Here is a 57671-nt window from a genome sequence, read left to right on the forward strand (position 1 = left end):
TTTAATGGCATTGGATAGCAGCTTTTTGACCGCCTCGTTCCGCTCATCAAACAGGTGCGCCACGATGCCGGAGTCCCGATCAAGGCCCAACGTAAGCTGCGTCAAGTCATTGGAGCCGATGGAGAAGCCGTCGAAGTGCTCGAGGAACTCATCCGCCAGCAATGCGTTGGCTGGAAGTTCGCACATCATGATCACGCGCAATCCCTTGTCGCCACGCTTGAGTCCATTTTCCGCCAACAGCTCAACCACCTGGCTGGCTTCGCCTACGGTACGCACGAACGGCACCATGATTTCGACGTTTTCGAAGCCCATCTCTTCGCGCACTTTTTTCAGCGCGCGGCACTCCAGCTCAAAGCAATCCCGGAACGTTTCGGAAATGTAGCGCGACGCACCACGGAAACCGAGCATCGGGTTTTCTTCGTCCGGCTCGTACAACGTACCGCCAATCAGGTTGGCGTACTCGTTGGACTTGAAGTCGGACAACCGCACGATCACTTTCTTGTCGGCGAACGCCGCCGCCAGCGTGGAAATACCTTCAACCAGCTTGTCGACGTAGAAGTCGACCGGCGACGCATAACCGGAAATACGCTTCTCGACGGTCTGCTTGATGTCCCGGGGTAGCCCATCGAAATTCAGGAGTGCTTTGGGGTGTACACCGATCATGCGATTGATGATGAACTCCAGGCGGGCCAGCCCTACACCTTCATTCGGCAATGACTGGAAATCGAAAGCCCGGTCCGGATTACCGACGTTCATCATGATCTTGAACGGGATCGTCGGCATCGACTCGACCGTGTTCTTGCGCAGCTCGAAATCCAGACTGCCCTCGTAAATCAAGCCGGTATCGCCCTCGGCACAGGATACAGTGACTTCCTGACCTTCCTTCAACACATCGGTGGCGTCGCCACAACCGACAACCGCGGGAATACCCAGTTCGCGGGCAATAATTGCCGCGTGACAGGTACGACCGCCCCGGTCGGTAACGATCGCTGCGGCGCGCTTCATAACCGGCTCCCAATCCGGGTCGGTCATATCGGTCACCAGCACATCGCCGGCTTGGACGCGGTCCATCTCCTGAATGCTGGTGACAATACGAACACGCCCTTTGCCGATCCGGTGACCAATACTACGGCCCTCGACGATAACCTTACCGGTTTCCTTGAGCAGATAACGCTCCATGACATTCGCTGCGACCCGGCTCTTTACAGTCTCCGGACGCGCCTGGACGATATAGATACGACCGTCGTCGCCATCCTTCGCCCACTCGATATCCATCGGGCGCTTGTAATGTTTCTCGATGATCAGAGCCTGGCGAGCCAGATCTTCAACTTCGGCATCGCTAATACAAAAGAGGTTGCGCTCATCCTGCTCGACCTTAACCGTTTCCACCGATTTGCCAGCTTCAGCGCTATCGCCGTAGATCATTTTGATAGCCTTGCTACCGAGATTACGACGCAGTACCGCGGGGCGGTCGGCTTCAAGATTACGTTTGTGAACGTAGAATTCATCGGGATTGACGGCGCCCTGTACGACAGTCTCACCCAGTCCGTAGGATGCTGTAATAAAGACGACATCCTGGAACCCGGATTCGGTGTCCAGCGTAAACATGACACCGCTGGCGGCAGTTTCACTGCGCACCATCTTCTGAATACCGGCGGACAGCGCGACCATCTTGTGATCGAAGCCGTGATGCACGCGATAGGAAATGGCGCGATCATTGAACAACGAGGCAAACACCTCGCGAACCGCGTGTTTGACGTGATCCAGGCCAACAATATTGAGGAAGGTTTCCTGTTGTCCAGCGAAGGAGGCATCCGGTAAATCTTCCGCCGTCGCAGATGAGCGCACCGCTACCGCCATATTGGTGTTACCCGCCTGAAGCTGGGTGTAGGCGTCTTCCAGTGCCTTTTCCAAAGACGCGGGGAACGGCGTTTCCGAGACCCACTGCCGCACCTTTGCGCCGACACGGGCCAATTCGTTGACATCGTTAATATCGAGCGCGTCGAGCGCGTCGTCGATACGGTCCTTCAGGCCGTCCTTGGCCAAAAACTCACGATACGCATGGGCTGTCGTAGCGAAACCACCCGGCACGGTCACTCCGGCGTTGGCAAGGTTACTGATCATTTCTCCTAGCGAGGCGTTCTTGCCACCAACCCGGTCGACATCTGACATGCCCAGGTTTTCAAACCAGATGATGTAATCTTCCAAAGCGCATCTCCCTTAAATCTGTGAGCTCTTTTGGCAGCAGGTTACGTCAGTGTGATATTTACGGCTTCAGTTGTTCTGTCTACGCCCAGGGCAAGACGCGGCTCGCCGGGAATGGCCGCTTCCTTGCCCATAGCCGTATTACGGCCATGGGCGTGGACAGACCAACTCCTCGGGCCTCCCTGTGTACACCGCCGCCGCGTTGCAGGGCTTAGCAAGGGTGCGCTATTCCCGGCGACCTGCGCTTAGCGACGAAGTACTAAACGAAGTACCACAGGGAGGCTGAAGCCGTAAATATCACACTGACGGAGCACCAGCCTCTCGAATATCGCACGTATCATACTGTAACCTGCGAAGATAACCTAGGGAACTACCTACACGGCCTACCGGGTCCCCAATGGATCCACGCTGGCGGGGTTTGAGGGGCGGATTCCCACCGCTCCTTTCTGACAACGAAAAAACGGAGCCAAACAGATCACATGAAACGGACGGCCTTTTTTATCTCCGACGGCACAGGCATCACTGCCGAAGCGTTAGGCAACAGTTTGCTTGCCCAATTTGAAAAAATTCATTTCGAGCGCATTACCGTTCCGTACATTGACGATCTGGAGAAAGCCGCCAATGTCGTCAATCGCATCAACAAGTCGGCAGCCCTGGACGGCGACAAGCCGCTCATCTTCGACACGATCGTCGACAACACGATCCGAGCCGAAATTACCAAAGCCAACGGCTTCATGATCGATATCTTCGGTACGTTCCTGCGACCACTGGAGCAGGAACTCGCCGCCTCATCCTCCTATTCGGTGGGACGCTCCCACTCCATCTCCAACGAATCCAACTACGAACGCCGTATTCACGCAGTCAACTTCGCACTGGATAACGACGATGGCGCCCGCACCCGCTATTACGACGAAGCGGACATCATTCTCATCGGCGCCTCTCGTAGCGGCAAGACGCCGACCTGCCTCTATCTCGCCCTGCACTACGGTATAAAGGCGGCCAATTACCCGATTACCGAAGACGATATTCACGACCAGCGCTTGCCCAAGGTCCTACGACCGCACCGAGAAAAACTGTTTGGTTTAACCATCGATCCGGACCGGCTAGCCACCATCCGCAACGAACGACGCCCCAACTCCCGCTATTCTTCAACGAAGCAATGTCAGTTCGAAGTCGAGGAAATTGAGCTGATGTATCGACGAGAGCGAATGTCCTACCTGAATACAACGGCGTATTCAGTCGAGGAGATTTCAACGCGGATTATGGTGACAACAGGTATCGAGCGGAACCGCTAGCGCCCGGCTGGGACCTTGCGGCTCCGCCCGAAACCGGGTTTACCACCCGGACGGCGGCAATCTGCCTATAGCTCGTGGATGTCCAAACCTGCGGACTCCAGCACGGAGCGGTGCTGCGGGCTGGTGATCACGGCTGTGCTGGCGCGTTCGGGCACCAGCCATTCCGCGGCCACGCGTTTCAGGTCGTCGATCGTCACCGCAAGCACCCGTTCACGGAAGCGCTTCTGTTGCTCCGGCGTGCGACCGAACAGGCGACTGTGGAACGCATGCTTGGCTTCGCCAGCCGGTGAGCGCGGTTTGTCGAGCTGCCCCACCACGCCGAGGATGGCCTCTTCCAGCGACTGCGGATCGTGATCGGTTTCCTGCAGCCAATTGAGCGCACCATCGAAATCGTCCAGCGTCTCAACCAGGCGCGGATCGCGGTATGAAAAGAAGCGGAACGTACCGTTAACGCTATCCTGTGCCGCGCCGCCGCCGTACGCGCCCCCTTGCTCGCGGATTGCCCGGTGCAGGAAGCCGTTGCGCAGGAAGCCCCCTAACACGCTTAGCGCCGCCGCGTCGGGATGGTCGACCGCGACGGTGCTATAGGCCTTGGCACAGAAGTTAACCTGTGTCGATGTGAGCCAGGCCTGGCGCACGGTTTCACTCACAGGCGGCACCTTCCATAGCTCGGTTTCGATAGAAGACGCCCTGGGCCAGGCCGAGCGCAGGTCGTCGATCATCGGGTCAAGTTGTTCGGACTCGCCGACGACCAGGAACTGGCGAGCCTGTTCCTGGATACGACCATGGATGGCGGCAAGCTTGCTGCACAAGTCCTTCAACGCCTGCTCTTCTTTAAGAGAGTCGTCCAGCGCCTTGACACCCTTGATCGCCGCCAGGCCACCCAGCTTGAAAGCCAGCTGCGCGCCAGGACTCAACCCCTGGGAAGCGGCACCCATCGCCAGCGCATGACCGCTACCGGTGACGGCCTGCTCGCGCCGCGAGCGAATCTGGGCGACGATTTCGCGGATACGAGCATGCTCGTCGAACCGGGCACTCGTGAATACATCCCGCAGGAGCTGGGTCAGCTTGTCCTTGTTACGGGCCAGAGCCTTGCCGCTGAGCACCAGATAGCCGCTCAGGTCCTGTACGTCGTCGACGCGACCTTTGGCCACCGAAAACGCACTAATTCCGCCGGATTCCGCCGACATACGGTCCTGCATGGCGAGATAATCGAGCTCACCGCAACCCACTTCGGTCAGACACGTGGTGTATAGCGGCAGCAGCAATAGCTCCTCTTCGCTCATCTTGGGTAACGGCAGGACAACCTGTTCGTAAACCAGGCCGTTGGTGCCCTGGGCGTAGGCCGTCGCCGGGAAGTCCTCGAGGATGCGCGCCTCGGGCTCGGGCAATTGGAGCGGTACATCGCTCAAGTCGACCTTCGGCAATATGGAGTCGTCGTCCTTGCGGTTCTGACGCTCTTCCAAGGCGGCCGCGCGATCGACAATGGCCTTCGTCTCGTCTTCGGTCAGTGTCGACTTGCGACGTTCAAGGGCCTCCGCCACCGCTTTCTGCTGACGAGATTCCATCTGGTCGTCGGGCCGCAGGGTCAGGGTCACGCGATGGGGATTATCCAGCAGCATACGGCGAATCAGATTAGGCACGTACTGCGGGTCTTTGATCTTCTCGCGCAGGCGGGCCAGCACCGGCTCCAGATCCAGTAGCTCCACGGGATCGCCGCCGTGAACCATGGGCGAGATGGAGGCCATGATCAGTTGCAAACCGTAAGGGAACTGGTCGCCCGCAATCTCCCGCTGATGCAGCTCTAGCTGGTGCAGGATAGCTTCCAGGCGGTGCTCGCTGACGCCTTCCTTCGCGACGGTTTCCAGCACGCTCTCTATCAGCGCTTCCAGGTCCCCGGCGCGGCCGGGTTCGCTGCCTTCAATCCCGCAGACGAACGTCATTTCGCGGTTGGAATCCTCCAGCCCGCACATCGGCGACGGCGCGTGCCCGATATCCGTGGTTTCCAGCGCACGCAAGAGCGGCGACGCACTGTTTTCCAGCAGAACGCTGGCCATCAGGTGGGCTTCCAGATTTTCCTGTAGATCAAAACTGTGCCCCAGCAACCAGCCCATCACGATGTGGGTCTTATGATCGGTGTCTTCGCCGGCGCTGACCGGATAGGCCTGATCCGCGCGGACCGGCGCGAAAAAGCGTTTCTCGTCATGGACCGGCAGTTCGATGTCTTGCTGGTCAAAGCGGGCCAAGGCCAGGGACTCGAAGCGCTCATGGTGCTCGATCGCCGGAATATTGCCGTAGGTGGCAAAGATCGCGTTGCTGGGGTGGTAATGGTGGCGGTAGAACTGCAGCAGGTCCTCGTAACGCAGGTCGGTAATATGGTCCGGCTCGCCGCCACTGTTGTAATGGTAAGTGGTCGTCGGAAACAGATGACTGCTCAAAATCTGCCAAAGCTGGGACGTGGCGGCGCTCATGGCGCCCTTCATCTCGTTGTACACCACGCCGCGATGAACCAGCGGGGTCGATGGATCAGCCGGTTCTTCGAACTCCAGCCGATGGCCTTCCTGGGAAAAGTCCACTTCATCCAACTTGGAGAAGAACACCGAGTCCAGGTAAACCGAGAGCAGGTTGTCGAAATCCTTGCGATTCTTGGTCGCAAACGGATAGGCCGTCCAATCGCTGCTGGTGAAGGCGTTCATAAAGGTATTCAGCGACCGGCGGATCATCATGAAAAATGGATCGCGCACAGGATAACGCTCGCTACCACACAGCGCCGTGTGCTCAAGGATGTGAGCGACGCCCATCGAATTCATGGGAAACGTTCGCAGCGCCACGAAAAATACGTTCTCGTCGTTATCGGATGCGAGATGCAGGTGAGTCGCGCCGGTCTTGCGATGGCGGTATTCCTCCACATCGATATTCAGTGTATCGATGCGATGCGTGCGAACCTGTTCGAACGCGGGATGCACGGCTTGGTCTCGATTCTTGGTCATTACGTTATCCTGATAATCGATAGGATTTCAGTCGACGTCCCCTCTCAGGCAGACGGACTTACGACAGCACGGTTTCGATAGGCTGAAAAATCGGGCTCCCGCCGTTGATACTGCTGGAAACAGGGTGAGCTCACGATAAAATCCGCTGAGCTTTCGTTACACGCTATCGGAATATTCCACAGTGTCGCAATGCGTAGGAGCGCTTTGATATCCGGGTCATGGGACATGGGCTCCAATGGATCCCAAAAGAAAATCAACAAGTCGACCTGGCCCTGCGATATACGTGCACCGATCTGCTGGTCGCCACCCAACGGGCCACTTTGCAGGCGCTCCACGTCAAGACCGGTACGTTCGGTTACCAGCTTGCCGGTGGTTCCGGTCGTTAGTAGCTCGCAGGCAGCTAGTAAATCCCGGTTGCGGGTGACCCAATCGATCAAATCCAACTTCTTGTTGTCGTGGGCAACCAGTGCAACGCGCCGAATTCCTTCACTCATAGGACCCTATCCTAATATCCAGATACCGGCGCCGTTTATCGGCGCCGGCAAACATAATCGTCCGTTTAGGGTAACATGCACTATCCATCATGAAGCACCTGTAAAGGAACCATGGTGCAGTTAATGGTTGAATTAGTTACTCTCTATTACATGACTATCGATGCAATACGCTCCTTTCAAGACGGATCGTATTCAGGACAACGCCATACGCATGACAGCACCTCTTTCCCCGGTCCAGACCGCACAGGAACGCCCTGAGACGCGCGCGACAAGTACCGCCAACACGGCACCGGAAACCCCGGATAATGTCCCGCCGCGGCCAGAGCCCGGTAGCGCCGAACTGGCACCTTACTGGTTCGCACGTAAACGGTACCTAAAAGAAGTCCGTCGTGTACCGGAATTGCGCCAACGCTACTGGAGCGCCATTCTGCTCTACCTGTTGCGCCGGGTCCTGTGGTCCTTCGGTTTTTTCCCGATCCTCATCGCGGTCTGGTTCCCGCTGGTCATGGCAAGTTTCAACCCGGTTGTGATGGTGAACGATATTCTGCCCGACCTGCAGGCCTTCGTGGCTGCCAACCCGGAGGTCCAGGCCAACACGTTGCAAACCCTCGGCATTGCCTGGCTATCGATCGGTTTCTTCTTCCTGATCTTCGATTTCGTGCTCACGCCCTTCCGCTCGCCTTACGAGTATGAGGCAGACGTCTACATGCGCGCCTGGGAACAGCGTCACATGGAAAAACAAGCGCAGGCGGCAGCGGCTGAGCCAAATACAGTGAATGCCCCTGAACACGCCCTGACGACGACGGACAAACACCTAGCGACGAGAGAGTGAACCCGGTCCGCGTGAAAGTGTGAAACGTGCGGCAAACTGCGCAACTGCGTTCACTTTCTGTTACATAAGGCGTCGCCGACCCGCTAGTATGCATGGATGAAAGGTATCCGAAGGTAGACCGTTCCTGGTCCCCCGGAGCGCGCCTGCCCAGGCAGGCCGGTCAGTTGTTCTGCATCCATCCGAGGTCGTTCATGGTCGATTTCAGGCCACTGCTATTCATCAATGCTTTGGCACTTATGCTCTTGGTCACCGCCGGCTTTGCATCCATCCAGGATGACGGCGGCCCCCTGCTCAGTGCTCGCGCCTTGATCGAGAAGGCGCCCAAGTCCCCCGACAAGGCACCCAAGCCCCTCGACAAGGCACCCGACACGCCCCAGCCGGACAACAAAGCCTCCCCATCGGTTCAATCGCCAGCGCCAGGGGCAGACAACGCCGCCGTATTCGCAGATGTCGGCACGGCACATAACATCTCAGAAGCCGCTATTCCAGACGCCGGCGATGCTGTCCCGATAAGCGCAAACGAATTGAGCGCCGCGCAGGGAAGTATGGAAGGCGCCAACACCGATCTACCCTCCGAAGGCTCGAACGCGCCAAAAACGGCAGATAGCTCGCCGGCACAATTGGCCCTGATTTCTCCACAGGTATCGGTAGAGAGCACCGACGCGACGGTCTCTCAACCGGAACCGCCGGTTCCACCTTCCACCGCGCAACTGACCTTACGCTCCAACGTGCTCGGGGATTCGGTGCGGATCAACGGAAAATCCTATGGTTCCACTCGCCTCGATATCGAGTTGAACCCGGGCGACTACGACGTGGTCATCAGCAAAAAAGGCTACAAGAACTGGTCACAGACCCTTCGTCTCGACGCTGGCGACGATCTGACCTTGCGTGGTCAACTCGAAGAATATACCCGCGTGAACTACCAGGATGGTATCTGGGTGGGCGGCGTACGCACTGGCGACGGTACCTATACCGGCGAAGAAGGTAGCGGCGAAGGTGGATTGGAATACACGGGCCATTTCGTCGACGGGCAGTTCCACGGCAAGGGCACCGCCCTCTATCCCGACGGCAGTCGCTATCGGGGTGATTGGTCCGCGGGCAAGCGTAGTGGCGAAGGGACGTTTCGCGCGGCTGACGGATCGAGCTATACCGGCCAGTTCGATAACGATGAATTTAATGGGCAAGGCACCCTCACCCGCGCTAATGGCGATGTATTGACCGGGCAGTGGTCCGGCGGTCGCCTGGAGGGCCACGGGTCACTGACCACGGCCAATGGCATGTTCTACGTCGGGGGCTTCAAGGCCGGTAAGTTCCACGGCGAAGGCACCCTGACTTACCCGGACGGCCGGCACTACCAAGGTGGATTCTCCAACGGCGAGTATCATGGCGAGGGAAGCGAAATCCTCTCCGACGGTAAGAAGTACGTGGGCCAGTACATTGAGGGTGATTTCCACGGCCAAGGTACGCTGATGAATCCGAACGGCAGTTCTATCGAAGCCACATTCCGCTACGGCGAGCCCTACGGCCAAGCCAAGCTGGTCACGCCGGAGGGCGAAATATTCAATGCCCGCACCAGCGAGCCGGGCGTTTGCTACCGGGAAAAAAGTTACCGGGCCACACAGTGCCCGCCGCTGGAAGGGTGGTAAGCTTCCTGGCGCAAAAAAGAACGAATACGGGCTGGCCGGCACAACGCCAATCAAGATCAGCCTTTTACAAGAGTGAATCATTGAGGTTGTATCATGGCGATCAAGAACGCACTTCTGGTGGACGATTCGAAAGTGGCGCGCTTTGCGCTCAGCAAGCTCCTGGAGAATCGAGAAATGCAGGTCAACATGGCAGGATCGGCGGAAGAGGCGCTGGACTTCCTCAATGGCAACGTTCACCCGGACGTGATCTTTATGGACCACCTGATGCCGGGCATGAACGGCGTCGAAGCCATCAAAGCGATCAAGGGCAACCCGGCGACAGCGGGTATTCCGATCATCATGTGCACCTCCAAAAAATCCCCGTCGTTTATGGAAGAAGCGCGCAACTTCGGCGTCTATAACATCCTCACCAAGCCGCCTCAGAACGACGGTCTGAACACGGTGCTCGATCAGCTTTCATCCGATGTGAACAATGACAGTCTGCCGGATGTACCCGCGCTGGAAACCATGACCGAACTGGCCCTTGATATCGAAGAGGAGCCGCTGGATCTGCCGGAGAACGCTTCTCTCGAACTATCCCCGAAGAACGGCAAGGCGTCTGCCGTCGTTGACGAGCATCGTGCCGACGACGACGAGGCGCTGGAGCAACGGGGGCCGAAGCATCAGATGGAGGAACAACCTGACGAACAAGCCGCGGACACGGCCGGTCCGCAGGTGGTGCCGCTCACCAGCGACTTGATCGAGCAGATCGCCCGTTCAGCGGTGAAGACCCACATCAACAACCGTCTGCACGAACTGTTGAGCAGCCTGTTCGACGAGCAGTACGCCCATCTGAAGCGCCTTTTGGACGATGAAGAGCGCAAGCAGAACGACACCCTGACAACGGAACTCAAGGCGCTCCGCGAGACTTTCGATACCCGCACTCAGGGACTGAAGGATGAGATCGTTGCGGAAGTGAATCTGAGCCTGACCCGCGAACTGGCGGATCTTAAAAAGTCCATGCAGACCGGTGCCGGACTTTCTCCCAACGACATGGCCGAACTCAAGGATCACATTACCAGCGTTCAGACCATCGATACCGAGTTCTGGCAAACGCTGCAGTCCGAGGCTATCCAGCAAGCCCATGACATTTCCCGGGAGACCGCTGAAGATATTGCCCAGCGCACCATCGAACTCTATGTGCATCAGCAGCGGGCAACCGCCTCACGGACCTATACCATCGGCCTGGCGATCAGCTTGAGCATATTTACCGTTGGCATTGCGTGGCTGTCAGGTCTCTTTTAAGGCGTTTTGCGCCAGACGCGTGGAATGGCGCAGCCTTTGCCATTGCGCCACAGTATCGACATCGTCCCGCGCGCCCGGCGCCGGCACTGCAACTGCTCCGACCTGACGCAACAGCCGCCCCGCTCCCGCATCCCCGTCCAATGCCATGAGTTCAGGCCAAAGCCAGCCTGGCAAGTAGGCCGGCGCTCCCACAAAACCGCCCAGATCGGCGGCCACAGGCTGGTCGCCTTGCGTGCGATCTACTGCCGCAACCAATCCGGACCAAAAGCAGCGCTCGATGGCCGGCTGATCGACCAGCAGAACAAAGACACCGCGTGTTTGGGCAGGCAACGACTCAAGCCCGGCTTGTAACGATGATGCCATCCCCTCCTGCCATCGTGGATTGAAAACCCAGCGATCAGGTTGCTCGGAGCACCGAAAACGCACGAGCGGATAGTGGCTACCGACGACAACATGGATCGGTGAGCCTAATAACCGGGCCCGTTCAATAGCATTCGCGAGTAAGGACTTTCCACACCATGGCATCGCCGCCTTGGGACGCCCGAAACGACGTGAAGCGCCGGCAGACAACACCAGAACAGCCATTTCACTGCATTTCATCGACCTTATTCTCCGGTTCACCCACGACGCGAATGGGAAACACTGCTGGAGGCGGATTTTTGCTAGAATCGCGCCACGGAGCCTTCGAACACGTCCGGATCCTTTTGGAACCTGACGCCTCGAAAGCTCTCCAATCCTACACGCTTAAACGAGAATAGAGCGATCCATGAACCACCTTTTCGTCGACAATCTGACTGTTATTGACTTTGCCTACCTTGACCATCACCGGGGGCTGGTGGGGGAAAGCTGGATTGTCGATGTCGTTCTGGCGGGTGAACTGGACGAACAGGGCATGGTGTTCGACTTTGGCTCGGTCAAACGCACCATCAAGCGGGTCATCGACGAGCGCGTCGATCATCGCCTGGTCGTTCCCAAAGATCAACCCGGGCTGCAGGTGCGCGAACACGGCGATCGTGCCGAGATTGAATGTCCGCTGGCCGACGGCAGTGTCGTGACCCATGGCTCGCCACTTGAAGCCGTACTGCTTATTCGCGGCCACAAGGTAGTACCCTCCGCGGTATCAGCGCTGCTTCAGGACGAATTGCGTGCCGTGCTGCCCGCTAACGTCACCGGCATCGACGTTCACCTACGCGAAGAAGAAATCGACGGTCCCTACTACCATTATGTGCATGGCCTTAAGAAGCATCTGGGTAACTGCCAGCGCATTGCCCACGGCCATCGTTCACGCATCCAGATCCAGCGCAACCACGCCCGCGATCAGCAACTGGAACGCGAATGGGCACGTCGCTGGCAGGATATCTACATCGGCACCGAGGAGGATGTCACGGCGCGCTTCGTGGAAGACGATATCAGCTACCTGTCCTTCACTTACGAGGCCAACCAGGGCGAGTTCAGCTTGACCCTGCCGGCCAGCCGCGTCTACCTGATGGAGACCGACACCACCGTCGAGCTGATTGCGGCGCATTTGGGTGACGCCTGCAAGCGCACCTACGGCGAGGATGAGATTCAGGTGAAGGCGTTCGAAGGTGTGGGGAAAGGCGCGCTGGCGATTCGCTAACGTTCGTCCGACCGCCGTTAGCGTCCGGCCAGCCCATCTTGAACAAGGCGCTGTCGCCGTCAGGATAGTGTCCACTTATTTTCTAGCGGCCACTTAACATGAACGAATTAAGCGTAACCAAGCTCTACCAACGCCGTCACCGGTTTTCCCTCGAATTCAAAGCCGAGATTGTCGCCAAATGCCTGGAACCCGGGGCCACAACCTCGCTGGATTTGCCCGAGGATCTTGCTGCAGTTAGTAAAGCCTCCGGCCGTTCAGACAAACTGGCCAGCGACCGATAACGACAGGCGCCGCTCCGGAATTACTGGCCAGTTTTTAACTAGACGTAGAAGTCCAGGTCCTCCTGGGATTTCAGCAAATCCCGCATTTTGATGGGGTCATCCCCGAAGAAGAACACCAGACCCCAGTGGGTACCGAAGGCGTTCCGGTCCGGAACGGTCTCCTCGGCCGGTGGCACCAGCTCGTGAAAATCAAAGTACGGATGGTCAACGCACTCTGTAGGCATCTCCAGCTTGCTGACCACGCGGCGGCGGGGATAGACACCGAAGCAGCCGGCGTAACCTTTCGCGCCCTCGACTTCTTTGGGGAAGAACGCAGCGACTTCTTCCTTCGTGCTCTTTGGATCGAAAACCAGCATGGTCGCCTGGTAGGCACTGAAACCATAAGCCCGCTCAATCAGCTCAAAGGCCTTGAACCCCGGCGGGCGATAGGCCACCTCGCCAAAGTACATGGTGCCGTCACTGGTCACGAAATACTCGGGATGAATCTGACCAAACTTGATATCGAAGGTTTTGATTAGCAGCTCGATCTGTTTGGTAATCGCTTCCCGCCAGCTTTCCAGTTCTTTTGTGGCAGGTACGAATACCGAATAGCCCAGGGTGACGTATTCCGAGATATTCAGGAACTGGATCTTTCCATCGTGGATCCAGGCTTCAACCGCGAACTCCCAGCCACTCAGGTGGCTTTCCATCAGCAGCGGATACTCTTCGTTCGGAATCTGGTCAATCTCCTCCACCGTGCGGATCATCCGGTGACCCAGGCAGCCCGCCTTGTCGAAGGCCTTGACGTGAATCGGATCGTCAGGGTCGCCATCGAGCTTGAGCAGTGTCTGGTTAACACGCTTCATGAAACGGACGATGTCCTCTTTCTCGTGGGCCTCCTCGAAGATACCGACGCGGATACCGCCAAGCTGAGCGCGGCGCTTCATCAGGGCCTTGTCACGGAACAGAATAGACTGCCCATACATGCGAGGATTGTCCATAAGGACAGAGTTGATCGCACCGGACCACTCAACCGTTTCTTCAAACAACGGGACGGCAGCATCAACGCCTTCTTCTTTCAGCCTTGTAGCAATCTCCATGGACCGGTCATTCAGTCGGATAAAATCCCATGGAATGAACGGTATGTTGTTGGCGGCGCAAAAATCCGCGGCCCAATCAGGTGCGACCACAATGTAGCGACGATCGAAATTCTGTGCCGCCTTGACGGCATTAACGCTCCAGCCGAGCAGGGCGATATAGCCCTTGTTCGGATCCTTCGGGGTCTCGGTGCCTTTGACCGAGGGCATTTCCGGATCGCGCCAGGCCAGGACTTCCTGTGATAGTTCAGATTCAGGCATAACGGTCATCAGGTACTCTCCTTTTTATTTACGCAACAAAACGCTGAAATCCCTTTGGAAAAACGTTTCAGATCAGAGCCCTTGGGCGCCACGGCGTAACCCGTCGTGCACAAAGGCAAGTTTGCGATGGGCTGCTTCCGAGAGTGCGAACGGATAGATGTCTGCCAGACCCATGAGCGGTTCACATGACTGATTCGTGTTGCTAGTGTGGCCGCTACATGAACCAGTGTAGCCGTATCTGGCTCTGAGTATAGGTCCCAGTTATGGCTTGGCATTTCCGGCGACGTCAGACCGGTTGCCACAAAGCTGTCAGTGGTGAGGTTGTGGGACCAGAGGGTTCCGGAACCAACGGGATTCGTAAATGCCTTCATATTCAGGGAAGTCCCTTCCTGATGCGCAGTGCGGCAAAATTCGTGCTGTCAAGGTTGATGTATAGACCTGTGCGCAACAAATAACCAACTATACTTGTACCTATAACCCTTTCAGAAGGAGCTTCACGCATGAAGCCCGAATTCCCCGGATCATCCTCACTGTCGCTCCAGAAAGACCAACCGGTTCCCTCTGACTGGGACTTCAAACCCAACTCAGGTGTGGTTCTCCTGGTGCCTGATGCTGACCGGAAAGTAATAGAGAATACGCCTTGGTCTGACGATCTGGGAGAGCGTCTTTCGGCCCATCCGAAAACGGCCAACCCGGTGTTTCTCTCCATGCCTGGGGGTGAGAGGGCGGTGGTTGTGTTCGTGGCGGAACAACTTCAGACATTCAAGGCGCTGACTCTGGCGCGCAAAGTTATTGGGCCCCTGATAGCGGACCGGCTGGACGAGATAAATGTTCTTTGCCTGCTTAATGATGAGGTGGCCGCAGGTGCGATGGCTGAGGCCCTCTTGGCTGCGGCCCATGCAGCGCTTTTCCAGTTGCCTAAAATTACCGGCAAGGCTTCCGAGACAAATAACCTGAAAGCCATGAACTATTTCGGGAGCCTCGGTAACGCTGACTTTGGGTATGTCGAAGCAACGGCCGAAGGCAATAACCTGGCCCGCTGGCTAACCCATTTGCCGGGCAATTATCTGACGCCTGGTATCTATCGGGAATTTGCCGAATCACTTGCCCACCGGGAAGGCTGGACAGCGGCGTTCTATGACCGGGATAAATTGGAGGAATTGGGTGCTGGCGCCTTTCTTTCGGTTGTCGAAGCCAGCCCGGTCAGGGACGCAGGCATACTTCACATGGAATACCGCCCGCCGGGGGCTGAAGGGAAACCGCTCGCACTGGTTGGCAAAGGCATCTGTTTCGACACCGGTGGCAGCAACCTGAAAGTGGGCGGCAGTATGCTGGGCATGCACGGCGATATGCAGGGTAGTGCCGTGGCACTGGGTGCCTTTCTGGCCATAACCCGCATGAACTTCGACCAACCTGTGGATTGCTGGCTGGCGTTGGCGGAAAACCATATCGGATCCCGGGCGGTGAAGTGTAATGATGTCATTACCGCCCTGGATGGAACCACAATCGAGCTAATCAACACCGATGCTGAGGGTCGAATGGTGCTGTCGGATACCCTCGCGCTGATATCCCGGGGAAAACCACGCGCGATCATTGATTACGCAACCCTAACGGGTACGGTCGTCGCTGCCCTGGGGCAACGAATGGCGGGTGCGATAACCAATCGCCGTGACTGGGTCGAGCCTCTCATTCAGGCGGGTGAGCGTTGCGGTGAAAGAGTTTGGCCGTTTCCCTATGAAGACGATTACGATGAGGATCTGGAGTCGCAAGTCGCCGATACCCTGCAATGCAGGACCAAAGGGCCGGGTGACCACATCTACGCAGCACGTTTACTGGGCCGTTTCGTCGACAAAGACATCGGCTGGGTTCACGTGGATATGGCCTCTTCCGGCACCCATCCGGGAGGGCTGGCGCAGATACCGACTGACTTGCAGGGCTTTGGTGTGCGCTTTGGGGTGGAATGGCTCAAAAAGGTGGCAAACGCAAGCTAGTGTGCCGTGCGGTTAATTCGCCAGTCAGAAACATGCGGCCAAACTCCAGGCATAAAAAAACCGCCACATATTCGGGCGGTTTCTTTATTTCCGTCAACCGGCGGACTAAACCGGTCTTGGAACGGGAAAGCGTTCTACGAACAACTTTCCGAAGTGGCGTCCCCTAGGGGGTTCGAACCCCTGTTGCCGCCGTGAAAGGGCGGAGTCCTAGGCCACTAGACGAAGGGGACTAGTAAAATTGGTGGAGCCAAGCGGGATCGAACCGCTGACCTCAACACTGCCAGTGTTGCGCTCTCCCAGCTGAGCTATGGCCCCGTCAACGGAGGCGTATATTAGTGATACCCCCCCATGTCGTCAACCCCTGGTTTCGATTTTTTTTCCCGGCGTTGGCGGCAGTTGCGGAAATCGCCTAGTCGGCGCCCAGTGCGGCGTACTCCTTTTCGACCCGTTTGGTCTCCTTTTTCGAGAAGCCACCGAGAACCTGCAGCGCATGGCGAAGACGCGCCCGAGTCATATCAGGACCCAGCAGCGCCATGGAATCCATGACCGACCATGAATTCGGCGTACCGGCAATTGCCACGAAAATCGGGAACATGAAATCCCCCATCTTCAGACCCATTGATTTAGCGAGACCTTTAACATCGGCGAAGATGGCGTCCTTGGTCCAATGCCGTTCGGCCTCCAGCTTCCACAAGGCAAACTGCAGGACACGCTTCACGCCGCCCTCCTCCAGCTTGTTGTGAGCGAAATCCTCCGGCTTGAGGTTCAGGATGCCCGAGAACATGAAACTGGCCATAGGCGCCACGTCGCTAAAGACTTCCGCGCGTCCGCGGATGTGCGGCACCAGCGCCTCAAGCGACTCACGATTAAACCACCACTTCTGCAGGCGCTCGACGAAGGCCTGGTCGTCCAGATCTTCGCGCAGCCATAGGCCGTTCAACCAGCGCAATTTCTCGACATCGAAGACCGGTCCGCCCAGGGATACCCGCTGAATGTCGAAGCTATCGATCATTTCCTGCAGGCTGAACTTCTCGCGCCCATCGGGCATCGACCAGCCCATACGCCCCAAATAGTTGAGCACCGCTTCAGGAACGAAGCCCATGCGCTCGTAGAAATTGATGCTGGTGGGGTTCTTGCGTTTGGATAGCTTGCTCTTATCCGGATTGCGCAGTAGCGGCAGATGGCACAACACCGGCATCTCCCAGCCAAAGTATGCGTACAGTAGCTGGTGCTTGGGCGCTGAATTGATCCACTCTTCGCCTCGCAGGACGTGAGTGATAGCCATCAGGTGATCGTCCACCACATTCGCCAGATGATAGGTGGGCATGCCATCTGACTTCAGTAGAATCTGGCAGTCCACCTGCTGCCAGTCGATCTCCACCTGGCCACGCAGCATGTCGTCGATGACACAAACGCCTTCATCCGGCACCTTCATGCGGATCACATAAGGCTCGCCGGCCGTCATACGGCGCTTGACCTCATTATCCGGCAGCTCCAGATCGCCCTTGATGCCAGGGTTCAGCCCTTGGGCTTTGCGCTCTTCGCGAATGCGCTCCAATTCGTCCGGTGTGCGGAAACAGTAAAAAGCATGCCCCTTCTCCACCAGCGCTTCGGCATAAGCGCGGTAGTCATTCTTCCGCTCGGACTGGCGGTAAGGACCGTGCGGGCCCCCGACATCGGGGCCCTCGTCCCACTCCAATCCCAGCCAGCGCAATGCATCGAGAATGTCCCGCTCGGATTCGTCGGTGCTTCGAGCCTGATCCGTGTCTTCGATACGAAGGATGAACTGTCCACCGTGCTGACGTGCAAAGCACAAATTGAACAAAGCAACGTAAGCGGTGCCAACGTGGGGATCACCCGTGGGCGACGGCGCAATGCGGGTACGAACGGTCATGAAAGAATCCTGTGAACGGACGGCGCCTTAAGCTATCGGCTGCCGGCTTAGTGAATTCGAAGCGCACATTATAGCGTCATGTGGTGCTATTCGCATGACGGACGAAATCCAGACCTGGTGTCGAGTCGCGCCAAGCTCAGGTCGTTTACTTCTTTTTTGTTACATTATAACATTGCGAAAATTTTCAGATGGATGAATGTCATGCGCAAACGGTTGCTTCAGTTCTCTGCCGCCTTTTTTCTTGTTGCCTTCGCTTCCTTAGCAACGGCGCAAGAGACCTTACGGATCGTCACATCGATCAAACCGATAGCGCTGCTAACAAAGACCATCGCCCCCGAAAACACCCAGATCACCACCCTCATTCCGGCCGGTGCCAGCCCGCACACCTACCAGCTGCGGCCATCGGACCGCCGCGCGCTTGCCGAGGCCGATCTGATCCTTTGGGTTGGTCCCGCCATGGAAACGTTTCTGCAGCGACTGCTGGAAAATCCGGAGCTGGCGTCACGCGTACAGCCATTGATGCCAGCGGACGAGGCCCAACAAGCACATAACCATGAGCACCCAGAGGACAACCACGACGACCATTCCAGGCACGGGCATGAAAGCGAACACGACCACGGCGGCGTCGATCCACACGTGTGGCTGGACCCTGAACTGGCCCTGTTGATGGCCCAAACGATTCGCGACCGCCTGGTGCAGCTCGATCCCGATAACAAAGACGCCATCAACCGCCGACTCGATGGCCTGGCGCTAGCGCTACAGGACCAGGAAAAAAGCCTACGTCCGGAGCTGGCCCAGCTAGACGGCATCGATATATTCACCTACCACGAGGCCTTTGGCCGCTATGCCGAGCACTATGGGATCCACATTGCGGGAGCCCTGACGCCATCGCCCGAGCAAACGCCCGGCGCGAGACACATCAACACGATCCAGCAGAGGCTACGCAACGCCAATCAGCCCTGCTTGCTGACCGAGCCCCAGTTCAAGCGGGATTGGTGGCAGAGTCTCACCGAGGACGTAGGATTAACCATCAGTACGTGGGATCCTCTGGCATCCGATATTCCGGAAACCGCCAACGGCTATGTTGAATTTCAGCAGTCCTTGGCCGATGCCGCACTCTCCTGCCTACCCCAACAAGCTGAGCATTAACGGCATGGTCAGGATGGCCAGCAGCGTTTGGCCACTGATGATCCCCGCCATCAAGGGCGCGTCACCGCCTAACTGACGCGCCAGAATGTAGGCCGAAGACGCCGTTGGCAGCGCAGCCAGCAGCACAGTAACCTGTAGCAGAAGACCTTCGACGCCGGCGAGCCAAGCGAGAGTCGCGGTAATCAGGGGAAAAGCGAACAGCTTGAGCGATGTCGCCGCCAGAAACGGGAAGGAGGCGCTACGCAATCCCTTGAGCTGAAGCCCCGCCCCAACGGTCAATAGGCCTAGCGGCAGGGCCATGTCGCTCAGTGGCTCGAGAAACCGGGCCATCACCGGATGAAATCCGATGCCGATATAGCCCCAGACGGCACCAGCCACCGAACCGATAATCAATGGGTTGGTCACAATCGCCCTAAACGTCGGAGCCAGCCTGACCGGGCCCTGCCCCACAACGATGGCAAACATGACAATGCACAGCAGGTTCAGCATGGGCACGTTGATGGCGACGGCTACCGCAAACAGCGACAGTCCCTCATCCCCCATCAGCAATCCCGCAGCGGCCAGCCCGACAAACGTATTGAAGCGGATCGAGCCCTGATAGACGGAACTGAAAACCGGACCCGGCCAGCGAATAAAGACCTGTGCAAGGGCGAGCAACAGCGTCATGGTCAGCGCCATGCCCACCACAATCAACGCCACGTCGCCGTACGCCGATGATGGAATATGGGCGCTGCCCAGCTTGTAAAGCAGCATCGGCGGGAAAAGCACGTAATAGGTAAACCGTTCCGCCATGGGCCAGAACCCGTCGCCAGGAAACCGCACCCGGCGCAGAAGATGACCCAGCAGGATCAGTCCGAAAACCGGCACCAGGGCCTGTATCAGTACATCCACCGACGCCACTCCTTGTATCGATAATGGGGGCTAATGACTCTATCAATAATGGGGTTAATGGCCGCAACCCGCTGAAAAAAGGCAGCTTAACAGCATTCGACGTCTAGCGTGGCCTTCACATCCCGCCATGGGGTCAATTTTTATTCAGCGATCAACGCGTTATAATTCGGCGCCCGACCTCCATGAATCCGGTATCGAACACAGGCGTCTCAATGGTTTCAGTGAACAGTGCGTCCCAACCCCACAACGTTAATCGGCGTTTTTCAGTCGCCCCGATGATGGACTGGACCACACCCGCATATCGTTATTTCGCCCGGCTGATCTCCCAGCGAGCGTTGCTCTATACCGAGATGGTGACCACGGGCGCTTTGATTCATGGTGATACAGCGCGCTTTCTGCGCCATCACGAAGCCGAATATCCCTTGGCTTTGCAACTGGGCGGCAGCAACCCGGCGGAGCTGGCCACGTGCGCACGCCTGGCCGAGGATTTCGGCTTCGACGAGGTCAATCTGAACGTCGGCTGCCCCAGTGATCGCGTGCAGAACAACATGATCGGCGCCTGTCTTATGGGCCATCCGCAAACCGTCGCCGAGGGCGTGGCCGCAATGCGCGAAGCCACCCGTCTTCCGGTTACCGTCAAGCACCGCATCGGTATCAACGGACGAGAGTCCTTCGATCAGCTTTGCGAGTTTGTCGAAACCGTGGCCGCCGCCGGATGCACTACGTTTATTGTCCACGCCCGAATTGCCGTGCTGGAAGGTTTGAGCCCGAAGGAAAACCGGGACATTCCGCCGCTGAAGTACGATTGGGTCTATGCCCTGAAGCGCCGCTATCCGCATCTGGAGATCATTATCAACGGCGGCATCAAAACGCTGGACGAGTGCCACGACCATCTCCAGCACGTGGATGGCGTCATGCTCGGCCGCGAGGCCTACCAGAACCCCTGGATGCTAGCCCAGGTGGACGCCGAGCTTTATGGCGGCCAACCGCTTAGCAAGAGCCGGCACGACATTCTCAGGGCCATGCTGCCCTATATTCAGTCAGAGCTGGATCGCGGAGTTTTCCTGAGCCATATCAGCCGGCATGTCATGGGGCTCTTCCACGGCTGCAAAGGTGGGCGCCAGTTCCGTCGTCACATCAGCGAGAATGCCCACCGTCCGGGGTCAGGTGTGGAGGTCATCGAACAGGCCATGGCGAAAGTACCGGAGGAGGTACTGGAGAAAGCGCTGGAAGATATGACGGCAACGGAAAAGCGGCCAGAAACAGCGCGCGAAATTGCTCTCGCATCGAAGGCCCACGTGGAGACTGTCTGAGGCCTCCAGTCTTCCTCAGCATTGCCAACCTATTCTCATGCTCTGTGACGAGGCGATTACAGCCACGTCAGGCTCTTGTTCCGCTGCGGGCAGATCGCTATTGTAGATCCAGAAACACTGGAATGGCCGCAGCGCCCGCTGTGTCCGCGTACCGACATTCAGGACGATTTGCACCATGAGTAAACTCGATCAGCTCAAAGCCATGACCACCGTGGTGGCCGACACCGGTGATCTGGAAGCTATTGCCCAATGGCGCCCGGTTGATGCCACCACCAACCCCTCCCTGCTGCTCAAAGCGGCCGACCTTCCAGCCTACAGTCCCATGCTGGATGCCGCGATCAATTACGCCCAGAGCCAGCCGGGATCGGACGTCGAACAGCTAGGCATCGCCACAGACTACCTGGCGGTTTTGGCTGGGCAGAAGATTCTCGAGCTGATTCCCGGGGTCGTTTCCACCGAAGTGGATGCGCGTCTTTCATTCGATACTGAAGCGACGGTGGCTAAGGCCCGCCGCTTGGTTGAGCTGTACGACAGCATCGGTGTCCCTACCAACCGGGTATTGATCAAGATAGCCTCGACATGGGAAGGCATCCGTGCTGCTGAAATCCTTGAGAAAGAAGGCATTCGCTGCAATCTCACCCTGCTGTTTTCCTTCGCCCAGGCCGCCGCCTGCGCCGACGCTGGAGCCTTCCTGGTGTCCCCTTTCGTCGGGCGTATACTGGACTGGAATCTCAAGGCGACGGGCAGAACCGCCTACCCACCCAATGAAGACCCGGGGGTGCTTTCAGTGACCCGTATCTACAATTACTTCAAGGGGCACGGCTACGACACGGTTGTCATGGGTGCCAGTTTCCGTAACACTGACGAGATCGAGCAGCTAGCCGGCTGCGACCGCCTGACCATCAGCCCCGCTCTGCTGGAATCCCTGCAGAATGACGAAGGCAAATTGCCTCGTATCCTCTCGCCGGAGTCTACCGGTAAGGTAGAACCACGGATCAGCCTTGAAGAAACCGATTTCCGCTGGCTGATGAACGAAGACGCCATGGCCACGGAGAAGCTGGCCGAAGGTATTCGTAAATTTGCTGCCGACCAGATCGAACTGGAACAACGTGTGCGGCAGCTTGCCCGAGCGGCCTGACGATGATTGATGCTCTGAAAAAGCTGTTCTCCGGTGGCGCCGAAGGCGTGCCGGAGAAACATGATCCGAAACAACTGGCCATAGCGGCCACCGCTCTAATGGTGCAACTCGCCCGGGTGGACCAGTCGGAAGATGATGTAGAGCTGAACACGATTGTAGACTGCGCCATCCGCTCCCAGGAAATTACCCGGGAAGAGGCAACCGCGATACTCGCCGACGCTCGCGCTCATGCCGAGGATGCCACCTCGCTCTACGAGTTTACCGAGCAGCTCAATGCCAGCCTCGATCAGGCCGGCAAGGCTGACATTCTGGAAAGCATCTGGCGCGTGGCCTTTGCCGACGGCCGTATCGATAAGTACGAAGAGCATTTGGTGCGGCGCGTTGCCGAGCTGCTTCATCTCAATCACCGCGAATACATGGAATGCCGACATCGGGCCGAGAGGGCGATGTCATCCTGAAGGAGCCGCCATGCTAGCCATTCTTCATCCCGATACGCCACTGGACAGCGACGCCTATCGCGACACCATGAGCTTTTTGGAGAACCTGCCCGGCGTTTCGGTGCGGGTTCACGAAATCCAGGGTGCGCACCAAAAGCTGACAGAAGTCTACCTCCTGGGAGATACCAAATCTCTCACCAAAGAGGAAATCGAAGCCTTACCCGCGGTAGAACGGGCCGTCCGGATCTCCGACGATTACCGTATCCTCGGCCGACACAGGGATGACCAGCGCCAAACCGGTTTCAGTTACAACGGTGTGGATTTCGACCAGCACAACTTCAATGTTTTTGCAGGACTCTGCGCGGTGGATACGCCGGAACACGTCGACCGCATGATGAAGACGCTGGCCGAGCACGGGCAAACCTGCACCCGCATGGGCGCCTATAAGCCGCGCACCAATCCGTACTCCTTCCAGGGCCACGGTGAAGCCTGCCTGCCGTATGTGTTCGAATACGCCGGCAAGTACGGCATACGGGTGATTGCCATGGAAATCACCCACGAAAGTCACATCGAGGAAATCGATACTTGCCTGGAAAAGCTGGGGCGTCCGACAGGGGTCATGCTCCAGGTGGGGACACGAAATACGCAGAACTTCGAGCTGCTCAAAGCCATCGGCCGGCAGAAAGAATATCCGGTACTGCTCAAGCGAGGCTTCGGCATTACGTTGAACGAGTCGCTCAACGCAGCGGAATACCTGGCCAGCGAAGGCAATGCCAACGTTGTCTTCTGCCTGCGAGGGATGAAGACCGAGGCCGGCCAGCCCCACCGCAATATGGTGGACTTCGCCCATGTGCCGGCGGTCAAGCGGCTCACCCGGATGCCCGTCTGTATCGACCCCTCCCACTCCGTGGGAAGCCGGGACCGGGCGCCAGATGGCATACCCGACGTGATGCATGCCACGGCTCAAGGCGTGATTGCCGGGGCTAATATGGTGTTGGTGGACTTTCACCCCAGACCGGAAAAGGCTCTGGTCGATGGTCCGCAGGCGCTAACGATGGATGAACTCCCAGCGTTCCTGGAGGATGTGTCGCTCTGCCACGAACTCTGGAAAAAGCGGCGGACGCTATACCGGACCTAAACCCGGCCTTCCGATCTCAAAATTCAGACGGCTGCGCTTATACGCGCGGCCTTTATATCTTCCCGAGCCTCAACAGATTACGGGACTATCGCTTGATGATTATCTACGGTCACCGCGGAGCAAAGGGAGAAGCCCCAGAAAACACCCTCCCAAGCTTCAGACACGCCTACAAACACGGTGTGCGCCATTTCGAAATGGATGTTCTCCTGTCCGCCGACGGGGAACCCGTTGTCATTCATGACACCACGACCGAGCGCACAACCGGTGTCGAGGGCAAAGTTGGTGAGATGACGACAGAGGCCCTATCCAAACTCGACGCGCGGCAGAACACCGCTCGCTGGTCCGAGCCGTGCGGCGTGCCCAGCCTTCGTCAAGTCCTGGACAGCTGCCCGGATTTCGTTCACATGCAATTGGAAGTGAAAAGCGACGATCGCCAACGGATGAATGCGCTATGCAACCGGCTGGCCGAACTTATTCAGAAGAACCACTGGTACGACCGCACGGCGCTGACGTCGTCAAACACCTGGTTCCTGCGCGAAGCAAAACGCCGGGACCACAGCATTCGTACCGGGCTGGTGTTCGACAAACGCTTTCCCAATCCGGTGAAGAGTGCCAAACGGCTGGGTTGCGACTATCTCTGCCTGAACGCACGCCTGTGTTCCACCGCCGTCGTCGAAGCAGCGCACAAGGAAGGCTTGCATGTGTCAGTGTGGACGGTAAACCGCATCCAGGACATGCTGGACTTGGAAAAGATGGGCGTCGACAGCATCATTACCGATTATCCCACCAGTACACTGATGTATTTCGACAACCGGTCTGCCAACTGCGTGTCCCGAATGCCCAAGCGGGTGGAGAAAGATCCGGAATCCATTGCGGGAACGACTTGAGTCGGGAAAAGCGGATTTATAGCCAAAAAGGCCGGAGGTAATATTTCATCCCACCGGCCTTTCGCTTTTAAGGGCACCTTAGAATATCCGATTCAACCCGTTTAGCGCCGCGACCCGGTAGGCTTCCGCCATTGTCGGGTAGTTAAAGGTCGTATTGATAAAGTAGTTCAGTGAGTTGGCCTTGCCTTCCTGATTCATAATCGCCTGACCGATATGGACGATTTCCGCCGCCTGATCCCCAAAGCAGTGAATCCCCAGAATCTCGCGACTTTCACGGTGGAACAGGATTTTCAGCATGCCCACCGCCTCACCTGTGATTTGCGCCCGAGCCAAATCTTTAAAGAAAGCCTGCCCTATTTCATAAGGCACCTTGGCTTCGGTCAGCTCACGCTCGGTCTTACCCACCGAACTGATTTCCGGAATGGTATAAATGCCGGTGGGTACATCCGATACGAACCGGAAATACTCATCGCCCATCAGGTCGGAAGACGCCGAACGCCCTTGGTCGTAGGCGGCACTAGCCAGACTCGGCCATCCGATAACGTCCCCTGCCGCATAAATATGCGGAACCGACGTGCGGTAGTGTTCGTCCACGGCAAGCTGGCCGCGGCCGTTGGGTTCCAGCCCGATATTTTCCAGGCCCAGCTTATCGGTATTACCGGCCCGGCCGTTGCACCAGAGAAACGCATCGGCGCGAATTTTCTTGCCGGACTGGAGGGTCAGGATCACGCCATGATCATCGCCGTCGACGGCCTCGTACTGCTCGTTGTGCCGCACCAGAACGCCATTGTTGCGTAAATGGTAGCTCAGCGCGTCCGAGATCTCGTCATCGAGGAAAGTAAGCAGCCGGCTCCCTGGATTGATCAGGTCCACCTTGACCCCCAGCCCAGCGAAAATCGACGCGTATTCGCAGCCGATGACACCTGCGCCATAGATAATCAGGGTCCGTGGTGTGTGGGATAATTTGAGGATAGAGTCGCTGTTATAGACGCGGTGGTGCCGGAAATTAACATCCGGCGGCAGATATGGCCGCGAGCCCGTTGCGATTACCACGGATTTTGCGTTGAGAATTTCTTCGCTCTTGCCGCCCCGCACTTCGATGCGATGCTCATCGAGAAAATGGGCGCGCCCGTTAAACAGATCGACCCGGTTGCGGGCATAGAACTGCGTACGCAGTTTGACCTGCTTGCCCATAACCTTCTCGGCGTTCTGCAATACGCGCGGAAAAGAGAACCAGCGTGGCTCGCCGATATCCCGGAACATGACATTGGTATTGAAGGTTATGATCTGCTTAACCGAATGACGCAATGCTTTGGAAGGAATGGTGCCCCAGTGGGTACAGTTACCGCCAACGGTGGGCTTATCCTCGACGATAGCGACGCGCTTGCCGTGCTTTGTCGCATTCATTGCCGCACCCTCACCGGATGGACCGGCGCCGATAACGACGACGTCGTAGTGATGCTCTGCCATAGGCGCAGTAACTCCTTATTCCTTCGTGATTTTTGCCCTAACGGCTAATTAGGTTTCCGTTCTGCTGCATCGTAGCTCAAGGCTTCAGCGCTGGATGATGAGGCGGCAACACCGTCGTTCTCTTCTTCACACTTATTACGGTCACCGCCGCAGATTTCGCAGGCACCGCTAATACCCAGGGCCCCGATACCACCACAAGTGCCACTGATAGGCTTGCGGCCCATGATCACGCCGATGGACATGCCGACCAACAGGAACGCGACAATAGCCAGTACTAGAAGAAACGTACCCATCGTACCCTCCGTTAATCCATCAAATAAGACGAAAAGGCGGGCGTGTACTTGCTTTCAAACCCATTTTCGCCCCTAAAAATAAAGTATGCGGCGATGTCATGCTGGACTGCAAATGTGTAGCCCCGTTCCTCGCCCATGACATTGAACGTCGTCGCGAGTGCATCCGCCGTCATGCTGTCTTCGGCGATGACCGAGACTGAAGCCAGGCGATGCTTGATCGGTCGCCCGGTCGCCGGATCGATGGTATGAGAATACCGTTTCCCATCGGCCTCGTAATAATTACGGTAGTCGCCGGATGTCGCCATAGCACGATTCTCCAGAGCGACAATGCGTTGTACGGTGCGCTCACGGGAGACCGGTTTCTCGATGGCCAAACGCCACACGTCGCCGTCAGGCTTGCGCCCCTTTGCATTCACCTCGCCACCGATTTCCACAAGAAACGCGTCAATACCCGCATCCTTCAGATAGCGAGCCACTGCATCGACGGCGTACCCTTTTCCAATTGCTGAAAGGTCCAGATAGAGCGGGTCATCGGAGCGAATCGCCTTATCCGATGCATTCAACTCCAACTTTTCATAGCCAGTGTTCGCCAATCGTGTGGCCAGCAGGTCGTCCTCCGGCACCTGGTCCGGGCGTGCTTCGGGGCCAAACCCCCACAGATTAACCACCGGTCCAACCGTAATATCGAAAGCGCCGTCGCTGAGCTGGCTGATGCGTTGAGCTTCAGCCAACACCTCGAATAACGGATCGGATACCGGAAACCAGTCACCCTGCTGCTCGTGGCTGTTGAAGCGGGATAATTCCGAATCCTCTCGCCAAGTGGACATTGCCTCGTCAACGTCTTCCAGCGTACCCGTAATACCTCCGGCTAGATCCTCCAGGCGCCCTTCATCGTCCGTCAACACGACCTTGACATGATACTGAGTCCCGAACACCGGGCCGCTGATCTCCCAGACTTCCTGCTCAGCCTCAAACGAACAGCCCGCCAGGGCCGCGCTGCAAAGCAGCGCCACCAAGGCGGGCCAAATCATGCTGGATTTCATGCAGCCGTATTAACCCCCGAAGTCGTCCAGCATGATGTTCTCGTCTTCGACACCCATATCCTTCAGCATCTTGATCACGGATGCGTTCATAATGGGCGGCCCACACATGTAGTACTCGCAGTCCTCAGGCGCGGGGTGATCCTTGAGGTACTTTTCATACAACACGTTATGGATGAAGCCGGTTGGGCCCTCCCAGTTATCCGTCGGCAGTGCGTCGGACAACGCCACGTGCCATTCAAAGTTGTCGTTTTCCTCGGCCAGCTGGTCGAAGTCCTCGACGTAGAACATCTCGCGAACGCTCCGCGCACCGTACCAGAAGCTGATCTTTCGCTTGGACTGCAGTCGCTTGAGCTGATCGAAGATATGAGAGCGCATGGGCGCCATGCCCGCACCACCACCGATGAAGACCATTTCAGCCTCGGTCTTCTTGGCGAAAAACTCACCGAACGGGCCGAACACCGTGACCTTGTCACCCGGTTTCAGGTTGAAGACGTAGGTCGACATGAGTCCAGGCGAGTGGTCGGTTCCCGGCGGCGGCGTGGCGATACGGATATTAAACTTAAGAACGCCTTTTTCTTCCGGGTAGTTCGCCATGGAATACGCGCGAATCACTTCTTCCTTGTTTACGCCTTTGTAGCGCCAGATATCGTGCTTATCCCAATCCTCGTGGAACTCTTCCTCGATGATGAAATCTTTGAAGTTAACTTCATAGGAAGGGCATTCAAGCTGTACGTAACCGCCGGCTCGGAAATCGACTTCCTCGCCTTCCGGCAGCTTCAGGACCAGTTCCTTGATGAAGGTGGCCACGTTGTGGTTAGACACCACTTCGCACTCCCACTTCTTCACGCCAAAGAACTCTTCGGGAACCTCGATCTTCATGTCCTGCTTCACAGGCACCTGGCAGGATAGACGCCAGCCTTCGCGCTCCTCACGGTTGGTGAAGTGGGTCTTCTCCGTCGGCAACATGGAACCACCGCCGTCGAAAACCTTGCACTTACACTGCGCACAGGTACCGCCGCCGCCACAGGCGGAAGACAAGAATATGCCATTACCCGCAAGCGTACCGAGGAGTTTGCCACCGGCCTCGGTCTTCAGGGTATGTTGGGGATCGTCATTGATTTCGATCATCACATCGCCGGTACTTACCAACCGGGAGCGGGCAGCCAAGATAACCGCCACCAGTGCAAGCACGATGACGGTAAACATGACCACGCCGAGAATAATTTCTGTATTCATGGTCTCGCCTTAATCGTTATTAACCGTGTACCGGATGATTTACAGAGAAATACCGGAAAACGACATGAAGCCAAGCGACATAAGCCCCACCGTAATAAAGGTGATGCCCAGGCCACGCAAGCCTTCAGGGACGTCGCTGTACTTCAGCTTTTCACGGATACCTGCTAGCGCGACAATCGCCAGCGCCCAGCCCAGCCCAGCACCGAAGCCGTAGACCAAGCTCTCGCCCAAGGTGTAATCACGCTCGACCATAAACAGTGAGGCACCCATGATGGCGCAGTTCACGGTAATTAGCGGCAGAAAAACACCCAGGGCGGCGTAGAGCGCGGGAATGTACTTGTCCAGAACCATTTCCATGATCTGGACCATCGCGGCAATCACACCGATGTACGTCAGCAGTCCCAGGAAGCTTAGATCTACCTCGGGCAAACCCGCCCAGGACAACGCGCCCTCGCGAAGCACGTTGTTGTAGATCAGGTTGTTCACCGGAACGGTCAACGTCAGCACCACGATAACGGCAATACCGAGACCCAGCGCGGCTTCAATCTTCTTGGATATGGCCAGGAAGGTACACATCCCCAGGAAGAACGCCAGCGCCATGTTTTCAACGAAGACGGCCTTCAGGATCAGACTGATGTAATGCTCCATCAGAAGGCCTCCTTAACTTTATGCCGTGACATGCGGTAATCGGGCGCTTCGACCTGATCCGGCTTCCAGGCACGCAATGCCCAGATCGACAGCCCGATAATGAAGAATGCGCTCGGCGGTAGCAGCATCAGGCCGTTCGGGACGTACCAGCCACCATCGTTCACCACGGGCATTAGCGCGACACCGAACAGCGAGCCGGAGCCCAGCAACTCGCGGAAAAAGGCAATGACGATCAGCATTATCGAGTAACCCAGACCGTTACCGATGCCGTCGAGGAAGCTCAGCAACGGCCCGTTCTGCATAGCAAAACCTTCCGCGCGGCCCATGACGATACAGTTGGTAATGATCAAGCCCACGAACACCGAGAGCTGTTTACTGATCTCATAGGCGTAGGCCTTGAGGATCTGGTCAACAACGATTACCAGCGACGCGATGATTGTCATCTGCACAATGATCCGGATGCTATTCGGAATCTGCGAGCGCACCACGGAAACAAAGAGGTTAGAAAACGCGGTCACCGCGATGACCGAGGCACACATGACCAGTGTGACGCTCAGGCTGCTGGTTACCGCAAGCGCCGAGCAGATACCCAGTATCTGCAAAGCGATAGGATTGTTATTGAAAATCGGTTCGAAAAGAACCTGTTTTGCAGTTACATCCGCCACGGTCAGACCTCCCCTTCGCGAAGCTTGTTGAGGTAGGGCGCGAAACCACGCTCGCTCATCCAGAAGTTAACCAGTTGCTGCACACCACGGCTTGTAAGCGTGGCGCCGGAAAGGGCATCCACTTTATGCTCCGCATCCGGCGCACTGGAATCGACGCCGCCTTTGACCAATTGGATCTCCGGCTCTTGCGTGCTCTCGCCGTACACTTTTTTGCCAACCCACTGACTCTTCCACTTCGGGTTGTCCACTTCGCCACCCAGGCCAGGCGTCTCAGCGTGGGCGTAGAAGCCTAGCCCCTCGATGGTATTCGCATCCCCTTCCAGGGAGACAAAACCGTAAAGTGTAGACCACAGCCCGTAGCCGTGGATCGGCAGGACAACGCGTTTGAGTTCGCCGTTGTCCTGAAGCACAAACACCTTGGCGACATTGGCCTGACGCTTGATACCCGCCTTATCTTCGGAGGACGGAATATCTTCGGACATCTCGGGATCAGCCGAAGCGCGGTATTGATCGTAGGACATCGCGTCCTTCAGGCCAATGGACTGCGGGTCGACATAGGCACCAGACTCCAGGTTGACCAGCTTGACGTCAAATCTCTGGAACTGCGACTCGATGTCATCGGCGCTGGCGCCAGGCTCCAACATTCCGGCCGCGGCCAGGATGTTGGTCTTCATGTCGAGATTACGGTTGGTTATTTGAGCCGGCTTGAGCACAACGGCAGCGGTCGAAACGATGACCGAGCAGACGATGCACAGCGCCAGGGCTACGACAACCGTACGACTAACGGTTTCCTTCTTCTTAGCCACGGGCGAGCCTCCGTTTGATGTTGGCCTGCACGACGAAATGATCCATCAGCGGCGCGAACAGGTTGGCGAATAGGATGGCAAGCATGATGCCTTCCGGGAAGGCCGGGTTGACCACGCGGATAAGCACCGTCATCAAGCCTACAAGAATACCGAAGGCCCACTTACCGGAATTGGTCATGGCAGCGGACACGGGGTCGGTCGCCATGAACATCATGCCGAAGGCGAAGCCACCGATAACCAGATGCCAATGCGCCGGCACAGAAAACATCGGATTGGTCTCCGAGCCGATAGCGTTAAGCAGCAGGGTCGTGGCGATCATGCCTATCATGACGCCACCGACGATGCGGTAGGAGGCGATTTTCATCACCAACAACGCTATGCCACCGATCAAGACAGCCAACGTGGAGGTTTCGCCGACCGATCCCTGGATCGTGCCATAGAATGCCTGTGCCCACGTCATGGTCTCCCTCACCGCATCCATGCCGCCGGATGCCGCCAGGCTCAATGCGGTTGCACCACTGAAGCCGTCAACTGCGGTCCAGATAGTGTCGCCGGAAATCTGCGCTGGATACGCAAAATACAGGAAAGCACGACCGGTGAGCGCCGGATTGAGGAAATTCTTGCCGGTACCTCCGAACACTTCCTTGCCAATAACCACACCGAAGGTGATACCCAGGGCCACCTGCCAGAGCGGAATCGTCGGCGGGCAGATCAGCGCAAACAGGATAGAAGTGACGAAGAAGCCTTCGTTAACCTCGTGTCGGCGGACCGTGGCGAACACCACTTCCCAGAAACCACCGACGACGAACGTCACGGCGTAGACCGGGAGGAAGTAGGCCGCACCGTAAACCAGGTTATCCCAAAGACTACCGGGATCGTTGCCCGCCAGTGCTGAGATAAAGGCGGCGCGCCAGCCTCCGTCGGCCATCACGGCATCCGGAGTGGCGGCCAGGAAGGTGTTCGCCTGGAAACCGATATTCCACATACCGAAGAACATTGCAGGCCAAACACAGAGCCAGACCGTGATCATGATGCGCTTGAGGTCGATACCATCGCGGACATGAGACGTGGTGGACGTCACATGGCCCGGCGAATAGAAAATCGTGTCGACCGCCTCGTAGAGCGCATACCAGCGCTCGTACTTACCACCTTTTTCGAAGTGGTGCTCGATACCGTTGAGGAACTCTCGTAATGCCATCGTGTTAGCCCTCGATCTCGATGCGGGTCAGGTTCTGACGCAGGATGGGGCCGTATTCGTACTTGCCGGGACAAACGAAGGTGCACAAGGCAAGGTCTTCTTCGTCCAGCTCGAGGCATCCCAGTTTCTGAGCCATTTCGGTGTCGCCCACGATCAGAGAACGCAGCAGCTGCGTCGGCAGGATATCCAGCGGCATGACGTCTTCATAGGCGCCAACCGGCACCATTGCGCGCTCACTGCCATTGGTCGTGGTCGTCAAATCGAACCGGCGGCCCCGGGTCAGTTTCGACAGATAGATGTTCAATGAGGAATAGCGGTTGGTGCCCGGAGACATCCAGCCCATGAAGTCACGCTTATGACCTTCCTCGAGGATACTGATCTGGTTCGCAAAACGCCCTAAATAGGCACAGGAACCACGAGCGGTACGACCACCGAAAACAGAGCCGGAAACGATGCGCAGGTCCACGGACGTGTCATGTTCGCCTTCCAGCAACTCATCAAGGCTGGCGCCAACACGGGTACGAAGCAGGCGCGGCTTGAGCGCTTTGGGACCGCCAACCGCAACAATCCGTTCGACCGGCACCTCACCCGTTTCGAACAAGCGCGCAATGGCCATAACGTCCTGATAGCCAATGGACCAGACCACCTTATCGCCGCCAACGGGATCGAGATAGTGAATATGAGTACCGACATTACCGGCGGGATGCACGCCCTCGAACTGACGAACCTCGACCTGATCCATGTCGGGTACGGAAACGTCGGAACCAGGCTTGCCGGCCACGAATACGTTGCCGTTGGTCAGTTTGCTAAGGATGCGTAAACCATTCTCGAACGATTTGGGGTCGTCCTTGATGATGACAGTCGGATCCGCTGCCAACGGATTGGTATCCATGACAGACACGAAAATCGAATGGGGTGCCGTGTCGATTTCCGGCACTTTGCTGTAGGGACGGGTCCTGAACAGCGTCCATAGTCCGGATTCAACCAGGTTATCAACCACCTGCTGACGCTCCAGAGCGCCCAGCTGGCTGGTCTCGTAACGCGCAAACGTCTCTGCTTCTTCGCCGTCAATCTCAATAACAATCGACTGGAATACGCGGCGGTCCCCGCGATTGACTTCCTTGACTACACCTGCAGCTGGCGCAGTATATCGAACACCCTCGGTCTTCTTATCCGTAAACAGCAGCGAGCCCCGCTTTACGCGGTCGCCCTCCTGAACCGCCATCGTTGGCTTCATACCATTATAGTCAAAACCAATCAGCGCAACGTTGCGCACGGGCTTGCCATCGGTAATAGTCTGTTCAGGAGCGCCACTGATGGGAAGATCCAGGCCTTTTTTGATCTTGATCATTTAGCCCCGCCCAATCATCAGAAACTTATCTATGGATTAGTCACGTCCGGGCAAACTCCAGAATAGTCCAAAATGACGCGGAAGCGCCCCGGACCAGCGAAATCAAGCACCTGGTGGGACCGGGTGATTGTTTGAAGGGTGAAGTTTCAGCAGCCAGACGTACCCAAAATCGCGCCAATTATAGAGAGTCAGGCTCCGTATTTCCACCAGAACCAACGCTACTTTACGCTCAGTTACCGAACAGTAGCGGCCACTTGCAACGTGAACGCCATCATCGACACCAAACGACAGCGCCCCGCAAGGCCTGTAGCCTTGCGGGGCGCTGTAAGTGCATCGGCGACCACAACCTGAGCGGCCAGCGGCCGTGGCTGACCCTCAGGCGAGACCGCTTAGCGTACGCGTGACGGGAAGATCGGGTAAGTCACGCCTGCCATTTGATTCACGCAACGAACCACCTGCGCACTGTAGCCGAACTCGTTGTCGTACCACACGTAGAGGATCAAGCGGTTGCCGTTGGCAATCGTCGCCTGGGCATCGACAATGCCAGCGTGGCGGGAGCCGACGAAGTCACTGGAAACGACTTCGGGCGAATTGACAAAATCGATCTGCTTCTGCAATTCGGAGTGCAATGCCATCTCGCGCAGATAATCATTGACCGATTCGACAGTGACATCTTTTTTCAGATTCAGATGCAGTATCGCCATGGATACGTTCGGCGTCGGCACTCGAATGGCGTTGCCGGACAGCTTACCCTTCAGTTCCGGCAGCGCTTTGGCCACAGCTTTGGCGGCGCCGGTTTCGGTGATAACCATGTTCAGCGGCGCGCTACGGCCACGACGGGAACCCTTATGGTAGTTATCGATCAGATTCTGATCGTTGGTGTAAGAGTGAACGGTTTCCACATGCCCATCGACGATCTCGAACTCGTCGTTAATGGCCTTTAGCACCGGCGTGATGGCATTGGTGGTACAGGACGCCGCCGACAGAATACGGTCACCCTCCGCGATATCGCCATTGTTGATACCGTAGACGATGTTTTTGATATCACCCTTGCCCGGCGCCGTCAGGAGAACGCGACTTGCACCTTTCGACTTGAGATGCAGCCCCAAGCCTTCCTCGTCACGCCATTTACCGGTGTTATCGACGATAATGGCGTTATTGATGCCATACTCGGTGTAGTCCAAGGTGTCAGGACCGTCAGAGTAGATCACTTTGATGAAGTTGCCGTTAGCGATCAGCGCGCTATTTTCCTGATCCACCGTAATCGTGCCCTTGAACGATCCATGCACGGAGTCACGGCGAAGGAGGCTTGCGCGCTTCTCCAGATCGTTCTCGGCGCCGCCCGGACGAACAACGATTGCACGCAGGCGCAGGTTGTTGCCGCCACCGGCCTTCTCGATCAGGATGCGCGCCAGCAGCCGGCCGATGCGGCCAAAGCCGTACAGCACCACATCTTTGGTGTCGCGACAGGACTCTTCGTGACATTGCTCCTGGTACTTGCCGATAACCTCGCCGACTTCCTCGCGAAGAAAATCTTCCAGGGAGCGGCCGTTGCCCTGCTCCTTATACCGCACAGCCAGTTTCCCGATATCAATATGCGCACGGCCCAGATCAAGCTTGTCCAGGGTCTCCAGGATTGGCAAGGTGTCGTGCACAGACAGTTCACTGTGCTCCACCTGGCGCACAAACCGGTGAGCTTTGAGAATACCGATGACGGATTGGTTGATGATTGCGCGACCGTAAATTGACGTCACAACATTGTTCTTGCGATACAGGCGGCCGATCAGGGGAATCATCGCCTCCGCCATGGATTCTCTTTCAGTCCAGGCGGACAGGTGCTCGTTCATCTGCTCGTGACTCACGCGTAAACCTCTGATGTTTAGACATTAAAAGGCAGCGGAAACCCCGCCAACCCGTACAAACTGGGCGCTTATTATCCAATTTAAGCCGCTGATGAACAAGCCCATGGCACATCCTGGGTATTACAGTCATGACAGCCCTTTCCCCGGCCGCTAGAATGACCCTCCCTTTCAAAGGGTCCACCTTGACCCCGTTTAATAGGTCCATCTTGATCCAGGGTCACGAACACCCCTTTTCCAACTGGAAGGCACAGCCTCCGCAAAAGACCATTCATCCAGGAAAGCCGCCACGCCATGAAGCAAGTCGCCGCACCTCAGGCACTGATTGCACCGAAGCTGCCGACCCGTCCCTCGGACCATGAGATTTGGAGTGGCCTGCACGGCAGCAGTCAGGCTTTGGCTATCTGCGAGGGCGCCCGCAGCCACGGCGGGCTGACCCTGGTAATTACCGCTTCGACCGACGAAGCCATACGACTGGAACAGTCGTTGCGCTTCTTTCTGGGATTGCCTGTCGACGAAGATCAGAGCGGTGTTAGCGAAGATGGGATGGAGCTGCTATCCCTACCCGATTGGGAAACGCTCCCTTACGATATGTTCTCGCCGCACCAGGACATTATTTCACGGCGTATCCGCACCCTACACCGCCTACCACAGGCCCGAAGCGGACTTTTAGTCGTGCCGGCACGAACGCTAATGCACCGCCTGGCTCCGGCCGCCTACTTGCAGGGCAACACACTGTTATTGGAGGTTGGGCAAACGCTGGAGATCGATAGCTGGCGCCTGCAACTGGAGGCCGCCGGGTACCGCCACACCGAAAATGTCTACGAACATGGCGAGTACGCCGTACGCGGTGCGATCCTGGATATATTCCCGATGGGCGCCACGCAGCCTTACCGGATCGACCTGTTTGACGACGAAATCCAAACCCTACGCACGTTCGATCCGGAAACCCAGCGCTCCATCGACCGTATCGAGCGTATTGAGCTGTTGCCGGCTAATGAGTTTCCCTGGCACAAGGAGGCGCGTTCCAGCTTCCGCAACCGCTGGTTCGAGCACTTCCCGCATGCCGACAAGGATGCGCCAATCTATAAGGATGTCAGCCAGGGCATTACGCCGCCGGGCATCGAGTATTACTTGCCGCTGTTCTTCGAGCGGACGGCCACGCTTTTCGACTATCTACCGGACACCACCCAGGTCTTCACCTCCGCCGGACTGGAACAGGCCATCGATCATGCACGGGAAGAAGCGGAGAACCGCTACGAAGACCGTCGCTACGACCGCATGCGACCCATCCTGGAGCCCGGGCAACTGTTTATGGCCAAGGATGAATGCTTCCGCCATATCAAACAGTTTCCACGCGTGACGTTTCAGGCGGAGACAGCCGATGCCGGTGCCCGGGAGCGTCATTGCGCTACCCACACTCTGCCCCGCGTCGCTATGGATGGCAAAGCGCAGGACCCGGCCCATCGGTTGCGGGATTATCTCAGCCACTTCGAAGGCCGTGTGCTGCTTTGCGTGGAATCCGCCGGCCGGCGCGAAGCGCTTGTGGACAATCTGACCGAGTACAAGCTCCCTCCCGCTCCAACCAACGACTGGTCGTCGTTTATTCAAAGTAACGCCGATCTCGCCATTACGGTGGCGCCGCTGGAGGCCGGCTACCAGCTCATCGACAAGCAACTCGCACTCATTACCGAAACAGAGCTCTTCGGCGAACGCGTGCTGCAGCAGCGGCGCCGCGAAAAACCGACCGAGCTCAATGACTCCGGTTACCGCGATCTGTCTGAACTGCGTATCGGCGCGCCCGTTGTTCACATCGATCATGGCGTGGGACGTTATCAGGGTCTCCAAACGATCGCGGTCGATAAAGACAACCCCGAAGAGTTTCTAACCCTCGAGTACGCCAACAACGCCAAGCTTTATGTGCCTGTTTCCAGTCTGCACTTAATCTCGCGCTACGCCGGCACGGACAACGATCTGGCGCCGTTACACAAGCTGGGCACCGATCGCTGGAACCAGGCTAAACAGAAAGCCCTGGAGAAAATCCGTGACACCGCCGCCGAGCTGCTCGACGTCTATGCCCGCCGGGAAGCCCGGAAAGGCTTTGTGTTCGACGATCCGGCAGAGAACTACCGGGCCTTCGCCGCCGGGTTCCTCTTCGAAGAGACGCCAGACCAGCAGGCAGCCATCGACGCGGTCATGGACGACATGACCAGCGAGCAGCCAATGGACCGACTGGTCTGCGGTGACGTGGGTTTCGGCAAGACCGAAGTGGCCATGCGAGCCGCTTTTATTGCGACTTATTCCGGCAAGCAGGTGGCGGTATTGGTTCCAACCACTCTGCTCGCTCAGCAGCATTACGAGTCGTTCCGCGATCGCTTCGCCGATACGCCCGTCAACATCGAACTGCTAAGCCGCTTCCGCACCGGCAAGCAGGCCAGTGAAACCCTGCAGCACATCGAAGCCGGCAAGGCGGATATCGTGATCGGCACCCACAAGCTGATTCAGGGCGACGTTAAGTTCAAGAATCTCGGCTTGGTGATTATCGACGAAGAGCACCGGTTCGGCGTGCAGCAGAAAGAACGGCTCAAAGCGCTGCGGGCTGAAGTGGACTTGCTGACCCTGACCGCGACGCCCATCCCCCGCACGCTCAATATGGCCATGGGCCACTTGCGAGACCTGTCGATCATCGCCACGCCGCCAGCCCGCCGCCTGTCGGTGAAGACATTTGTGCGCCAGCGCGAGGACGCGCTGGTGAAAGAAGCCGTATTGCGGGAAATCTTGCGCGGCGGTCAGGTCTACTTTCTGCACAACGAAGTCAGCACCATCGAGAAAGCGGCCGCCGACCTGCGTGAAATGATTCCCGAAGCCCGGGTCGGCGTTGCCCATGGGCAAATGCGCGAGCGTGAGCTTGAGCAGATCATGACCGACTTCTACCACAAGCGTTTCAACGTACTGGTGTGTACCACCATTATCGAGACAGGGATCGATGTGCCCAGCGCCAACACCATCATCATCGAGCGCGCAGACAAATTCGGTCTAGCTCAACTACACCAGCTGCGCGGACGGGTTGGCCGGTCCCACCACCAAGCCTATGCGTATCTTCTCACGCCTCCGCCCAAAAGCCTCAGTACCGACGCAGAGAAGCGCCTGGAGGCGATATCCATGGCCCAGGATTTGGGCGCGGGTTTCATGCTGGCGACTCAGGACCTGGAAATCCGCGGAGCCGGCGAATTGCTGGGCGAGGAGCAAAGCGGCCAGATCGAAAGCATCGGCTTCACGCTATACATGGAGCTGCTCGACGAGGCCGTTAAAGCGATTCGCGAGGGCCGCACGCCCAATGCCGAACTGCCGCTCAGCCACGGCACGGAGATCAACCTGCGCATACCGGCGTTGATCACCGAAGAATACTTGCCGGACGTCCACAATCGCCTCATGCTCTACAAGCGCATCGCCAGCACCAAAACTCAGGACGAGCTGAAAGAGCTGCAAGTGGAGATGATCGACCGCTTCGGTTTGCTGCCGGACCAGACCAAAAACCTGATGCGTCAGACTCAGCTGCGTATTCGTGCCGAGGCCCTGGGCATTGCCAAAATCGACGCTGGCACCGAGTGGGGCCGGCTGGAGTTCGGCAATAACACGCCAATCGATCCGTTAATTCTTGTCCAGAAAGTACAGAGCGCACCGCAATCTTATAAACTTGAAGGCGCAAACACCTTCCGCTTCAGGCTGAAGGAGACGTCGACCGATGGTAAACTTGCCGGCGTCGCGGACATGCTCGGGGAACTCGAAAAGACGCCCGCATGAACCAAACGCTGCCACGGCCGGCCCGGCTGGCCCAGAAACGGGAGTATGGAGTTTTGCAGGATTTCCAGAACCGGTGGCTGAGCCCACTGGCATTCGCTTTTGCCCTGCTGTCACTGTCCGGGACAGCCTTCGCCCAGGACAACCTCTACCGAGCCGAACTGGTGCTGTTCGAACGCCTCGATGCGGCAGCCTCTATCGGCGAGCAGATGCAGACACGGCGACCAGACGCCAATCCAGAGGTCCAGCAACAGCTCTGGGTAGCAGGTCCCGGCGGCCGGGTGTCCTCGGACCTATCCTTGATCCCCCGCCATGAGCTTACCCTGACTGCTGCAGCCGCTCGCTTGGAAAACAGCGGACGTTACCGCGTTCTGATGGCTAGCGGTTGGGTCCAGTCCTTCCCGCCGGATTATCAGGGGGAACCGATGCGGGTGTCGCTAGGCAACATGCTGGACGAGGCTGGCGAACGGGAAGTCCAGGGCTACATCGACATTGACCGGCTGCGCTATTTGCACGTCACGGCTCACCTCGATCACTGGCAGCCGGTGCAGACGACCGCCGAACCGGGCAGTGCCGGCAGCGCTCCCACGTCGGCCGAGGCGACCCCGGACAGCTCGCAGGCGTCAGCGAAAAACAACCTCGATAGTTCATCCCAGTCGGAGGGCGGCGAATTTGCGGCCGGCAATCTTGAAACCACGCCGCGTGCCGACAAGGAACTACTGACCTGGCTGCACGAGACTCGCCGGATGCGCAGCGAAGAAATCCACTACCTGGACTCGCCCAGCCTCGGGCTCCTGGTCTACTTCAAGCCTATTAAAGACCAAGGCGGCGCCCAATAGCGGGGCCGCCCAGAAATCCCATTCAGGGCCGCCCCACCGGCGCATAACCTTGCTGAATGAACCGGGCCAGGATGGCCCGGACACCGGCCATTCCGGTATCGATAGCGTCCTGGATCTCGTCCATTGTTATGATGTGATCGGACTTGCCGGCCGCCCAGTTCACAACCAACGCCAGACAGGCGTAATCCAAACCGAGTTCCGCGGCCAGCGCGGCTTCCGGCATACCCGTCATCCCTATCAGGTCGCAGCCATCCCGCTCCATCCTCCGCACCTCGGCAGAGGTTTCCAGGCGCGGTCCCTGCGTAGCCGCATAGACCCCGAAATCCACGCAGTGGACATTCTCGTCCAGGGCAGCGGCCTTCAGCCCTAAGCGCAGCGCTTCGGTATAGGGAAAGGTAAAGTCAATGTGGGTGACATGCTCGATGTCGCCCTCGAAATAGGTATGGCCGCGGCCCCAGGTGTAGTCCACAACCTGATCCGGAATGACAATTTGCGCAGGGCCCATGGCAGCGTGAATACCGCCTACCGCATTAACGCCAATAATGGTCTTCACCCCGGCGTCACGCAACGCCCAGAGATTCGCCCGGTAGTTGACCTGATGAGGCGGAAAACGATGCGGGCTGCCATGGCGGGCCAGAAAAATCACGGGCACACCGCTCAGCATGCCGGTAACCAGTGGCGCCGAAGGCTCTCCCCATGGCGTCGACACACTCTTCTCGCCGGTGATCTGCAGGCCCTCAAGCTCGGTTAACCCGGTCCCGCCAATGATGCCGACGGCCGGCGCACTATCTGCTGTTTGAATCATCAGTCGGCGTCTCCCTGGGTCGTATGGTCAGCCTTGGGGTTGTTCTCGTAATTCTCGATGGCGTCTTCGTCCCGGTAGGATGGACGATCCTCCCCTTTCGAGCGTCGCTCATCCTCGTCACGGCTTGCATCTTTCTCCTGCCGCATAGCGTCCAGGCGTATCGTATCGGCCACATGCAACGTCCGAGTCGGGAAGGCTACTTCCGCACCATAGCTGTTGATGATTTCGCTGATCTGCAACAGCACATCCTGCTTGATGGCGTGATACTTCACCCACTCCACGGTCTTGGTGAAGGTATAGATCATGATGTCCAAAGACGAGTCGTTGAACTTGAGGAAGTTGACGATCAACGTTTGCTCACTGTCGATTTCCTCATGGGTCTCCAGCATGGTCCTGATGTCATGCACGATGGAGCTCATTTCGCTCACGTCCAGATAACGGATACCGATGGTTTCGTCAATCCGCCGGTTGGTCATACGCGACGGGTTTTCCACCGAGATCTGGGTAAAGACAGCATTGGGCACATAGAGTGGCCGCTTATCGAAGGTACGTATCGTCGTCAGCCGCCAGCCTATATGCTCCACCGTACCTTCGATCTCCTGATCCGGGGAACGGATCCAGTCGCCGACCTTAAAAGGCCGATCCATGTAAACCATCAGGCCACCGAAGAAATTGGCCAGCAAATCCTTCGCAGCAAAGCCAATCGCAATACCACCAACACCGCCGAACGCCAACACGCCGGAAATACTGTATCCCAGCGACTGCATGATAATCAGGGCAGCCGTGATGAAGACCACAGCGCGGGCAAGCTTACTCACCGCCATGACGGTGGTATAGTCCATCGGCTTACGCATTTTGACCGGCGAGGCCAGGATCTTTTCACCCTGTTTGATAAACCCCCACAGGAACCAGACCAGGAGCCAGATCAGCCCCAACTTGAGCACGGTCTGGTTAGCCTTGAAGATCTCTGCTTCGGAATAACGGTGCGCCAGAGCGGCCGCCCAATACACGCCCTGCAGCCAAACAAAGCCGATGGCCGGTTTGCGCAGGGCATGCAGCAACGCGTCGTCCCAGAGATTGTTGGTCGTGCTGAATTTGGCTTCCAGGCGAGCAATGATTCGGCTGATCACGAAGGCAATGATGGCTGTGATCAGAACCAGCGCAAACACCACGATGGCCACGCGCCATTCCTGCGACAACAAGCTGTAATTCTCTATCCAGCGACTCAGCCTCTCAGGCGCTTCTTCCACACCGTTTCTCCTGGTTATTGATAAATGCGTGCGTTAACGCGGTAGGAATCGATAGCCCGCTAGCTGCCGTTATTCGATAAAAACGGGCGTGCCGGCAGGTACGCAATCGAAAAGAGCCAGAAGGTCATCATTGCGCATCCGAATACAGCCGTGGGAGGCCGGCACACCCATGGGCTCGGTGTCTGGCGTGCCGTGGATATAGATATAGCGGCGCATTGAATCGACCTGCCCGCCCCGATTGGCCCCCGTTTCCTTGCCGCTGAGCCAAAGAATGCGTGTCAGAATCCAATCTCGCGACGGATGCTCGTGGGCCAATTCGCTCGAGTAGATTTCGCCGGTGGGTCGCCGGCCGATGAACACGGTCCCCCGTGGCTGCCCGGCGCCAATACAGGCGCGGACATAGTGGCGCCCGCGCGGCGTGCAGCCGGAACCGTTTGCCTCCCCCGGCCCATTGCTCGCAGTAGAGACCGAGTAACGGCGCACACTGCCATCGCTCATCGGGGCTATCAGGGTTTGCCGGGGTATACTGATCCTCAGTTCTTCAGCGAGCAGCAAGAGACACCTCTTCCGACTGGGGCGGCTTTGAGCCACCGCGCATGATAGTTTCGCGCATAATAGGTTACAGGCGCAGAGATTACCGAGCCGAGGCCAGCCAGGCAATATGGGAAGGGCGAATGAGCAACCGCTAAGTCAAAGACTTAGGGAATACGGAAAGATATATCAGGCGGTCTGCGGAAATACTACGCCATCCCCGGCCTGCAAACCGGCCGCCAGAAAGGGAACCAAACGCGCTGCGATTTCCTGCACGGTGGTATCGATCCCCAGCTTGTTCTCGAGAATTTCCCGTAACGCGTCACTGCTGGACATGGTAAACGCTGTTGCACCGAGCATGAACTGGATACGCCAGTAGCGATCTACCGCCGAGAGTTGTGGCGTAGCCTCCTTAAGTAACCGCATGAAGCGCCCAAAGGGCTCGCTGTACTCCTGCTCCAGGAACTTGCGCAGGTGACCCTGTGATTGGGTATAAGCCAGCCCGAGCAAACGCATGAAGATGGAAATACCGTTTTCGTTCCGGTGTGGCATACGCACCGCGCTTTCGGTTAAGGCCCAAAGCGTCTGGTGCAATGTCGGAGGGCGTTCATCGCACTTGCGCTCCAGCTCGTCGAAGGCTTTTTCCAACGTTGCCGAGAACGGGGTAAGAAAACGTCCGAATACGGCCTGAATAAGCGCGTTCTTTGAGCCAAAATGGTAATTGACGGCAGCGAGATTCACATTAGCCTTACTGGTAATCATGCGCAGTGAAGTCTCGGAAAATCCGCGCTCCGCGAAAAGCTCTTCTGCAGCATCAAGGATGCGATCAACGGTATCAGACTGCGCCATAGTGTTCCGCCAGAGGTCGAAAGCCCAAACATTTGTTTAAAACATACGTTTGACATTACCTTGTGTCAAGCCGCACCTTTTTGGCACTTCAACTCCGCCCCTATTTGTCGCAAAAGACAGTTGCCGCAAAAGATAGTTGTCGCAAAGACTGTTGTCGCAAAAGACAGAAAGATTGCAAAAACAGAAAGGCCGCAAAAATAAAAAAGCGCAGATGCCGACACACCCGCGCTTTAAGTTTTTTTAGACCGAGAGCGATTACTTATCCATAGATGTCGCCGCTATTCGGTGGATACTCAGGTCTGCGCCTTCGAACTCCTCTTCCTCGGAAAGGCGCAACGAACTCACCAAACTAACGACGCCATACACAATGGCACCGCCGACGAATGCGATCACCAAACCCGTAACAGAACCCACAACCTGTGCACCGAGGCTGACACCGCCGAGGCCACCCAGGCTGGACTGACCGAAGAGACCCGCCGCGACGCCACCCCAAACCCCACAGATACCGTGCAGCGGCCAGACGCCGAGCACGTCATCGAGACGGGCCATACGATTCTGGGCCCACTCGAACAAATAGACGAACAGCGCGCCGGCGATACCACCGGTGATCAGCGCCCCGATCGGGTGCATCAAATCGGAGCCGGCACACACCGCCACCAGACCGGCCAGCGGGCCGTTGTGAATAAAGCCCGGATCAGTGCGGCCAACCAGCATGGATACAACGATACCGCCAACCATAGCCATCAGGCTGTTGACAGCCACCAAACCACTGATGCCATCCAGTGTCTGGGCAGACATGACATTAAAACCGAACCAGCCCACGGTCAGAATCCATGCCCCTAACGCCAGGAAAGGTATATTGGAGGGCGCAAACGCCACGACCCGGCCGTTACGATAGCGCCCCTTTCTCGCGCCCAAGATCAGCACAGCGGCCAAAGCAATCCAGCCGCCAACACCATGAACGACAACTGAGCCGGCAAAATCATGGAACGGTGCGCCGAACGTAGCCTCGAGCCACGACTGGAAGCCATAGTTGCCATTCCAGATCATCCCCTCGAAAAATGGATATACCAGAGCGACAATGATCGCCGAGGCCACAAGCATCGGGTAGAAACGCGCCCGCTCGGCGATACCGCCGGACACAATTGCCGGAATAGCCGCTGCGAACGTGAGCAGGAAGAAAAATTTAACGAGTTCATAGCCACTGGCTTCGGTCAGTACCGCTGCACTGGCAAAGAAATCAGTTTGATAGGCGACGGTGTAACCCACAAAAAAGTAGGCCAACGTCGAAACCCCGAAATCGGTCATGATTTTCACCAGGGCATTCACCTGGTTCTTGTGACGAACCGTGCCGACTTCCAGGAAGGCAAAGCCGGCATGCATCGCCAGTACCATGACAGCACCCAGCAGCAGAAAAAGTGTATTGGCACTTTGCAGCAGCGTCTCCACTGCACTTGTCGTTTCCACGGATTAATACTCCCGTTTATCTGATGAACTCACGAGACGCAGCACACTGCGACATCGATGCATTATCTGGGAGCAGGCTCATACAAAAAGTGTTCCATAATAGAACACGCAACCGGGGGACAGTTGTTTAGAGGTGATAAAAACGAAATCACTCAGAACTTCTATCGATTGAACCGAAATTATTCGCACTGTATTCGTGCATAATTAAGAACGCCCTCCTTTAAGCGCACCATCCTGGATCGCAAAGGCACTTAAATACGCACCAAATAAAAACAACTTGAAAAAAGGCGGGCAACGCAACGACCCTGCACACGGGGCACTGAGCCTAGACGGTGCAAAGACCGCACGGCGACCGGCGCCTTTCAATCGTGTGGGGTTATGGGGGCGTGTTACGAGGAGGAGTCTACCTGCTGTTTGCTTTGAGCGAGTTCAGTGTCGGATGACCCCTCTTCTTCCTGCGGTTGTTGATCGTCGTCCTGTGGCCCCCAGCCGTTATCGATCGCCGTTTGGTGGCCCTCAAAATATACTCGCTGAAGCCGTTCATATGCTTTCTCTGCTTCCAGCATAAAAATCAGATAGAGGCGTATATGGTCTCGCCTGCGTAGCTCGCGCGCCAAAATACGCTTTTCGGAAAGATTGACCAACGCACTGAAACGTGTCGATTTCAGGGCCGGATTGAATTCGGCCATCATCGCGCACTGCCAGGCCAAACCCTCGGAACCCTCAAGATGCTGGATATGGCTTCGAGCTTCGCGCACTCGGCGCTGGCGCCGAACCAAAAGGTCGAGGTGACTTGACTGAGCGCTGTAGAGCTTGCGGATAAAAGGAATCCCGGCCAGCACAATAAGTACAAACGCGCCAAATGCCGTACCGGCCATCCATGCGGGCACCAAGCCCGGCACCCCAGCCAGGAAGAGGATTGCGGCCAATGAGGCCGAAAACAGCCAAAGATCCCGCCGCCGGCGAGCGGACGCCATAGAGAAGTTGTCCGGCCAGTCCGGCATCGCCAGGGTGTTGAAGTCGAGCAGCAGTACGCGCTCGCATTGCCGCAACAAACGGCGGTAGCCTGATTGCTGCATCATCAGGGTCTCGCGGTTCGGTTGGGGCTCATCCAACGCCTCACTTGCCGTTGCCTCGGATGCGTCCTCTACCCTAGCCAAAACAGCGGCGTCTTCGGTGACTTCGGAGGGCAGCGATGCGTGCTCGGTCAGCTCACCTTCGATTTCGGGATCGTTGATTTCAGGACCGACGGGCGCAGGCGGAGCGGGGTCGGCTGGCCGCCCCGGCTGTAAGACCGGCGAAGGACGCGCTTTCGCTTCGGTTGTTGCCATTTTTCTGTTCTCTGCCACGCCTCACCCCGTTGAGACTTACTGATTGATTAGGGAGCCTCTGAATAGAACGAAACCCGTCAGAAGGTATCCAAGATCTGTTCAGGAACGCCCTAGTAAAGGTATCGGCCACTTCAGCCATGACTTGAATCCAATTGCACCCGCGGCAGCCCCTTCATTCCCGCCGGCTGCTTGGCAGAACTGTTTCGGCTCGCTATCCTACGGCTCCGCCAACCGACGCTGGAGTCATCATGTTTACCGGTATTATTCAAGGTCAGGCCCACGTTACCGCGGTGGATCAGCGTCCGGGGCTCTCCACCATCGTGCTGGAATTCCCCGCAGACCGCGTCCAAGGCGTCGAGATTGGCGCGTCCATCTCGATCAATGGCACGTGCCTGACCGTAACTCGCCAACAGGGCAACCAGCTTTATTTCGATGCCATGCAGGAAACGCTGCGACTAACTACCCTGGGCGACCTGAAAACGAACGATTCGGTTAATTTCGAGCGGGCGGCTCGGGTCGGGGATGAGATCGGCGGTCATCTGCTGTCGGGGCACGTCCATACCACAGCGACGGTGGAGCGCATCGAACCCTCGGAGAATAATCTGACGCTGGTTTTCCGTGTGCCCCAGGCATGGATGAAATACATCTTCGCCAAAGGCTACATTGCCATCGAAGGCGCGAGCCTAACTATCGGAACCGTGACCGAAGATACCTTCAACGTTCACCTTATTCCCGAAACCTTGCGCGTGACCACCTTCACGCAACTGGCGGAAGGCGACCGAGTCAATATCGAAATCGACAGTCAGACCCAAACCATCGTCGATACCTTGGCCCGCATGGGCTTCGACAATCCACCCCGTCAGTGACGGCAGGCAAACACGACGAATTTGGGCGACGCACCGAGCTGTCTGACCTGCGAGAAACTGTTGCGCAATTTTACGTGATAAGCCAGATGGCGGTTGCCCACCACCAATAATTGCCCCTGCTTTGATAGAGCCTTGGCCGACTGCCGGAACATGCGCAGCGCAATGTGATCGCCAACGGTGCCGCCCTCGTGAAACGGCGGATTGCAAAGGATCAGATCGTAGCGCTCGCCCTCTGGCACCGCGTCGGTGTGATGAAACCGGGCTCTCTCGCTCACACCGGCCTGTCGGCTGTTTTCCCTCGCGCTGGCCACCGCCTGGCTGGATACATCGGCGAAGTCGACTTCAACATCCGTTCGCTCAGTCAGGGCCTGCAGGCCCAGCACGCCGTTGCCACAACCCAGATCCAGAATTCTTGCGCCTGCCGCCATCGATCGAACGGCTGTGACCACGTGGGGCAGGAATTCCCGGCTGCCGATATCAAGCTGATCCCGGGCAAAGACAGCCGGCAAGGCGCGCAGGTTCTGCGTGCCGCCGGGACTCTGTGAGCCACTAGGCAGTGCGAAACCACTCCAGAGGCCGTCCCAGCCCGCCAAAACCGCGCTCCCCCGGCACGCGAGAATAACCCTCGCCTTCCGATGCGCACGCTGGGGCTCGTTCGAGGCCATCACGTTTTCGAAAAGCTGGGCACACCGGGCCGGGACATGCTTGATCATGCCTCCGGCCACCAGCACGCCGTCCGGCGCTAGATTCACGTTCGCCCAACGCAACAGATAGTCGAGGTAGTCCACCTGCCGGGGAATCTTGAGTACTACGAGGTCGAAGGGTCCCTCCGGCGGCGCCAGCCAGTCGGCAATCGGGGGCGCTTCCAGCCCATTGAGGCGGGCATTGATCGCCACAGATTGACGCAACAACGCACTATCGGCAACGCTGACCGGATCGAACCGTTCCAGAGCCAGCGTGAGCGCGCCAAAGCTATCCTCCAGAATGGCGACTCGGGGCTTATCGTCCCTCCCAGCAGCCAGGCGGGCCATCGCCTGCTCGATCAATTGCGGATCGGCGGCATCCCACGCGCGAAGATCCCGCTGACCCTTGCCCGGTCGCTCCAGCCGCACTCGACCGGAGTCCCAACGCATTTCGTTTTCTGAGGACACCTTTTTCAACGACGCTTTTTCTGAAGACACTGCGGGTTCCTAGGCTGATTACTCTAAAAATTGCCGATATCGTTAATTCATATATCTGGCGCGAATAAACGCCGTAGCACTGATCTCGCAAGAGATGGCTAAGTACGAAATAGATTCGAACGATTTCAGGTTGTGGGCACCTTCTGTTGGAAGCTGACCTCTTCGCCCCTCACCCCAGGGGCTTTTTTTTGCCCGACGTTTCGCCCTTCGATGCCCCTGGCATATAACCCTCCGGGCTCGGGCCGCAGGCCGAGGCTTGTTCGATACGATTGCGCCCGCCTTCTTTGGCGCTGTACAGCGCCCGGTCAGCATGGGCCAGAAGCAAGTCCAGACTGGGAATTTCACAGTCGCCGATTCGCGCGATACCGAGGCTGATGGTCATCCGCACCTCGCCGCCGGGAATCTCCAGCGGCATCGTCTCCACCATGGTCCGTAAGCGTTCGGCGATATCCCAGGCGTTCTCCCCACTCTCATCCTCAAGTAGCAGCGCAAATTCCTCGCCACCAATGCGAGCCAGTAAATCCACATCGCGAATAGCTTGCTTGGCCAGGCCTACCAGATGCTTCAAGGCAGCGTCGCCCACGCCGTGACCGTACGTGTCGTTAATCCGCTTGAAGTGATCGACATCGAACAGGATCATAGCCGCCTTGGTCTCGCGGCGCGCCACGCGCTTGAGCAGTTGCTCGCCTTCTTCGAAGAAGTGCCGCCGGTTGCTGATGCTCGTCAAGCCATCGGTGTTCGCCAGATTTTTCAACTGTTGAATCATTTGCTCCCGCTCGGAACGCAAGACTTCACGGGTTGCCATTTCCTCCCGCAGCGCCCTGTTGACCGACTCCAGATCTTCCGTGCGGGCCGCCACACGCTGTTCGAGGGTCATGTTCAGTTTGCGCAGCTCCTTTTCCTTACTTTTCAGGCCCCGGACCAGGCGATTCAGTGCCCGCGACAACACGCTCACCTCTTCAAAGTCGTCGCGCAGCTTGATATCTGAATTCTTTGCGCCGACCTCGATAGCTTCGGCTTCCTGCGTCATTTTCAGTAACGGCCGGGATACGCGGCGTGCCGTCAGCCAGGCCAGGAAACAAAACAGTGAAGCCGCCACAAGGCCGGCGGCAACAATACCGTTCCGCATGTGCTGAGCGGGCTCAAAGGCACTGGCGGCAGGCATCCGCACTAACACCGCCCAGCCCAGACCTTCGAAATTCAGGCTATCCCGGGTCTGGCTATAGCCGATGAGATAGCGGACACCATCGTCCCAGGTCTCCACGTCGTAGCCTGTCTGTCCAGCAAGCGCTTCCCGCACTGACCCGGTGTCCAAAGTGGTGTCGCTGAGTTCAGGGGAGCCCAAAAGGACCGCCGAATCCCGGCTAATCACCAGCAGACTGGTATCAAGGCGGTTCTCCATGAGCGCCAGCATGGCGCTCTCCAGCTTTCGTGCCCACGCCCAATTAAGGTGGGCGCCCAGCACAGCAAGCATTTCACCGCTTTCGGTGTCGCGGACCGGAACGGCGATGTCGATCAGTCGCAGAGGAGCACTGTCCTCCGTACTAAGAATCTCATCAAGCAACAGCGCCTTATGGACATCACCGAGGAACGGCCTATCCCTGGTTTCAAAAAACCAGGGTCGATGCGCAACGTTCTCGCCTTTCAGAACATTGTCGGTGCTGAATAGCACTTCACCGTCCATCGCCACCAAGCCGATCCAGGCGTAATCTTCGTAGGTGAGTTGCAGTTCTTCGAGCATGACTTGCACGCGCTCAAAACGACTCGCTTCGACATCGTCAGCGAGAACGCTGGATGCTAACGCTAAATCCCGGTAGCGCTCTTCCAAGTTAAGCTCAATTTGGTCCCGGACCTGCTGGGAAACTTCCTGCAGATTAACCCCGACCCGGTCACGCAGCTCACGCACAGCGATATCCTGGGTATAGGCGACAATCAGCAGAGTAAGCGCCACGGTCAGCAAACCGAACGCTAGCGTGAGACGCGTTTTGAGGTTGTTTTTTATGGCTCGAACCTGAACACTCTCGGAGAATCGAATCGTCCTGACGACCTCACACGCAATGGGCCCCGTCCTATCCATGGCTACCGGGAATTATGCTCGACAGCCTGTTCCAGCGTCAGGCAAATAAGCGCCACTATATTCAGCAAACAGGGTTCGGCAATCAGGCATCATCCAGCATATTCAACGTTGCTTTGATGACCGCGCTGCTTCTACGACCGTGTTAATTCAACGACTGCGCTGGTTCAATGGCTGTCTTGATTCAATGGCTGTTTTGATTCAAGACAACGTTGTTTTAAAGGCAACATCGTTTAAGGAGCCCTCTGAATAGCTCCTTAATTACCATTTAGTTTAGCGCCTATTTGGCGAGGATTCCTCAAGGCCTTTTCATGAATGACAAATTGCACAAATACGTTTCAGCGTCCGCCATCGACAGCCACGTCTACAAGGTATTTCCCAACGACCTGAATGCGCATCAAACAGCGTTCGGCGGCATGATCATGGCGAATTGCGACCGGCTTTGCCTGGTGGCGGGGGAGCGCCATTCCGGGCGCGTCTGCGTGACCGCCGCGGTGGATTCGTTCGCCTTCCGCGCACCGGCCAAAGGCAATGACACGCTGGTCTTCAAGGTTTCGGTCAACCGGACCTGGCATTCATCGATGGAAATCGGCGTAAGGGTGATTGCCGAGAACAGCTATACCCGGGAAGAACGGCACATCGTATCCGCCTATTTTACCTTCGTCGCGCTGGACGAGTCCGGCAAGCCCATCCCTGTGCCGGAAATCATTCCGGAGACCGACGAGCAGAAACGCCGCTACCAGGAGGCCGACATGCGCCGCGAGGCCCGGCTCAAGATGCGCAAAGACCTCAAGCGTTCACGCTCTCGCGGCGACAACGGCGGCGCCGGATAGCGCCCGGTCCTACTGACGGGACATCCGCGCCGCTGCACTGCCTGGAATGGCATCGCCCAGACTACCGGGAGTCCATTCTGGCGCCCGCGCCGGCAGATGCCCTGGCTCACGCTCAACGATGTGAGAGCGCTCGGACCAATGCAAGATTTCCAGTGCGCCGTCGAAGCCTTCCACCAGGGCGGTGCAATGCTCGACCCAATCCCCGTCATTGCAATACAGGCCGCCCGCGCTCTGGCGAAAACCGGCAGAGTGGATATGGCCGCAGATATAGCCATCGTACTGACCCCGCTCCGCTGCGGTGAGAGCCGCCATCTCAAAGCGCTGGATAAACGCCGCCGCCTTGCCGATACGCGGTTTGACCCAGGCCGCTAAAGACCAGTACGGCTTGTTGCGCATTCGACGCCAAACGTTGTACCAACGGTTGAGCTTGAGCAGGAAGCCGTGAGCCCGATCGCCCACCAGCAACAGAAACGGACTGCATCGCACCACTTGGTCGAACTGGTCGCCGTGGCAGACGACGAAGCGACGTCCATCGGCTGTGGTGTGCACCGCCTTTTGCTGGAGATCGATGCCAGCCAATGTCTGGCCACAGAAATTACGCAGGAATTCGTCATGGTTGCCCGGCACGTAAATCACCTTCGTACCGTCTGAGGCCAGTCGCACCAGACGTCGCACAACCGCCTGATGAGACGCCGGGAAGTGAACCCGGCGCTGCATGGCGATCAGGTCGATAATGTCGCCCACCAGATAGAGAGTTTCGCATCGCACGTTGTCGAGAAAATCCAGAAGATAGTCCGCCTGGCAATCCGGCGATCCCAGGTGAACGTCCGAGATGAAAACACTCCGGTATTGGTGCATCGGGCCTCCCGCTGTCTGCCATCGCAAGCAATCTGTCATCGCCAGCGTCGCGTCGGGCAATGACATCTCTGTGACGGTTCAGGGACATTTCCGTGAAAGCCGGGGGCGATCGAACACGCGGGCGTGCCACCTAAGAGGATGTACAACGCAGTGGCACAACGATTATGCTGAATTCGGCTAATCGTAACTACTTGCTCAGCTCGATAAGCAGCTCGTAATAAGGAGGTACAGATGCTTCTGAAACACGCGCGAACCGGCCATTTGGTCGAAGTGTCCGACATGACCACCCTGACCAATCCGTTCCGGGACAAGGTCGATGGACAGTTCCTTTGGGGCGAGGAAACCCAAGACCCCGAACCCTTTACCAAGCAGGATTTAGTCTTTCCGTCAGACGAACAATTGCCCCAATGCTGGTGGGACACCCACTTCCAGGAGGAAGGGCTCGTCCCGCACAGCCCGACGGCTAGCGAACGCACGCCGGGCTACTACGGTGCATAGGGTCTCCGGACAAGTTCCGAAGGGGTAACTTGGCGCCCACCCTTTACAGCAATTTAAGCTCACCGTTACGCCCCATCAGGACGGGCAATCAGGACGGGCGCGGAATGGTAATGACCTCACCGAAGGTGACGTATTCGTTCGCGCCCAACCTCCCGATCGCATCAATTGCGGTGGCGTCGATACGTAAACGTTCTTTTTCATCCCGGGTTGCCGCAGCGTCATCCACATAGAGCTGCTGCACCTGCCCGAAGATCACCGACTGGCGATTGGGTCCCAGTTCCTGCAGTTGAAACAGTTCACAGGCCATGGCTATCCGGCAATCCGCCAGCCGCGGCAACTCGAACCCATCGAACGGCACGGTCGCCAGACCGTTCTCGGCCAATTCAGACGCCCCGTGCGGCAGACTGCGAGAGGTCTCGGTCATCACCTTTGCCAGCTCGTTATGGGCAATGTGGATCACAAACTTCTTGCGCTCCTCGATATTGACCCGCGTGTCCTTGAAGTTGCCATCCGGCTTGCGCCCGACGGACAGCATAATCAGCGGCGGATCGGCGGTGACCGCGGTAAAGAACGAGAACGGCGCCAGGTTGTAGTCCCCCTCGGGATTCTCCGACAGCACCCAGGCCACCGGACGCGGGATGAGCGACTGGGTCATGCAATGGTAGACGCGATCACTGGGCATGCTGGTGAAGTCGATGATCATTCGGACTCTCCAAAAGACTCGTGGATAGTTAGTGGTCGAAAATGGTCGAACGCTAACGGCGATAGGCACGATACACGCTGAAGCGTTTGTCCTGGCTGAGAATTTCGCAAGGGCCAATGTAGCGTTGGATGAGTTCCGCATAGGGCAGAAACGTATTGGCGACGATACGCAGCTCACCGCCGGTCACCAGGTGCCTGGCGGCGTCCCGCAGAAAAGCTTCGGTCATGGATGTGTCAGTGCGTACGCCCGTGTGGAACGGGGGATTACTCACTAACATATCGTACTGCCCCTCGACGGCCGCAAGACCGTCGGACGGCCAAACATGGCCGCTGACACCGGCTTTATCCAGCGTGGCACGGGCACAATGCACCGCCTGGAACTGAACATCGACGGCGTCGAGCCGGATACCCGGCGACTTGCGCGCCAGCCACGCACCGACAACACCGGCGCCACAGGCAAAATCCAACACTTTACGATGGGGCACGCCTTCGTCGAACGTGGCCAGCAACCGTGCAGTACCTTCGTCCAATCTCCCGTCGCTGAAAATACCGGGCAACCCCGCGACCGACAGCTCTACGCCGCCCGCCTCAACCGGATGCCAACTGAGCCAGGCCTCCAAGTCAAAGCCGGTCATGCCGGCAGGCACGTCAACCTGCCAAACTTGGCAATGGCGGGCGCTGTCGATCTTGTACGCATCCGGCATGACCGTTTCCATTACCTTTGCGCCACTGGCAATGCCCTCTTTCTTCTCGCCGATGAGCAGTAATCGGCCGCCCGCCTTGGCCATATGGCCGGCCAGCGCCAGACGCAATTCTAACTCCAGCCGCGACTTGGGCATGAACACGACGACCGTATCCAGCTCGTCGGCCGCCAGCGCTATCTCATCCGCGTAGCCGAAGACCGGCTTCCACTTAGAAAGCCCCGACCAATGGCGATAGATGCCAAAATTTTCGGTCATCACAAGACCGCCTTCCCCCGGTAGTTCAGGCAGGATAACGGCGTCCGTAAGGCCGATCAGCCCTACCCGCCCGGCAACGGCATCACGATTACGAAGGAGGACATCATGGGTATTGAGCATGCGAAACGATCTGTCTGTTAGGGAACCTCCGGTGTAAGTCCATCGGAGATGCCTGAGGTTAAAGGAGCAACTTCCTGGACAGACCGGCAGCCTGCGAAGTCACGTTTCGATTTTTGCATCGCCCTGAATAACCAGAGGCGATTCAAGCGGTATTATGACACCAGCCCACGCACCACGCTCTATTCCCCGGTGTAGCGGAACGTCAGGTTACGATAATACCTGGCGGCGACGATCGGCGAGTCTGGCACAGAAAACCGGGGGACGGAACGAATGGCTTCCAGAGCGCTGGCGTCCAGCAGCACGTTACCGCTGGATTCGATAATACGTGCGGACAAAAGATAACCGGACGGATCCAGCTCGAACGCGATCTCCCCTTCCTGATAGGAACGGGCGTTGAGCGGTTTGCGGAAACGCCTATCCACCTGGGACTGCATGCGTGCCAAAAACTGATTCACCATTTGGATCCGCCGTTTTTCCAGCTCGCTTGCAGGCGATCCCGCATTCGCCCCGGCCAGTTCCCGATCCGACAAGTCTTTCATACCTTGCGGCTTTTCCGGCTCCGTTTTTCGCTCGGCTACCGTCTCCGTGGCGGATTCGCTGGTCACTTCGGGCTTGGCCGCCGGCTCGACTTTTGCGGATGGCTGCCCTTCGGCCAGCTCGGTTTTATGCTTATCTTCGGCGGCAACCTTGGGCTGGGCTTCAGGCTCTACGCCGGCCTGCACCTGAGCCTCGACCGGCGACTCGAAATCAGTACCGCGCAGGTCCGTTTCATCGGCGTTGTGGCGTGGTAAGTGCGTTTGTTGCTGAGGCTCGGGCTGGGTTTTTTCGGGCGCCTGCGCCACCGGTTGAGGCTCTGGTTTCGGCTGGACGATCTCGATACGTATCGCATCGCCAGCATCTTGTCCGGCGCTATCCGGCGACCAGAATTGACGTGGCAACACAATAAACACCAGCACATGAGCAAGTGCGCTAAGCGCGAGGATGAGGCCAAAGCGGCTCTTGGAAGGGCTAGGAGGTTCCGGATGCAGGACCGGCGAGTCAGTTACCGTCATCATCACCAGAGAAGGCTATGATATAACCGTGAAGCCTGTGTTTACGGATATATCCGACTCGTATCGGTATCTAAAAAATACCGCAAGGCAGCGACCACAAGCGTCGATTAATTATCTTTCCATAGCGTCCGATGAAAGTCGAACGGCTTAACCGGTAAAAAAGACGCGAAAAGGCCTACTACGTACCGTACTCGACGACAGACTACACGGCCTAGTGCTATAGCAATCTACTTATAACGCGCGACGATACTAACCTGCAGAGCATCCTGTGGAGACATGTTCCAATCATCCCCGGCTGGTTGGGCAGGCTGTGCGGACGGCGCCGTGGAGGACCGGCTTTGAAGGGGTGTGTTTTTCTTCTGGGCTTTCAGGTTAGCGGTTCTAAACCGGCCCACCATCTGCTGGATCTTACCTTTCATAGGGCATACCTCGTTTACCCACCGCAAACGTTCCCCTACCGGACGCCCGCCCCTACAAGGCTTAGGCGTTTCCGATGACCTCCTTTATTCATTTGCGAATGAGCCGTTCTCACGAATCATTTCACGTTATTTTACATTTATTTCATATTCACAATAGGCTTCATTTAGAGACACATCGCCAGGCTACACCGGACTCTTCGACGCCTTCGACGTTAGGCTCAAGGCCATCAGCAAACGCGACCTGAGGCCATCGTCTCTCGTAGCAGTTCGCGATAGCGCGGTTGAAGATGGGAAAGGCGCCAGGGCTCGACGCTGGCCACCGACGTTTGCGACTGCAGGAGCCTGACGAGTACATTGGCCGCAGCCGCCGCTTCCTGCTCCGGCCGATCCGCCAAACTGGGATAGCGCTGCTCGTCCGGCACGTACTCGGGATAGGCCAGACGGTTCGGAGCCAAGGCCAGACATCCGGACGCCATCGCTTCCAGCACCGACAACCCCTGAAAATCATGCAGCGCGGTGGACATCACGATATCTGCGCTTTGCAGGAGCTGATCGTAAGCCGCCTGATCGGCCATAAACCCCCAATGCTCGATGCAGTTGCCGAACATCCGCCGGATCGATTCGAAGGCCTCCGGCTGCCGACGAAACTGTTCCCCCACGACACTCAAGCGGAATGCCTGTCCGTGATCTTTCAGCGCCAGTAAAATCGACAGCAGCCGATCCGGCGCCTTGTCGTATTCCCAGCGATGATTCCAAAGAAGGTGTGGGCGGGACCGATTCACGAGTTGCGACCGGCTGGGGCCTTGATGGCGTTCCACAAAATGAGCATCGGCAATCGGTACGGGTAAGACGCAGGACTTTTCGTAAACACGCCGGGACACGCCCTGGGGCACGGCATCAGGCAAGCGCTCCAGCAGCCGGTCGATGCCTTCGAGGAAGCTGCGCCGGTTCCACTCGCTGTTGAATACGACCCGGTCAGCGGACAACGCACTGTACAAGTTGACCATCTGAGGGTCGACACTCGCGTGCTGCTCGCCGGAATCGGGATAAGCGAACTGGTTCTCGTGCATGTACAGCAGGACCGGCACGCGGCCGACAGCCGGATGCATCGCCCTTAAACCGGCAACATCCACCATCGAAGTCGCCACGATCAGGTCCCAGGGCTCACGAAGCTCCGGCGCATCCAGCCAGCTAAGCGCGTTGCCGCGAATGCGCCAGCGGAAATAACGCGGTGGTAGCGCAATCACCTGCCAGTCAAAATCGGGCTGGCTGGCCACGAGCTGCTCCCGCCAGCGCTTGTGGCTACCCGCATCGTAGCCGGACAGAAGGAGAATTCTCGGGCTGCGAGGCCCGGCATTACGCGTTTTGCTCATGGGCGTGATTCTAAGGGACCTCTGATTAATCTATCGGTGAAACAGGAGAGCTAGAGCATACAAATGCCCTTGATATAGCGGGTCTGCGGCACCAGAACACGTATTAAGGTACTTCCAAACCAATGACATGGTGACAGCCCTGAGTAAATTCCGGATCGAAAACCGTTACGTCAAGCTGCCTAAACATTTCTACAGCCACGTCCAGCCAACACCGCTGAAAGAGCCGAGAATGGTGTGCTTCAATGACGAACTGGCAGAAGAGATGGGCATCGACCCCAGTGAGAAGGATCACTGGACTCGGGTCGGCGCTGGTCAAGAGCTCCTCGAAGGCATGGAGCCCATCGCCATGAAGTATACCGGGCACCAATTCGGCATGTACAACCCGGACCTGGGTGACGGCCGAGGGCTGCTCATGTGGGAAAGTTACGGCCCCGACGGGCGCCACTGGGACTGGCATCTCAAGGGCGCCGGCAT

At 57.4% G+C, this 57671-nt stretch carries 49 protein-coding genes and 2 tRNA genes (2 of these 51 only partly in view); 19 read left to right on the forward strand and 32 right to left on the reverse strand.

What is annotated here, in order from left to right:
- On the reverse strand, positions 1-2172 hold the 5' portion of the coding sequence (gene ppsA / locus FXO11_RS11965; RefSeq protein ID WP_406565650.1) for a phosphoenolpyruvate synthase. It extends 165 nt beyond the left edge of the window; only the first 2172 of its 2337 coding nucleotides appear in the window; the start codon lies at positions 2170-2172; its stop codon lies off the left edge, out of view.
- A gap of 512 nt (positions 2173-2684) precedes the next feature.
- On the opposite strand from ppsA, the gene ppsR reads away from it, so the two are divergent.
- Positions 2685-3500, forward strand: coding sequence for a posphoenolpyruvate synthetase regulatory kinase/phosphorylase PpsR (gene ppsR, locus FXO11_RS11970; protein WP_148863188.1), 816 nt, complete (start codon positions 2685-2687; stop codon positions 3498-3500).
- 65 nt (positions 3501-3565) lie between these two features.
- Here the strand turns inward: ppsR and FXO11_RS11975 are convergent, their stop codons facing one another.
- Both FXO11_RS11975 and FXO11_RS11980 read right to left on the reverse strand, forming a co-directional pair.
- A complete protein-coding gene (locus FXO11_RS11975) occupies positions 3566-6490 on the reverse strand; it encodes an insulinase family protein (protein ID WP_148863189.1) in 2925 nt (974 codons plus the stop codon).
- Positions 6491-6534: 44 nt separating this feature from the next.
- Positions 6535-6984 carry a methylglyoxal synthase gene (locus FXO11_RS11980; protein ID WP_148863190.1) on the reverse strand — a complete coding sequence of 150 codons (450 nt, stop codon included), beginning with the start codon at positions 6982-6984 and terminating at the stop codon, positions 6535-6537.
- A gap of 211 nt (positions 6985-7195) precedes the next feature.
- On the opposite strand from FXO11_RS11980, the gene FXO11_RS20480 reads away from it, so the two are divergent.
- The 3 genes from FXO11_RS20480 to FXO11_RS11995 all read left to right on the forward strand — a co-directional run bounded on the left by FXO11_RS20480 (position 7196) and on the right by FXO11_RS11995 (position 10746).
- A complete protein-coding gene (locus FXO11_RS20480) occupies positions 7196-7816 on the forward strand; it encodes a hypothetical protein (RefSeq protein ID WP_227545884.1) in 621 nt (206 codons plus the stop codon).
- 191 nt (positions 7817-8007) lie between these two features.
- Positions 8008-9462 carry an MORN repeat-containing protein gene (locus tag FXO11_RS11990; protein ID WP_148863191.1) on the forward strand — a complete coding sequence of 485 codons (1455 nt, stop codon included), beginning with the start codon at positions 8008-8010 and terminating at the stop codon, positions 9460-9462.
- A 93-nt stretch (positions 9463-9555) separates the two neighbouring features.
- Positions 9556-10746: a response regulator gene (locus FXO11_RS11995; RefSeq protein ID WP_148863192.1), complete on the forward strand. Its 1191-nt coding sequence runs from the start codon at positions 9556-9558 to the stop codon at positions 10744-10746.
- Here the strand turns inward: FXO11_RS11995 and FXO11_RS12000 are convergent.
- The gene (locus FXO11_RS12000) at positions 10732-11346 is read right to left on the reverse strand and encodes a nucleotidyltransferase family protein (RefSeq protein WP_148863193.1); all 615 of its coding nucleotides are present in this window, start codon (positions 11344-11346) and stop codon (positions 10732-10734) included. The genes FXO11_RS11995 and FXO11_RS12000 overlap by 15 nt on opposite strands.
- Before the next feature lie 166 nt (positions 11347-11512).
- On the opposite strand from FXO11_RS12000, the gene FXO11_RS12005 reads away from it, so the two are divergent.
- Entirely contained in the window at positions 11513-12364 is an 852-nt protein-coding gene (locus tag FXO11_RS12005; RefSeq protein ID WP_148863194.1) for a 6-pyruvoyl trahydropterin synthase family protein, read from the forward strand.
- A 98-nt stretch (positions 12365-12462) separates the two neighbouring features.
- Positions 12463-12645 carry a hypothetical protein gene (locus FXO11_RS12010; protein ID WP_148863195.1) on the forward strand — a complete coding sequence of 61 codons (183 nt, stop codon included), beginning with the start codon at positions 12463-12465 and terminating at the stop codon, positions 12643-12645.
- A gap of 38 nt (positions 12646-12683) precedes the next feature.
- Here the strand turns inward: FXO11_RS12010 and FXO11_RS12015 are convergent, their stop codons facing one another.
- Positions 12684-13991 carry an ATP-grasp domain-containing protein gene (locus FXO11_RS12015; RefSeq protein WP_148863196.1) on the reverse strand — a complete coding sequence of 436 codons (1308 nt, stop codon included), beginning with the start codon at positions 13989-13991 and terminating at the stop codon, positions 12684-12686.
- Between the two features lie 491 nt (positions 13992-14482).
- Between FXO11_RS12015 and FXO11_RS12025 the strand changes: the two genes are divergently transcribed.
- Positions 14483-15973, forward strand: coding sequence for a M17 family metallopeptidase (locus FXO11_RS12025; protein WP_148863197.1), 1491 nt, complete (start codon positions 14483-14485; stop codon positions 15971-15973).
- 154 nt (positions 15974-16127) lie between these two features.
- On the opposite strand, the gene FXO11_RS12030 is transcribed toward FXO11_RS12025, so the two are convergent.
- The 3 genes from FXO11_RS12030 to gltX all read right to left on the reverse strand — a co-directional run bounded on the left by FXO11_RS12030 (position 16128) and on the right by gltX (position 17867).
- Positions 16128-16203, reverse strand: a tRNA-Glu gene (locus tag FXO11_RS12030).
- Between the two features lie 9 nt (positions 16204-16212).
- A tRNA-Ala gene (locus FXO11_RS12035) sits at positions 16213-16288 on the reverse strand.
- Positions 16289-16382: 94 nt separating this feature from the next.
- On the reverse strand, positions 16383-17867 hold the full coding sequence (gene gltX, locus FXO11_RS12040; RefSeq protein ID WP_148863198.1) for a glutamate--tRNA ligase: 1485 nt from the start codon (positions 17865-17867) through the stop codon (positions 16383-16385).
- A 201-nt stretch (positions 17868-18068) separates the two neighbouring features.
- On the opposite strand from gltX, the gene FXO11_RS12045 reads away from it, so the two are divergent.
- Positions 18069-19016, forward strand: coding sequence for a zinc ABC transporter substrate-binding protein (locus FXO11_RS12045; protein WP_148863199.1), 948 nt, complete (start codon positions 18069-18071; stop codon positions 19014-19016).
- Here FXO11_RS12045 and FXO11_RS12050 read toward each other — a convergent pair.
- Positions 18993-19907 carry an AEC family transporter gene (locus tag FXO11_RS12050; protein ID WP_148863200.1) on the reverse strand — a complete coding sequence of 305 codons (915 nt, stop codon included), beginning with the start codon at positions 19905-19907 and terminating at the stop codon, positions 18993-18995. The two genes, FXO11_RS12045 and FXO11_RS12050, sit on opposite strands and share 24 nt — an antisense overlap.
- A gap of 212 nt (positions 19908-20119) precedes the next feature.
- On the opposite strand from FXO11_RS12050, the gene dusA reads away from it, so the two are divergent.
- From dusA to FXO11_RS12075, 5 genes are all read left to right on the forward strand, one after another.
- Positions 20120-21220 (forward strand): tRNA dihydrouridine(20/20a) synthase DusA, encoded by a 1101-nt coding sequence (dusA, locus tag FXO11_RS12055; protein WP_227545885.1) that lies wholly within the window; start codon positions 20120-20122, stop codon positions 21218-21220.
- A gap of 175 nt (positions 21221-21395) precedes the next feature.
- Positions 21396-22358 (forward strand): transaldolase, encoded by a 963-nt coding sequence (gene tal / locus FXO11_RS12060; protein WP_148863201.1) that lies wholly within the window; start codon positions 21396-21398, stop codon positions 22356-22358.
- Between the two features lie 2 nt (positions 22359-22360).
- Positions 22361-22816, forward strand: a complete 456-nt coding sequence (locus FXO11_RS12065) for a tellurite resistance TerB family protein (RefSeq protein ID WP_148863202.1) — start codon at positions 22361-22363, stop codon at positions 22814-22816.
- 10 nt (positions 22817-22826) lie between these two features.
- A complete protein-coding gene (locus FXO11_RS12070; RefSeq protein WP_148863203.1) occupies positions 22827-23933 on the forward strand; it encodes a 3-deoxy-7-phosphoheptulonate synthase in 1107 nt (368 codons plus the stop codon).
- A 95-nt stretch (positions 23934-24028) separates the two neighbouring features.
- Positions 24029-24820, forward strand: coding sequence for a glycerophosphodiester phosphodiesterase (locus FXO11_RS12075; RefSeq protein ID WP_148864900.1), 792 nt, complete (start codon positions 24029-24031; stop codon positions 24818-24820).
- A 78-nt stretch (positions 24821-24898) separates the two neighbouring features.
- Here the strand turns inward: FXO11_RS12075 and sthA are convergent, their stop codons facing one another.
- The 10 genes from sthA to FXO11_RS12125 form a co-directional block, all read right to left on the reverse strand.
- Entirely contained in the window at positions 24899-26290 is a 1392-nt protein-coding gene (gene sthA, locus FXO11_RS12080) for a Si-specific NAD(P)(+) transhydrogenase (RefSeq protein WP_148863204.1), read from the reverse strand.
- A gap of 44 nt (positions 26291-26334) precedes the next feature.
- Positions 26335-26583, reverse strand: a complete 249-nt coding sequence (gene nqrM, locus FXO11_RS12085) for a (Na+)-NQR maturation NqrM (protein WP_148863205.1) — start codon at positions 26581-26583, stop codon at positions 26335-26337.
- An 11-nt stretch (positions 26584-26594) separates the two neighbouring features.
- Positions 26595-27614, reverse strand: a complete 1020-nt coding sequence (locus FXO11_RS12090) for an FAD:protein FMN transferase (RefSeq protein WP_227545886.1) — start codon at positions 27612-27614, stop codon at positions 26595-26597.
- 21 nt (positions 27615-27635) lie between these two features.
- Positions 27636-28862: an NADH:ubiquinone reductase (Na(+)-transporting) subunit F gene (nqrF, locus tag FXO11_RS12095; RefSeq protein WP_148863207.1), complete on the reverse strand. Its 1227-nt coding sequence runs from the start codon at positions 28860-28862 to the stop codon at positions 27636-27638.
- A gap of 39 nt (positions 28863-28901) precedes the next feature.
- Positions 28902-29510 (reverse strand): NADH:ubiquinone reductase (Na(+)-transporting) subunit E, encoded by a 609-nt coding sequence (gene nqrE, locus FXO11_RS12100; RefSeq protein WP_148863208.1) that lies wholly within the window; start codon positions 29508-29510, stop codon positions 28902-28904.
- Positions 29510-30175: an NADH:ubiquinone reductase (Na(+)-transporting) subunit D gene (locus FXO11_RS12105; protein WP_148863209.1), complete on the reverse strand. Its 666-nt coding sequence runs from the start codon at positions 30173-30175 to the stop codon at positions 29510-29512. Before FXO11_RS12105 ends, nqrE begins: the two co-directional genes overlap by 1 nt.
- A 2-nt stretch (positions 30176-30177) precedes the next feature.
- On the reverse strand, positions 30178-30981 hold the full coding sequence (locus tag FXO11_RS12110; protein ID WP_148863210.1) for a Na(+)-translocating NADH-quinone reductase subunit C: 804 nt from the start codon (positions 30979-30981) through the stop codon (positions 30178-30180).
- Positions 30974-32179 (reverse strand): NADH:ubiquinone reductase (Na(+)-transporting) subunit B, encoded by a 1206-nt coding sequence (locus FXO11_RS12115; RefSeq protein WP_148863211.1) that lies wholly within the window; start codon positions 32177-32179, stop codon positions 30974-30976. Before FXO11_RS12115 ends, FXO11_RS12110 begins: the two co-directional genes overlap by 8 nt.
- Positions 32180-32183: 4 nt before the next feature.
- The gene (locus tag FXO11_RS12120; RefSeq protein ID WP_148863212.1) at positions 32184-33530 is read right to left on the reverse strand and encodes a Na(+)-translocating NADH-quinone reductase subunit A; all 1347 of its coding nucleotides are present in this window, start codon (positions 33528-33530) and stop codon (positions 32184-32186) included.
- A 389-nt stretch (positions 33531-33919) separates the two neighbouring features.
- Complete coding sequence (locus FXO11_RS12125; RefSeq protein ID WP_227546149.1) at positions 33920-35377, reverse strand: glyceraldehyde-3-phosphate dehydrogenase; 1458 nt, start codon at positions 35375-35377, stop codon at positions 33920-33922.
- Between the two features lie 306 nt (positions 35378-35683).
- Here FXO11_RS12125 and mfd point away from each other — a divergent pair, with 306 nt between their 5' ends.
- Complete coding sequence (gene mfd, locus FXO11_RS12130) at positions 35684-39193, forward strand: transcription-repair coupling factor (protein ID WP_148863214.1); 3510 nt, start codon at positions 35684-35686, stop codon at positions 39191-39193.
- Positions 39190-40029, forward strand: coding sequence for a CsiV family protein (locus FXO11_RS12135; RefSeq protein ID WP_148863215.1), 840 nt, complete (start codon positions 39190-39192; stop codon positions 40027-40029). Before mfd ends, FXO11_RS12135 begins: the two co-directional genes overlap by 4 nt.
- Before the next feature lie 22 nt (positions 40030-40051).
- Here the strand turns inward: FXO11_RS12135 and FXO11_RS12140 are convergent, their stop codons facing one another.
- The 6 genes from FXO11_RS12140 to FXO11_RS12165 all read right to left on the reverse strand — a co-directional run bounded on the left by FXO11_RS12140 (position 40052) and on the right by FXO11_RS12165 (position 46262).
- Complete coding sequence (locus tag FXO11_RS12140) at positions 40052-40834, reverse strand: S-methyl-5'-thioinosine phosphorylase (protein ID WP_148863216.1); 783 nt, start codon at positions 40832-40834, stop codon at positions 40052-40054.
- Positions 40834-42084 carry a mechanosensitive ion channel family protein gene (locus FXO11_RS12145; protein ID WP_148863217.1) on the reverse strand — a complete coding sequence of 417 codons (1251 nt, stop codon included), beginning with the start codon at positions 42082-42084 and terminating at the stop codon, positions 40834-40836. Before FXO11_RS12145 ends, FXO11_RS12140 begins: the two co-directional genes overlap by 1 nt.
- Positions 42085-42153: 69 nt before the next feature.
- On the reverse strand, positions 42154-42582 hold the full coding sequence (locus FXO11_RS12150; protein ID WP_148864901.1) for a L,D-transpeptidase: 429 nt from the start codon (positions 42580-42582) through the stop codon (positions 42154-42156).
- 222 nt (positions 42583-42804) lie between these two features.
- Complete coding sequence (locus tag FXO11_RS12155; protein WP_148863218.1) at positions 42805-43464, reverse strand: TetR/AcrR family transcriptional regulator; 660 nt, start codon at positions 43462-43464, stop codon at positions 42805-42807.
- 255 nt (positions 43465-43719) lie between these two features.
- A complete protein-coding gene (locus tag FXO11_RS12160) occupies positions 43720-44931 on the reverse strand; it encodes an ammonium transporter (protein WP_148863219.1) in 1212 nt (403 codons plus the stop codon).
- A gap of 389 nt (positions 44932-45320) precedes the next feature.
- Complete coding sequence (locus FXO11_RS12165; RefSeq protein WP_202980223.1) at positions 45321-46262, reverse strand: hypothetical protein; 942 nt, start codon at positions 46260-46262, stop codon at positions 45321-45323.
- Between the two features lie 248 nt (positions 46263-46510).
- Between FXO11_RS12165 and FXO11_RS12170 the strand changes: the two genes are divergently transcribed.
- On the forward strand, positions 46511-47128 hold the full coding sequence (locus FXO11_RS12170) for a riboflavin synthase subunit alpha (protein WP_148863220.1): 618 nt from the start codon (positions 46511-46513) through the stop codon (positions 47126-47128).
- Here the strand turns inward: FXO11_RS12170 and FXO11_RS12175 are convergent.
- Complete coding sequence (locus FXO11_RS12175; RefSeq protein ID WP_227545888.1) at positions 47122-48309, reverse strand: class I SAM-dependent methyltransferase; 1188 nt, start codon at positions 48307-48309, stop codon at positions 47122-47124. The two genes, FXO11_RS12170 and FXO11_RS12175, sit on opposite strands and share 7 nt — an antisense overlap.
- A gap of 169 nt (positions 48310-48478) precedes the next feature.
- Positions 48479-50260 (reverse strand): diguanylate cyclase, encoded by a 1782-nt coding sequence (locus FXO11_RS12180; RefSeq protein WP_227545889.1) that lies wholly within the window; start codon positions 50258-50260, stop codon positions 48479-48481.
- A 434-nt stretch (positions 50261-50694) separates the two neighbouring features.
- Here FXO11_RS12180 and FXO11_RS12185 point away from each other — a divergent pair, with 434 nt between their 5' ends.
- Positions 50695-51216 (forward strand): acyl-CoA thioesterase, encoded by a 522-nt coding sequence (locus FXO11_RS12185; protein ID WP_148863222.1) that lies wholly within the window; start codon positions 50695-50697, stop codon positions 51214-51216.
- A 9-nt stretch (positions 51217-51225) separates the two neighbouring features.
- Here FXO11_RS12185 and FXO11_RS12190 read toward each other — a convergent pair whose 3' ends face one another.
- Positions 51226-52074, reverse strand: coding sequence for a UDP-2,3-diacylglucosamine diphosphatase (locus FXO11_RS12190; RefSeq protein WP_148863223.1), 849 nt, complete (start codon positions 52072-52074; stop codon positions 51226-51228).
- Positions 52075-52305: 231 nt separating this feature from the next.
- Here FXO11_RS12190 and FXO11_RS12195 point away from each other — a divergent pair, with 231 nt between their 5' ends.
- The gene (locus tag FXO11_RS12195; protein WP_148863224.1) at positions 52306-52572 is read left to right on the forward strand and encodes an acetyltransferase; all 267 of its coding nucleotides are present in this window, start codon (positions 52306-52308) and stop codon (positions 52570-52572) included.
- A gap of 88 nt (positions 52573-52660) precedes the next feature.
- Here FXO11_RS12195 and FXO11_RS12200 read toward each other — a convergent pair whose 3' ends face one another.
- From FXO11_RS12200 to FXO11_RS12215, 4 genes are all read right to left on the reverse strand, one after another.
- Positions 52661-53275 (reverse strand): flavin reductase family protein, encoded by a 615-nt coding sequence (locus tag FXO11_RS12200; RefSeq protein WP_148863225.1) that lies wholly within the window; start codon positions 53273-53275, stop codon positions 52661-52663.
- Positions 53276-53327: 52 nt separating this feature from the next.
- Positions 53328-54353 (reverse strand): methyltransferase, encoded by a 1026-nt coding sequence (locus FXO11_RS12205; RefSeq protein WP_148863226.1) that lies wholly within the window; start codon positions 54351-54353, stop codon positions 53328-53330.
- A 179-nt stretch (positions 54354-54532) separates the two neighbouring features.
- A complete protein-coding gene (locus FXO11_RS12210; protein WP_148863227.1) occupies positions 54533-55408 on the reverse strand; it encodes a cell envelope integrity protein TolA in 876 nt (291 codons plus the stop codon).
- A gap of 643 nt (positions 55409-56051) precedes the next feature.
- Positions 56052-57197 carry a tRNA-queuosine alpha-mannosyltransferase domain-containing protein gene (locus tag FXO11_RS12215; RefSeq protein WP_148863228.1) on the reverse strand — a complete coding sequence of 382 codons (1146 nt, stop codon included), beginning with the start codon at positions 57195-57197 and terminating at the stop codon, positions 56052-56054.
- 127 nt (positions 57198-57324) lie between these two features.
- Between FXO11_RS12215 and FXO11_RS12220 the strand changes: the two genes are divergently transcribed.
- A protein-coding gene (locus tag FXO11_RS12220; protein WP_148863229.1) for a protein adenylyltransferase SelO crosses the window boundary here: on the forward strand, positions 57325-57671 show its 5' end (the start). 1114 nt of this gene lie beyond the right edge of the window; only the first 347 of its 1461 coding nucleotides appear in the window; it begins with the start codon at positions 57325-57327; its stop codon lies beyond the right edge, outside the window.

The sequence above is a fragment of the Marinobacter fonticola genome, assembly GCF_008122265.1.
GTDB lineage: Bacteria > Pseudomonadota > Gammaproteobacteria > Pseudomonadales > Oleiphilaceae > Marinobacter_A > Marinobacter_A fonticola.

Excerpts from the sequence above, each read along its gene's own strand:
- ppsR (WP_148863188.1), top strand. The coding sequence starts at position 2,685 with ATGAAACGGACGGCCTTTTTTATCTCCGACGGCACAGGCATCACTGCC.
- FXO11_RS11975 (WP_148863189.1), bottom strand. The coding sequence starts at position 6,490 with ATGACCAAGAATCGAGACCAAGCCGTGCATCCCGCGTTCGAACAGGTT.
- FXO11_RS11980 (WP_148863190.1), bottom strand. The coding sequence starts at position 6,984 with ATGAGTGAAGGAATTCGGCGCGTTGCACTGGTTGCCCACGACAACAAG.
- FXO11_RS20480 (WP_227545884.1), top strand. The coding sequence starts at position 7,196 with ATGACAGCACCTCTTTCCCCGGTCCAGACCGCACAGGAACGCCCTGAG.
- FXO11_RS11990 (WP_148863191.1), top strand. The coding sequence starts at position 8,008 with ATGGTCGATTTCAGGCCACTGCTATTCATCAATGCTTTGGCACTTATG.
- FXO11_RS11995 (WP_148863192.1), top strand. The coding sequence starts at position 9,556 with ATGGCGATCAAGAACGCACTTCTGGTGGACGATTCGAAAGTGGCGCGC.
- FXO11_RS12000 (WP_148863193.1), bottom strand. The coding sequence starts at position 11,346 with ATGAAATGCAGTGAAATGGCTGTTCTGGTGTTGTCTGCCGGCGCTTCA.
- FXO11_RS12005 (WP_148863194.1), top strand. The coding sequence starts at position 11,513 with ATGAACCACCTTTTCGTCGACAATCTGACTGTTATTGACTTTGCCTAC.
- FXO11_RS12010 (WP_148863195.1), top strand. The coding sequence starts at position 12,463 with ATGAACGAATTAAGCGTAACCAAGCTCTACCAACGCCGTCACCGGTTT.
- FXO11_RS12015 (WP_148863196.1), bottom strand. The coding sequence starts at position 13,991 with ATGACCGTTATGCCTGAATCTGAACTATCACAGGAAGTCCTGGCCTGG.
- FXO11_RS12025 (WP_148863197.1), top strand. The coding sequence starts at position 14,483 with ATGAAGCCCGAATTCCCCGGATCATCCTCACTGTCGCTCCAGAAAGAC.
- gltX (WP_148863198.1), bottom strand. The coding sequence starts at position 17,867 with ATGACCGTTCGTACCCGCATTGCGCCGTCGCCCACGGGTGATCCCCAC.
- FXO11_RS12045 (WP_148863199.1), top strand. The coding sequence starts at position 18,069 with ATGCGCAAACGGTTGCTTCAGTTCTCTGCCGCCTTTTTTCTTGTTGCC.
- dusA (WP_227545885.1), top strand. The coding sequence starts at position 20,120 with ATGGTTTCAGTGAACAGTGCGTCCCAACCCCACAACGTTAATCGGCGT.
- tal (WP_148863201.1), top strand. The coding sequence starts at position 21,396 with ATGAGTAAACTCGATCAGCTCAAAGCCATGACCACCGTGGTGGCCGAC.
- FXO11_RS12065 (WP_148863202.1), top strand. The coding sequence starts at position 22,361 with ATGATTGATGCTCTGAAAAAGCTGTTCTCCGGTGGCGCCGAAGGCGTG.
- FXO11_RS12070 (WP_148863203.1), top strand. The coding sequence starts at position 22,827 with ATGCTAGCCATTCTTCATCCCGATACGCCACTGGACAGCGACGCCTAT.
- FXO11_RS12075 (WP_148864900.1), top strand. The coding sequence starts at position 24,029 with ATGATTATCTACGGTCACCGCGGAGCAAAGGGAGAAGCCCCAGAAAAC.
- sthA (WP_148863204.1), bottom strand. The coding sequence starts at position 26,290 with ATGGCAGAGCATCACTACGACGTCGTCGTTATCGGCGCCGGTCCATCC.
- nqrM (WP_148863205.1), bottom strand. The coding sequence starts at position 26,583 with ATGGGTACGTTTCTTCTAGTACTGGCTATTGTCGCGTTCCTGTTGGTC.
- FXO11_RS12090 (WP_227545886.1), bottom strand. The coding sequence starts at position 27,614 with ATGATTTGGCCCGCCTTGGTGGCGCTGCTTTGCAGCGCGGCCCTGGCG.
- nqrF (WP_148863207.1), bottom strand. The coding sequence starts at position 28,862 with ATGAATACAGAAATTATTCTCGGCGTGGTCATGTTTACCGTCATCGTG.
- nqrE (WP_148863208.1), bottom strand. The coding sequence starts at position 29,510 with ATGGAGCATTACATCAGTCTGATCCTGAAGGCCGTCTTCGTTGAAAAC.
- FXO11_RS12115 (WP_148863211.1), bottom strand. The coding sequence starts at position 32,179 with ATGGCATTACGAGAGTTCCTCAACGGTATCGAGCACCACTTCGAAAAA.
- FXO11_RS12120 (WP_148863212.1), bottom strand. The coding sequence starts at position 33,530 with ATGATCAAGATCAAAAAAGGCCTGGATCTTCCCATCAGTGGCGCTCCT.
- FXO11_RS12125 (WP_227546149.1), bottom strand. The coding sequence starts at position 35,377 with ATGAACGAGCACCTGTCCGCCTGGACTGAAAGAGAATCCATGGCGGAG.
- mfd (WP_148863214.1), top strand. The coding sequence starts at position 35,684 with ATGAAGCAAGTCGCCGCACCTCAGGCACTGATTGCACCGAAGCTGCCG.
- FXO11_RS12135 (WP_148863215.1), top strand. The coding sequence starts at position 39,190 with ATGAACCAAACGCTGCCACGGCCGGCCCGGCTGGCCCAGAAACGGGAG.
- FXO11_RS12140 (WP_148863216.1), bottom strand. The coding sequence starts at position 40,834 with ATGATTCAAACAGCAGATAGTGCGCCGGCCGTCGGCATCATTGGCGGG.
- FXO11_RS12150 (WP_148864901.1), bottom strand. The coding sequence starts at position 42,582 with ATGAGCGATGGCAGTGTGCGCCGTTACTCGGTCTCTACTGCGAGCAAT.
- FXO11_RS12155 (WP_148863218.1), bottom strand. The coding sequence starts at position 43,464 with ATGGCGCAGTCTGATACCGTTGATCGCATCCTTGATGCTGCAGAAGAG.
- FXO11_RS12165 (WP_202980223.1), bottom strand. The coding sequence starts at position 46,262 with ATGGCAACAACCGAAGCGAAAGCGCGTCCTTCGCCGGTCTTACAGCCG.
- FXO11_RS12170 (WP_148863220.1), top strand. The coding sequence starts at position 46,511 with ATGTTTACCGGTATTATTCAAGGTCAGGCCCACGTTACCGCGGTGGAT.
- FXO11_RS12185 (WP_148863222.1), top strand. The coding sequence starts at position 50,695 with ATGAATGACAAATTGCACAAATACGTTTCAGCGTCCGCCATCGACAGC.
- FXO11_RS12190 (WP_148863223.1), bottom strand. The coding sequence starts at position 52,074 with ATGCACCAATACCGGAGTGTTTTCATCTCGGACGTTCACCTGGGATCG.
- FXO11_RS12195 (WP_148863224.1), top strand. The coding sequence starts at position 52,306 with ATGCTTCTGAAACACGCGCGAACCGGCCATTTGGTCGAAGTGTCCGAC.
- FXO11_RS12200 (WP_148863225.1), bottom strand. The coding sequence starts at position 53,275 with ATGATCATCGACTTCACCAGCATGCCCAGTGATCGCGTCTACCATTGC.
- FXO11_RS12205 (WP_148863226.1), bottom strand. The coding sequence starts at position 54,353 with ATGCTCAATACCCATGATGTCCTCCTTCGTAATCGTGATGCCGTTGCC.
- FXO11_RS12210 (WP_148863227.1), bottom strand. The coding sequence starts at position 55,408 with ATGATGACGGTAACTGACTCGCCGGTCCTGCATCCGGAACCTCCTAGC.
- FXO11_RS12215 (WP_148863228.1), bottom strand. The coding sequence starts at position 57,197 with ATGAGCAAAACGCGTAATGCCGGGCCTCGCAGCCCGAGAATTCTCCTT.